Origin of the sequence: Promicromonospora soli, from assembly GCF_014653785.1 — a bacterium.
GTDB lineage: Bacteria > Actinomycetota > Actinomycetes > Actinomycetales > Cellulomonadaceae > Promicromonospora > Promicromonospora soli.
This window is the reverse complement of record NZ_BNAS01000001.1, coordinates 57672-115342: the sequence shown is the minus strand read 5'-3', so window position 1 is coordinate 115342 and position 57671 is coordinate 57672. Positions and strand designations below refer to the sequence as shown.

Below are 57671 nucleotides of genomic sequence, written 5' to 3'. Positions count from 1 at the left end.
CCTCGACGCCGACAAGGAGGGCTTCCTGCGGTCCGGGCGGTCCCTCATCCAGACCATCGGCCGCGCGGCTCGAAACGTGTCCGGCCAGGTGCACATGTACGCGGACAAGATCACTCCGGCAATGCGCGAGGCGATCGACGAGACCACTCGGCGGCGCGAGAAGCAGGTCGCGTACAACACCGAGCGCGGCCTCGACCCGCAGCCGCTGCGCAAGAAGATCGCGGACGTCACCGACATGCTCGCCCGCGAGGACCTCGACACACAGGAGCTGCTGGCCGGCGGATTCCGGAACAGCCGCAAGGGCAGGGGCGAGGGCCGGGGCGCCCGGGTGCCGGGCACGCCGAAGGAGGCAGCGACGTCGGGCAACCGGCTGGCCGGCGCCGCCGCGAGCGAGCTTGCCGAGCTCATCCAGGAGCTCACCGACCAGATGCACGCGGCGGCTGCGGAGCTGCAGTTCGAGGTGGCGGCGCGGCTGCGCGACGAGATCTCTGGGCTCAAGAAGGAGCTGCGACAGATGCAGGCCGCGACGGCGTAACCCGGGTCCGGATGGTCCCGAGGTCTGCCCGCGACAACCATCGGGTTCATCCTTGACCTGGTCACAGAGCCGGAGGACGCTGTTCCCGCAAGATCCAGAGCACGTCCGGGAGCGTGGCAGGGCCAGGAGGCAGTGGTGCGGGCACTGACACAGGACAGCTCCGGCTGGGACGCCCTCGAAGTCCGCGACGTCCCCGACCCGGTCCCTCGCGAGGGGCAGGTGCTCGTCCAGGTGCACGCGGCCGGCGTCAACCCGTACGACTGGCACTACGCCGCGGGACAGCCGCTGATCGCTCGCCCCACGCTCGGCGGGCTGACCGGTCCCCGGCCGCCGGTCCGGGGCGCGGACCTGTCGGGGATCGTGGCGGCGGTCGGCCCTGGCGTGACCGCGTTCGCCCCGGGCGACGAGGTGTTCGGGTTCGGCGCGAGCGGCACCTTCGCGGAGCTGGCGCTCGCGGCCGTCGACAGGATTTCCCGCAGGCCGGCCGAGCTCACGCATGTCGAGGCGGCTGCCGTGCCGATGGCCGCCGTCACGGCGCTGCAGTTCCTGCGTGCCGCCGGGCTCACGGCCGGGCAGCGTCTGGCGATCACCGGCGCGGGCGGCGGGATCGGCCACTTCGCGGTGCAGATCGCGACGGCGTGGGGCGCGCAGGTGACCGGCGTCTGCAGCACACGCAACGCCGCGATGGTGCGCGAGCTCGGCGCCTCCGACGTGGTCGACTACACGCGCGAGGACTTCACCGCGGGCGGGCGGCGCTTCGACGTCGTCTTCACGAATGCCGGCCGGTACCCGGTGCGCGAGCTCGGGCGGGTGGTGGTGCCCGGTGGCGTGGTCCTCACCAACGACGGCAGCAAGGAGGGCCTGCTCGGCCCGATGCCCGACCTGGTGGCCGCGCCGCTGGTCGCGCGGTTCCGCCCGTACCGGGTGGTGAACGTCTCGGCGACCGAGAGCGGCGAGGACCTTGCCGTGCTCGCCGGGATGGTGGCCGACGGCGCGCTGCTGCCCATCGTGAGCGCGACGTACCCGCTCGACCACGCCGTCGACGCGATCAGGCAGGTGGCCGGGTCCGGGCACGCCCGGGGCAAGCTGGTGGTCAAGCTCGTCTGACGGGCCGCGTCCCGGACGGGCCACGGCTCTGACCGGCCGCGACGCAGGGGACAGGACGGCGCGCGGCGTCGCGCACGTCGTGTTCGGGAACACACGCCTGTTCCGGAACAAAGGTGCCGTCCCGTATGCTTCCCTCCGTTGGAGGGGAGTACCTCGAAACGGCTTGGTCGTCATCACAGCTGCCGATGACGCCAGCTCGGCCTGGCCGGCTCGTTGTGCACCATGACCTGGTTTCATCCAGGCTGGTGCATGAGCGAGCGAGGAAGACCTCCGGTGCCCTGCTGTACTCACCGGAGGCTCGATGCTGTCGCGCGTTCCTCCCTGTTCCGGAAGGAAACAATGGACCACCAACTTCCCGCGACCTTCGAGGTGATCACGCTCGGGGCGATGATCGCCCTGCTGGTGGCCGATCTCCTCATCGTCGGGCGCCGCCCCCACATCCCCTCCATGAGGGAGAGCGCCCTCTGGGTGGGCTTCTACGTGGGCCTCGCCGTGATCTTCGGCGGGATCGTCTGGGGTGTCGGCGGCGTCACACCGGCAGCGGAGTTCTACGCCGGCTGGCTCATGGAGTACTCCCTGAGCGTCGACAACCTCTTCGTGTTCGTCATCATCATGGCCCGGTTCGCGGTACCGCGTGAGCAGCAGCAGCGCGTGCTGATGGTCGGCATCATCATGGCGCTGGTCTTCCGTGCCGGGTTCATCCTCGCGGGTGCGGCGCTCATCGAGCAGTTCACCTGGCTCTTCTACATCTTCGGCGCGTTCCTCATCTACACGGCGATCCAGCAGGCGAGGCCCGAGAGCCCCGAGGAGCACGACGACTACAAGGAGAACGCGCTCATCCGGTCGATGCGGCGGGTCCTGCCGCTGCACCACCAGTACAACGGTTCCAGGCTGACCACCAACATCGACGGCCGCAGGCTCTTCACGCCGATGATCATCGTGTTCCTGGCGATCGGCTCCACGGACGTCCTGTTCGCGGTCGACTCGATCCCCGCGATCTTCGGCATCACGAAGGACCCGTTCATCGTCTTCAGCACGAACCTGTTCGCGCTGATGGGCCTGCGTCAGCTCTACTTCCTGCTGGGCGGCCTGCTGGACCGGCTGGTGTATCTGCCCCTCGCGCTGTCGGCCATCCTGGGCTTCATCGGTATCAAGCTGATCCTCGAGGCGCTGCACACCAACACGCTGTCGTGGATCAACGGCGGCGAAGGCTTCGAGTGGGCGCCCGAGGTCCCGATCTGGCTGTCGCTCACTGTCATCGTCGTGTCGCTGGTCGTGGGCACGGTGGCGAGCCTCTGGAAGTCGGCGCGCGACGAGCGGATCGAGGCGGCCGCGGAGGCAGCGGCGGAGGCAGCAGAGGAGGCCGCGGCGGAGGCGGCGTCGGAGGAGGCCGCGGGGGAGCCGACGAAGTAGGCACCTGACTCGTCCGCAGTACAGCAGACCGGCGGTCGCGCCCACGAGGGTGGGTGCGACCGCCGGCGTCAGACCGTCGTGTAGTCGAGGCGGATCGAGAAGACCTGCTGGTCGCCGGATCGGAGGGTCCCGGTGAACCCCTGGGCGTGGGCGTCGGGCTCGGCGGGCGCGGACGGGCCGACGTCGACCGAGCAGGACCGGCCCGCCGCCGCGAGATGGTCGGCCCGGAGCCGGTAGACGCCGGGCTGCCACTGGGCGTCGGGTCCGGCCGCGGCCGCCAGGACGTGATCGAAGAGCACGAACGCGGCAAAGCCGGCCACGGACACGGGCAGAGCGGGGTAGCCGTCGAAGTGCCCGCGGCACATGGTCGCGTCGACGGGCAGCTTGGCCGTGGCGCTCCGGCCGTCGGTCGAGACGTCGGTGAGCGCGACCGCCGACTCGTACGGGTTGGCGGGCTCGTTCGCGTCCGGCGCCCCGGCCGGGCCCATCAGGCGCCGGAACACGGGCACCGACATGACGAGGTACTCGATGTCGAGCCGCGCCACGAGGTTCCCGTCGGCGTCGTGCAGCTCGGTCTCGGCCGCCGCGCGGTTGCGGCTGGTCATGCGGGCGCTCGCGGTCCCGCGCAGGGTGGTCGGAGCCCCGGCCGGTGGGTACATCCGGCCGACGCCGCGGTGGGCGAGGTAGTAGTGCCGGCCGGGTTTCGGGTTGGTCGTCGCAGCGGCGCACAGGCCAAGGATCGCGAGGTGCCGGCCGGCCTCCGCCACGCTGATCAGAGTCGTCTGGCGTCCGACCGGCGACTGGACCGGTACTCCCGCGTGCGCCAGCCCCGGCATCGGGCTGGTCAGGTTGCTGAGTGCGTAGTAGGGCGCCGTCACGCAGATGCGCGGAGCGATCTCCTCGTAGCCCACCGAAATGCTGTCGACAGAGGTCATGCAGTGCCTCCCCGAACGTAGTCAGCAGTGTTCGAACTGGCATCATGCGCGCCAAGGAACGCGACACGCCATGCCGGAAACGTGACTATTGGGTAAAAGTATCTGCATGACCGCGTATGGGGTGAATTGTGGCGTTGGGTGAATTTTGGCCCACGCCCCGGAGGCCTGCCGTGCAGCCCTACTCCGCGAGGCCGCCGATCACGACGTCCCACTGGCGCACGCTGCGCTCGGCGATGACGCCCCGGAGCGCGAACGGGTCGGCATCCAGGATCCGCAGCGCGGCCTCGGCGGACTCGGCCTCGACGATGACCATGGCCCCGATCCCGCCGTCGACCGGGCCCGACGCGCGGACGACGCCGTCCGCGTTCAGGCCGCGCAGGAAGTCGCGGTGGCTGGGGCGGACCTCGTCGCGGGTGGCGACGTCGTCGGTGTACGTGTAGCTGACGGCGAAGATGCTCATGGGCGACAGCCTGCCATCCCGGCGGCAGGGTCGGTTAAATCTTGATGAAGTCGCTCGTCATGGGCCGGTCGCACCCCCACACTCAGAGCATGGATGCGCGCGAGAACCACTTCGACCTCGTCGTGATCGGCTCCGGGCCGGGCGGCCAGAAGGCGGCGATCGGCGCCGCGAAGCTCGGCAAGAGGGTAGCGGTGGTGGAGCGGCGCGACATGATCGGCGGCGTCTGCCTCAACACCGGCACCATCCCGTCCAAGACGCTGCGCGAGGCGGTCCTGTACCTCACGGGCCTGCACATGCGTGACCTGTACGGCTCCAGCTACCGGCTCAAGGAGCACATCACCGTCCAGGACCTGCTGGCCCGGCTGCAGCACGTCATCGGGCGCGAGATCGAGGTGGTGCGCAACCAGCTCGCCCGCAACCACGTCGAGACCGTCGTGGGCAGCGCCCGCTTCGCCGGGCCGCACGACGTCGAGGTGACCGACGCCGAGGGAGACGTGGTCCGCCGGCTGAACGCCGACAAGATAGTCATAGCGGTCGGCACCCGCCCCGCACGGCCCGCGAACATCGAGTTCGACGGCGTCCGCGTGGTCGACTCCGACGCGATCCTCGACATGACCGAGGTGCCCCGGACCATGGTCGTCGTCGGTGCCGGCGTGATCGGCATCGAGTACGCCTCGGTCTTCGCCGCGCTCGGCACGCGGGTCACCGTCGTCGAGGCCCGCGAGAAGATCCTCGACTTCTGCGACTCCGAGGTGGTCGAGGCGCTCAAGTTCCAGCTGCGCGACCTCTCGGTCACGTTCCGGCTGGGGGAGACCGTCGAGTCCGTGACCACGAGCAACGGCGGGACCGTCACCGCGCTGGCCTCCGGCAAGCGGATCCCGGCCGACTGCGTCCTCTACTCCGCGGGGCGGCAGGGCTCCACCGACGGCCTAGACCTCGCCGCCGCCGGGCTCGCCGCGGACAGGCGCGGGCGGCTCCAGGTCGACAAGCAGTTCCGGACCGACGTCGAGCACATCTACGCCGTCGGCGACGTCATCGGGTTCCCGGCGCTCGCGGCGACCTCGCAGGAGCAGGGGCGGCTAGCGGCGTACCACGCGTTCGACGAGCCGGTCTCGTCGGTGCTGGAGCTGCAGCCCATCGGGATCTACACGATCCCTGAGATCTCCTACTGCGGGGAGACCGAGGACCAGCTCACCACCGCGGGCGTGCCGTACGAGGTGGGGATCGCGCGCTACCGCGAGCTGGCGCGCGGGCAGATCGTGGGCGACTCCTACGGGATGCTCAAGCTGCTCGTCTCCACCGAGGACCGCAAGGTGCTCGGCGTGCACGTGTTCGGGACCGGCGCGACGGAAATAATCCACATCGGTCAGGCGATCATGACCACGGGCGGCACCGTGGACCACCTCGTCGACACCGTGTTCAACTACCCGACGCTCTCGGAGGCGTACAAGGTCGCCGCCCTCGACGCGACGAACAAGATGCGGGACGTGGAGCGGTTCGGGCTCTGAGCAGCCACGACGTGGCGCTCGTGGGATCCCCCGCTGTATTGACCGAGGTGAATCTCTCTGCCGCTACCTCTTGAGTGTTGGACGTTCGTCCGGTTGACTGGGTCACCATGGTGGTCTCGGAGGCATCTACCCGGCTGGCTGCCGCGGTCCGGGCCGCCCGTGCAGCGGTACGCCGCGGCTCGCTCTCGGTTGCCACCGACATCCTGCCGCTGGAAGATATCCGCCGTCCGACCGCACTCCTCGACCCCGAGCGCGCCGTGGTTCCGTTCCTGGGCCGCCGCCGGGAGCTCGACGAGCTTCAGTCCTGGGCCGAGAGCGCAGCGCCCATCCGCGTGCGGCTCGTCATCGGCCCCGCCGGCTTCGGCAAGACCCGGCTCGCGCAGGAGTTCGGCGGCCAGCTGACCGAGGCGGGCTGGACCGTCGTCCCCGTACCGCGCGGCCGCGAGGCCGCCACGCTTCGCGCGCGGCCGCCGGGCGACGTCCTGTTCGTCGTGGACAACGCAGCGACCCGGCTCGGCCTGGGCGCCATGTTCGACGCCGCGGGCCGCCCAGCCCGCGGCCGGACCCGGGTCCTGCTCCTGGCCCGGGTCTCGGGCGAGTGGGCGCGCCGCCTGCGCTGGGGCTCGACGCTGTGGACACAGCTCGAGCACGGCGACGCGTCGCAGACCTCGCTCGACCTGCCGCTGTCGCCCGACCTGTCGGACGCCGCCGTGCTGGCCGCCGCTGCCGCCGCGTTCGCCGAGTGTCTCGGCGTCGTCGGCCCCGTACCGCACGTCCCCGCGCCGGCCCAGGAGGGCGTCACCCGCATCGTCGACCTGCACGCCGCGGCGGCGCTCGCCGTACTGGCCGCGGCCGGGGCGCCCGTGCTCGCGCCCGCCGAGCGCGAGCCCAACCCGGTGCGGGGGCTCCTCGACGTGGCAGCGGACTCCTGGGCCCGGTCGGCCCGTGACGCCGGGCTGGAGCTGACCCTCGACGAGGTGCAGGACGTCGTGGCGGCGGCGTGCCTGCTCGGCGCGGACGATCCCGCGGCCGCACGCGACGTGCTGCGCCGGGTCGTCCCCGGCGTGCCGTGGCGCGTGGGCGCCCGCTGGCTGCGCGGGCTGCAGGACTCCCAGGTGGAGCTCGGGTCGAGCCCCGCCGGCCACGACCGCTTCGGCGACCTGCTCATCGCGGAGCGGCTCGGCCGGTCGGTCGCGCTGGTCGGAGCCTGCACGTGGGGCCTGTCCCGGAAGGCGGCGCTGCGGGTGGTGCGCGTCGCCCGGCGCCTGGAGATCGAGCTGTCGGAGGTGCCAGGGGTGATCGCCCTGGCGAGCGAGCTCCTGCGCCGCGCCACGGACTCCTGCAGCGACGACCCGCGTGCGCTCCGGACGATGTTCCTGCTCAGGCCGCGCACCCTGTACACCTCGACATCGGACGAAGCCGCCCGGGGCGAGCTGGCCGTCGCAGCGGCGCGCGACGCGGTGGGGCGGGCCGAGGCGCTCGTCGACCTCGGGACCGCCCTCAAGGAGTGCGGCCGTCTGGCGGAGGCGCTGGACGCGCTGGAGACCGGGGTGGCCGCCTGGCGCCGTATCGCGGCCGGTGACCCGGACCGGTACCGCACCGCGCTGGCCGACGCGATCAACACGCTCGGGGCCACGCACTGGGGTGCCGGGCTCATGCACGAGGCGCTGGAGCTCGAGCGCGAGGCGGTCGCGCTCTGCCGGGCGGCGCCGGAGCGCGACTGGGCGTGGGTTCAGCCCGAGCTGGCCCGCGCCCTGATCAACGTGACGGTCACCCTGGACGACCTGGGGCACCCCCAGGAGTGCGACGAGGCGGTGACCGAGGTGCTCCCGTTCCTGCGAGCCCTCGTTGCACTCGACCCGCGGCAGTGGGGCGTCAACCTGGCGCTGACGCTGTCCAACCGGGCAGTGACCCTGACCGAGAGCCGCCCGGAGGAGGCCCCTGCGTTCGCCCTGGAGGCCGTCGAGCTCTGCCGTCAGCTCGTGCTGCAGGCGCCCGAGCGACACCGGCCCCAGCTCGCGTTCGCGCTGACGAACCTCGGCAATGCCTACGCCGCTCTGGGCCGGGACCGGGAGGCGATCGAGCCCGTGCGCGAGGCCGTCGACCTCCGGCGTGACCTGGCTCGCGAGAACGCGGTCGCGCACACGTGGACGCTCGCCTATTCCCTCGCGTCACTGGGCGCCGTGCGGTCGCGGCTGGGTGACCTGGACGAGGCGATAGCCCTCGAGCGGGAGGCGGTGGTGCTCCGGCGGCGGCTCGTCCGGGAGAACCCGACCCGCTTCCGCCGGATGCTGGCGGCCTCCCTGTCGAACCTCGCCGTCACCTACTCACGGGCAGGTGAGCCCCTGGAGGCGCTGCCTCTGGAGCAGGAGGCCGTTGCGATCCGGCGCGGCCTGGCCGAGGAAGGGAATCCCGGTGAGGAGTACCTGGCGCGCTCGCTGTCGAACCTCGGGGTGCTCTACTCGGAGCTCGGGCGGGCCGCCGAAGCCGTCGCGCCGACCGAGGAGGCCATCGCCCAGCTGCGGCTGCTCGCGCAGGTCGACCAGGACCGTTTCGAGCCTGACCTCGCCGACGCCCTGCTCAACCTCGGCGCCGCCCTCATCGACGCGGGCCGGCTGGAGGAGAGCATCGAGCCGACGGCGGAGGCGGTGCGCGTCCGCCGGGACCTCGCCCGGCGAAGCCCCGACGTGCACCTTCCGGCCCTCGCTGCCGCGCTGACCAACCTGGTCTCGGTGCACATCGACCTCGGGCTGGTCGACTCCGCTACGGAGCACGCGCAAGAGGTGGTGGACGTCCGGCGGCGGCTCGTCGACGGGTCCTACGCCCATGAGCAGGACCTGCTCCGCGCGCTGGACCTGCAGGCCCGCGCCCGCCGAGCGGGCGCCGTGGACGGCCGCGCGGTGCGCGGGCACCCGCGGGTGTGACGAGTCTGTCAGGGTGATTCATAGAACAGGCGTGCGAATGTCAGCCAGCCGCCCTAGGATGCCTCTGTGAGCAATCGTCTCGTCGTCTCGGGTGCCCGGGAACACAACCTCAAGAACGTCGACCTGGACCTCCCCAGGGACCGGCTGATCGTGTTCACGGGGCTGTCGGGTTCGGGTAAGTCGTCGCTCGCGTTCGACACGATCTTCGCCGAGGGGCAGCGCCGGTACGTCGAGTCCCTGTCCGCGTACGCGCGCCAGTTCCTGGGCCAGATGGACAAGCCCGACGTCGACTTCATCGAGGGCCTTTCGCCCGCGGTGTCGATCGACCAGAAGTCGACCAACCGCAACCCGCGCTCCACGGTCGGCACCATCACCGAGGTCTACGACTACCTGCGCCTGCTGTTCGCACGCGCTGGCACCCAGTACTGCCCGGTGTGCGGCGAGAAGGTGCAGTCGCAGACGCCGCAGCAGATCGTCGACCAGATCCTCGAGCTGCCCGAGAACACGCGGTACCAGGTGCTGGCCCCCGTCGTGCGCGGCCGCAAGGGCGAGTACGCGGACCTGTTCAAGGAACTGCAGGCCAAGGGCTTCTCGCGCGCCCGGGTCGACGGCGAGGTCGTGCAGCTGACCGACCCGCCCACGCTGGAGAAGAAGCTGAAGCACGACATCGAGGTGGTCGTGGACCGGCTCGTGTCGCGCGAGGGCGTGCAGCGCCGCCTCACGGACTCCGTGGAGACCGCGCTCACCCTGGCGAACGGCCTCGTGATGATCGAGCTGGTCGACGCCGACATCGACGACCTGACGCGCACCCGCAAGTTCTCCGAGAAGCGGGCGTGCCCCAACGAGCACACCCTGGCGCTCGACGAGATCGAGCCGCGGACCTTCTCGTTCAACGCGCCCTACGGCGCGTGCCCGGAGTGCACCGGCATCGGCTTCCGCCTGGAGGTCGACCCGGACCTCATCGTGCCGGACGACGAGCAGACGCTGCGCGGAGGTGCCATCGCCCCGTGGGCGCAGACGTCGTCGGAGTACTTCGAGCGGGTGCTGACGGCGCTCGCCGAGGAGATGAAGTTCTCCATGGACGTGCCGTGGCGGGCCCTGCCCGAGCGGGCCAGGGAGGCGATCCTGCACGGGCGCGACCACAAGGTGCACGTCAAGTACAAGAACCGGTGGGGCAGAGAGCGGCAGTACTCGACCGGGTTCGAGGGCGCGGTGACGTTCCTGGAGCGCCGGCACCGCGAGACGGACTCCGACTGGTCCAAGGAGAAGTACGAGGCCTACATGCGCGAGGTCCCGTGCCCCACCTGTGGTGGCGCGCGGCTCAAGCCCGAGGTGCTCGCGGTCAAGGTGGACGGGCTGTCCATCGCCGACGTCTGCCGCCTCCCGGTGGGTGAGGCCGCCGAGTTCCTCAAGGGGATCGAGCTCGGTGTGCGCGAGGCGCAGATCGCGACGGAGGTCCTCAAGGAGATCCACGCGCGCCTGGGCTTCCTGCTTGACGTCGGGCTGCACTACCTGACGCTGGAGCGGCCCGCCGGCACGCTGTCGGGCGGCGAGGCCCAGCGCATCCGGCTGGCGACCCAGATCGGCTCGGGCCTGGTCGGCGTGCTGTACGTGCTGGACGAGCCGTCGATCGGCCTGCACCAGCGCGACAACCGCCGCCTCATCGACACGCTCACCCGGCTGCGGGACCTGGGCAACACGCTCATCGTCGTCGAGCACGACGAGGACACGATCCGCGCGGCCGACTGGATCGTCGACATCGGCCCGGGCGCGGGGGAGCACGGCGGCAACGTCATCCACTCGGGCGACTACGCCGGCCTGCTGGAGCAGAAGGACTCGATCACGGGCGCGTACCTGGCCGGGCGGCGCTCGATCCCGGTCCCGGTCGTCCGGCGACCGGTCGACAAGGACCGGCAGGTCACGGTCGTGGGCGCGCGCGAGAACAACCTGCGCGACGTCGACGTGTCGTTCCCGCTGGGTGTGCTGACCGTCGTGTCCGGCGTCTCCGGCTCGGGCAAGTCCACGCTCGTCAACGCGATCCTGTACACGGTCATGGCGAACCAGCTCAACGGCGCCCGCCGGGTGGCCGGGCGGCACACCCGGGTCACGGGCCTGGACAACCTCGACAAGGTGGTGCACGTCGACCAGGGGCCGATCGGCCGCACGCCGCGGTCGAACCCGGCCACCTACACCGGCGTGTGGGACCGGATCCGCAAGATCTTCGCGGAGACCGAGGAGGCCAAGGTCCGTGGTTACGGGCCGGGCCGGTTCTCGTTCAACGTCAAGGGCGGCCGCTGCGAGGCGTGCGCCGGCGACGGCACGATCAAGATCGAGATGAACTTCCTGCCGGACGTCTATGTGCCGTGCGAGGTCTGTCACGGGGCGCGGTACAACCGCGAGACGCTCGAGGTGCACTTCAAGGGCAAGACGGTCGCCGACGTCCTCGACATGCCGATCGACGAGGCCGCGGAGTTCTTCAAGGCGTTCCCGGCGATCTCGCGGCACCTGTCCACGCTGGTCGACGTCGGCCTGGGATACGTGCGTCTCGGGCAGCCGGCGCCCACGCTCTCCGGCGGCGAGGCGCAGCGCGTCAAGCTGGCGGCGGAGCTGCAGAAGCGCTCGTCGGGCCGCTCGGCCTACGTGCTGGACGAGCCGACGACGGGCCTGCACTTCGAGGACGTCCGCCGGCTGCTCGGCGTGCTGCAGTCGCTGGCCGACAAGGGCAACACGGTCATCGTGATCGAGCACAACCTCGACGTCATCAAGAACGCCGACTGGGTCATCGACATGGGGCCCGAGGGCGGCAGCGGCGGCGGCAACGTCGTCGCGCAGGGCACGCCCGAGGACGTGGCGGCGGTGCCGGAGAGCCACACGGGGACGTACCTCGCGGAGATCCTCGACGGGCACACGCGCGCCGGGGAGGTCCCGGTGCTCCCGCCGGTGAACGGCTCGGCGAAGCGCACGGCTGCTGCCAAGAAGCCGGCCAAGGCCAGGGCGGGCGCCACGGCCTGACGGCCGGCGCCTCAAGGGCTCGGCTCGCTCCTCGTGATGAGGGGCGAGCCGGGCCTTCGTCGTTGTAAGTGCTGGAGCGTCAGCTCGGCACCTCGGTGCGCACGCCCTGGCGGACCGCACCGGCGAACCCAGCCGGATCGGCGAGGTGGGCGAAGTGGTCGAGGTCGGGCAGCTCGGTGATCGTCGAGCCCACGATGGTCCGGTTGAGGCGGCGCACCGATTCGATGAGGAAGGGCGTGGTGCCCGTCCCGCCGATGAGGTGGGTGGGCTTGTCGCTCAGGACGGAGTACCGGTCGATGTCGGGTCCGAGGGCGTCGATCTGCTCGAGCTCCCTCGTCCAGGTGGGCGCCAGCGGCAGGATCGCGTCCCACAGCGGGGTCTGCTTGACGTGGGGGACGGCCTCGGCGGGGAGGCCGACGAACTCGACCAGGGCGATCTCGAGGGCACGGGCGTTGTCCCCTGCGGCGATCGCCGCGCGGTAGTCCTCGAGCTTGGGGCCGGCGACCGCGCCGAAGACCGGCAGCGGGGGCTCGAAGAGGATGAGCGCGCCCTCGACCTCGTGCTGGAGCGCATAGGCGAGGGTGCAGAGCGCGCCGTAGGAGTGGCCCAGGAGGCTGGCGCCGGAGCCCGCCGCCTCGATGACGGCACGGATGTCCTCGACCTCGCTCTGGATGCTGTAGCCGGCGTTGTCGCCGCTCCGGGCGCGTCCGCGCCGGTCGAAGACGTAGCACGTGAAGTCGCGGGAGAGCTCGGCTGTGGCGGGAAGCCACTGGTCGGAGGTGGCGATCGACCCGTGCGTGATGACGAGGGCCGGCCCGCTGCCCTGGACGTAGTAGGCGATCTCCGTGCCGTCGGCCGAGGTGGCCGTGTGGTACGTGGGCTCCGTGGACATGATCCAACTCCTTCGTTGGTGATGGTGCGGTGCTCCGGTTCCGTGCGGTGATGCGGTCGGCACCGGCGAAGTGATCGTATAACGCAATTGCGTCGAGTGGAAGATGCGTGTTGCACGTTTGCCGCGCGGCGCCTATCGTCCTCAGGTATGGGCGACTCCATCGTGGTGGTCGGCGGCGGACCTGGCGGTCTGTTCCTGGCCACCCTCCTTGCCAGGCAGGACTCCACCGCGACCGTCACGGTCTACGAGCGCAACCGAAGGTCTGACGCGTTCGGCTTCGGTGTTGTGTTCTCCGACGCCACGTTGCGCGAGATCGACGCCGCCGATTCCGTGCTCCGGGACGGCCTGAAGGACCACGGGACGCACTGGGACCGCATCGAGGTCCGGAGCGACGGTGAGTCCTACGGTTTCGCCGGCAACGGCATGGCGGCCATCCACCGCAAGACATTGCTCCGCCTCCTGCAGGACAACGCGGAGGCCGCCGGGGTCGACGTCCGGTACAGCACCGTGGCGCCCCCGGTCGCCGAGCTCGCGGCGGGCCACGACCTCGTCGTGGGGGCCGACGGCACCAGCTCGACGGTGCGCGCCCACCTTGAGGAGCACACCGACCTCGGGCACTCGGTCACGACTGCGGAGGCGAAGTTCATCTGGTTCGCCACCGAGCACATCTTCGACGGGCTGACGTTCGTGCACCGCAGGTCCGAGCACGGGAACTTCGCCGTGCACGGTTACCCGATCAGTGACGAGCTCAGCACGTTCATCGTCGAGACCGACCACGAGACCTGGGAGCGAGCCGGGCTCGACCAGTTCGACGTGACTCAGCCGCCGGGGCCCTCGGACGACCGGAGCAAGGCCTACCTCGCCGACCTGTTCGCCGACGACATCGACGGCGCGTCCCTCGTGGCGAACAACTCCCGCTGGGGGAACTTCCGGACCCGCCGGACGACCACATGGTTCCGCGACAACGTCGCGCTGCTGGGCGACGCCGTCCACACGGCGCACTTCTCGGTCGGCTCCGGCACGAAGATGGCGATGGAGGACGCCATCGAGCTCGCCCGCCAGATCGGCCTCCAACGTGATCTGCCGACGGCGCTCGCCGCCTACCAGGACGCGCGCACGCCCGCGGTCGCGCACATCCAGGACGCGGCGGTCCCCAGCCTCGCCTGGTGGGAACGGTTCGGGCAGTACCAGCGCGACCTCGACCCGTTCACGTTCGCGTTCCACTTCTTCTCCCGGAGCATCGCGGTGGACCGGATCGCGCGTCGCGACCCTGGCCTGGTCGCGACGGCGCGGGCACGCTGGGCGGAGCAGCACGGCACCGACGCGCTGCACACGCCCCTGGACCTGGCCGGCCGACGGACGACGGGGCGCGTGCTGGGGCTCGCCGTCAAGGACGGGCGGACACAGCTTTTCGAGGCGGGCAGCCCCGTCGCCGCAGTCTCGACGGCCGCGGGCGACGACACCGTCACCCTCGTGGATGCGCCCGACGACGAGGCCGGCCTGGCGAAGGCCGCTCACTCCCTGCCCGACCGTGGGGCGGTCGTGATCACCGGCGGCACTCCGCTGACCCGCACCCTCCTGAGCGAGGAGGCGCGGCTGCGTCGCGGTCTGGTCTCGGTAGTGGTCGACAACCTGTCCGACGCCGAGATCGAGACCGCTCTGCTCGCCGGCCGGGTCGACGCGGTCGCGCGACCTGAGGGGGACGCTCTGTGACCGCCGTCGACGCCAGGACACCCGACACCAACCCGCCCGAGAGGACCAGATCGACCGTGAGCCACCACACCCGGACAGGCACCGTGCCCTGGCCCGACGACGTCGCAGCGCACTACCGGTCCCGCGGCTACTGGGAGGACCGCACCCTCGGCGAGCTGCTGTGGGAGGTCGCCGACGCCCGCCCCACGCAGGACGCCGTCGTGGACGGCGACGTCCGCCTCACCTACGCGGAGCTCACCGCCCGCGCCGACGCCGCGGCCGGCCGGCTGCGTGAGCTCGGCCTGGAGCCCGACGACCGGCTCCTGGTGCAGATGCCGAACGGGTGGGAGTTCATCGTGCTGACGCTCGCCTGCTTCCGGGCGGGCGTGATCCCGGTGATGGCGCTGCCCGCGCACCGGCGGCACGAGCTGACCCACCTCGCGTCCCTGTCCGAGGCGCGGGCCGTCGCGGTGCCGCGGGTGCTGCGCGACTTCGACCACGAGCGCCTCGCCCATGAGCTGGCCGCCGAGCTGCCCGACCTGGAGCACGTCCTCGCCCTCGGCGAGGCCGGCGAGCTGGATCCACGCTCCGTTCCCCTGGCTGAGGTGCTGGCGCCGGGGGAGGACCGCGCTTCCGAGCGGGCAGCCGCCGATGCAATGCGCCCGGACCCCGACTCGCCGGCGTGCTTCCTCATCTCGGGTGGCACCACCGGTCTGCCGAAGCTGATCACCCGCACCCACAACGACTATGCCTGCAACCTGCGGGCCACGTCCGCGACGGCCGGGCTCACGGAGCGCGACGTCTACCTCGGGACCCTCCCGGCGAGCCACAACTTCCCCCTGGCCTGCCCCGGAGTGCTCGGCACCCTGCTGGTCGGAGGGCGGGTAGTGATGCTGCCCAGCCCGTCGCCGGTCCGGGCCTTCGCCACCATCGAACGCGAGGGCGTCACCATCGCGGCGGCCGTCCCGGCAGTCGCGCAGCGCTGGATCGAGCACCAGGAGGAGGTCGGCGGTACCCAGACCCGGACGCTCCGGGTCCTCCAGGTCGGGGGCTCGCGGCTGCCGGACGAGCACGCCGCGAAGGTCGAGCCGGTCCTCGGCGCCAGGCTCCAGCAGGTCTTCGGCATGGCCGAGGGGCTGATCAACACCACCCGGCTCGACGACCCGGCCGACGTCATCGTCGGGACCCAGGGCCGGCCCGTCCACGAGGCGGACGAGGTCCGGATCCTGGACCCGTTCGGCGACGACGTGCCCGACGGCGAGCCCGGGGCCATCTACACCCGGGGCCCATACACCCCGCGCGGCTACTACAACGCTCCGGAGCACAACGAGCGGGCCTTCCTTCCCGGCGGCTGGTACGGCAGCGGAGACGTCGTCGTGCGCAGGACCGACGGCAACCTGATCGTGCACGGGCGGGACAAGGACATGGTCAACCGGGGCGGCGAGAAGATCTCCGCCGAGGAGATCGAGGGCCTGATGTATCGTCTCGGTGACATCAAGATCGCCGCCGCCGTCTCCATGCCGGACCCGGTCCTGGGTGAGCGGCTGTGCGTGTATGCGGTGGTCAAGCCCGGGCATCGGGCCCCGACGCTCGAGGACGTGCGAGAAGTGTTCGCCCGGGCGGAGGTCGCGGGCTTCAAGTACCCGGACCGCCTGGAGATCGTCGACCAGCTGCCCATGACGAAGGTGGGGAAGATCGACAAGCGGATCCTGCGCGAGGACATCGCTGACCGCCTGCAGGAGCGGCGAGAGGAGAACGCCAGGTGACGACCGACTCCGGTCCAGCTCTGAAGCCGCGTGCCCTGATCCTCGACCTGTTCGGCGACTACCTTCGCTACACCGGCGGTGAGGCGAAGGCCGGCGACCTCGTGACGCTGCTCGGCGCATTCGGGGTCGAGCCGGCGACGGTCCGCATGACGCTGACCCGCCTGCGCCGTGAGCGCTGGTTCACCACACGGCGCGAAGGCCGCGAGGCGAGCTACCTGCTCAGCGCGCACATGCTCGGCGTCCTCCAGAGCGGGCGGGAGCGCATCTTCGCCGACTACGACGAGCCGTGGGACCACCACTGGACGACGGTCGTCCAGCAGAACGCCAAGCCCGACCGGTCCACCCGCGACCAGCTCCGGCGGCAGCTCTCCTGGCTCGGTTTCGGCTCGTTGACGGCGAGCACCTGGATGACGCCGCGCGACCGCGGCAGCGAGGCTCGGGCTCTGGCTGCCGAGTTCTCCGACGTTCACTTCACCGTGATGCGCGCGAAGACCGGCGAGGTCGAGGCGGACCGTGACGTCGTCGCACGCTGCTGGGACCTTGACCGGATCAACCAGACGTACGAGCGGTTCCTCGCCGACAACGCGCACCTGGCCGGCGCGACCCTGCGCGGGGCGGACGCCCTCGTGGCCAGGACGACCCTGATCGACGGCTACCGGCACTTCCCGTTCCTCGACCCCTGGCTGCCGAAGGACCTGCGTCCCGACGGCTGGCTGGGCGCGGAGGCGAACCACCTGTTCCGCAGCGTGCACCGCGAGCTGGGCCCGGCGGCGACCGCCTTCGTCAGCGAGGTCGTCGGCGGACCGATCGACAGCCCCCAGCAATAGCTCGACAGATGACTCCGCCGCGTCACCGGACGGTCCGGAAACGCCATGGTGGGCGCAGGTGTGCCCCGCTAGGGTGGACCACATGAGCGGAGCCATGCATGACTTTGCCGCAACGGTGCGGTGGACGGGCGCGGGGAGCACGGGCACGTCGTCGTACACCTCGTACTCGCGTGACCACGAGATCGACCTGCCGCACAAGCCGCCCCTGCTGGGTTCGGCCGACCCGGCGTTCCGGGGGGACCCGGGACGGTACAGCCCGGAAGAGCTGTTCGTCGCCAGCCTCAGCCAGTGCCACATGCTGTGGTTCCTGCACCTGGCCGCGGAGTCGGGCCTGGTCGTGCGGGAGTACACGGACGCGGCGACCGGCACCATGCGGGTCGAGGCGCGCGGCGAGGGGGCGTTCACGGACGTGATGCTGCACCCGAAGGTGGTCGCGGACCCGGGAGAGCTCGCGACCGACGAGCATGTCGCCGCGCTGCACCACAAGGCGCACGCGATGTGCTTCATCTCGCGCTCGGTGAACTTCCCGGTGCACGTCACGCCCACGCCGATCCACGTCCTGGCCTGACCGCGGGCGGCGCTGCCCGCGTTGTCAGTGGCAGCGCATAGGTTTGGTCCATGGCGGATCCAGCTACCTATCGACCCAAGCCGGGAGAGATTCCCACGTCGCCCGGTGTGTACCGGTTCCGCGACGAGCACGGCCGGGTCATCTACGTCGGCAAGGCCAACAACCTGCGCCAGCGTCTGGCGAACTACTTCCAGGACGTGGCGCACCTCCACGAGCGCACGCAGCGGATGGTGACCACCGCGGCGTCGGTCGAGTGGACGGTGGTGGGTACCGAGGTCGAGGCGCTCGCCCTCGAGTTCACCTGGATCCAGCAGTACGACCCGCGGTTCAACGTGAAGTACCGGGACGACAAGTCCTACCCCTATCTCGCCGTGACCCTCGGCGAGGAGGTGCCGCGCGCCCAGGTCATGCGCGGTGCCAAGCGCAAGGGCACGCGCTACTTCGGCCCGTACGGCCATGCGTGGGCCATCCGGGAGACCCTCGACCTGCTGCTGCGGGTGTTCCCGATCCGGACCTGCTCGGCCGGCGTCTACAAGCGGGCGGGCCAGTCGGGCCGCCCGTGCCTGCTCGGGTACATCGACAAGTGCTCGGCGCCGTGCGTGGGCCGGATCAGCGTCGAGGACCACCGGGCGCTCGTCCTGGACTTCTGCGACTTCATGGCGGGGGACACCGCCAAGTTCGAGCGGCGGCTCACCAAGCGCATGCAGGAGGCCGCCGCCGACATGGAGTACGAGCAGGCGGCCCGCCTGCGCGACGACATCGAGGCGCTCCGGCGCGCCACGGAGAAGAACGCGATGGTGCTCGGCGACGCGACGGACGCCGACGTGTTCGCGATGGTGGGCGACGAGCTCGAGGCCGCCGTCCAGGTGTTCCACGTGCGCGGCGGCCGGGTCCGCGGCCAGCGCGGCTGGGTGGTCGAGAAGGTCGAGGACATCAGCGACGGCGAGCTCGTGGAGCACCTGCTGCAGCAGGTGTACGGCGCCGCGGAGGAGGCCACCGGGCTGGAGGCCCAGGACGCCGTGCCCCGCGAAGTGCTCGTCCCGGTGCTGCCGCCCGACCTGGAGCAGGTCGGCGCCTGGCTCACCGGGCTGCGCGGCGCCCGCGTGGACGTGCGTGTGCCGCAGCGCGGCGACAAGAAGGAGCTCGCGGCCACCGTCCGCAAGAACGCCGAGCACGCGCTCATGCTGCACCGCACGCGCCGCGCGGGCGACCTCACGACCCGCAGCCAGGCGCTGCGCGAGATCCAGGAGGCGCTCGACCTGGAGAGCGCGCCCCTGCGCATCGAGTGCTACGACATCTCGCACACGCAGGGCACGTACCAGTCCGCGTCCATGGTGGTCTTCGAGGACGGCCTGGCCCGCAAGAGCGAGTACCGCTCGTTCAGCATCCGCGGGTCGGACGGCGACGGCGCCCGCGACGACACGGAGGCCATGCACGAGGTCATCACCCGCCGCTTCCGGCGCTACCTCACCGACCGGCTCAAGGCCAACGACGTGGAGATGGCCGCGGGAGAGGTCGCCGCGGACGCTCCCGAGGAGAAGGCGCGGTTCGCCTACCCGCCGAGCCTCGTGGTGGTCGACGGCGGTCCGCCCCAGGTCGCCGCCGCGAAGAAGGCGATGGACGAGCTCGGCATCACCGACGTCGCGCTGTGCGGGCTGGCCAAGCGCCTGGAGGAGGTGTGGCTGCCGGGCGAGGACTACCCGGTCATCCTGCAGCGCTCCAGCGAGGGCCTGTACCTCCTGCAGCGCGTCCGCGACGAGGCGCACCGGTTCGCCATCGCGCAGCACCGCAGGCGGCGCAGCAAGGGCATGACGGCCTCCGTGCTCGACGACGTCCCCGGGCTCGGCCCCGCACGCAAGAAGGTGCTGCTGACCCACTTCGGCTCCGTCAAGCGGCTCAAGGCCGCGAGCGTCGAGGAGATCGCCAGCGTGCGCGGCATGGGGGACAAGACGGCGGAGGCCGTGGTGGCGGCCCTGAAGGGCTGACGCTGGCATGCTTGTAGCCATGAGCACCGACGAGCCGTCACCGACCACAGCTCCCGACGGCATCGCCGCGGTCGAGGCCGCCACGCACACCCCCGAACCGAACGAACCACAGGTCCTGGTGATCACGGGGATGTCGGGCGCCGGCCGGTCGCGGGCCGCCGCTGTGCTGGAGGACCTCGACTGGTACGTGGTCGACAACCTGCCGCCCATGATGCTCGTGCCGCTGGTCGACCTCATGGCCAAGGGCTCCAGCATCGAGCGCGTGGCCGTCGTCGTGGACGTGCGCGGCCGGCACTTCTTCCCGGAGCTGGACAAGGTGCTCGCGCACATGACGGAGGCCGGGGTGGCCTACCGGATCCTGTTCCTGGACGCGAGCGACGAGGTGCTCGTGCGCCGTTTCGAGCAGGTGCGCCGCCCCCACCCGCTGCAGGGCGACGGCCGGATCCTCGACGGGATCGCGGAGGAGCGGTCCGTCGTCGCGACGCTGGCCGCACGTGCCGACCTGCGGATCGACACGTCGGACCTGTCCGTGCACGACCTCGCCCGGGAGATCCGGGGGTGGCTGGCGCACGACATCAACGAGGTGCTGCGCATCAACGTCATCTCGTTCGGGTTCAAGTACGGCATCCCCCTGGACGCGGACCACGTGGTGGACGTACGGTTCCTGGCCAACCCCTACTGGATCACCGAGCTGCGGCACCTGACGGGGCGTGACCAGCCGGTACGCGACTACGTGCTGGCCCGGCCGGGAGCCGTCGAGTTCGTGGACCGGTACGTCGACGCCCTGGCGCCGGTGCTCGCCGGCTATCTCAACGAGGAGAAGCGCTACGTGACCATCGCCGTCGGGTGCACGGGCGGAAAGCACCGGTCCGTCGCCATCTCCGAAGCCATCGCCGAACGGCTGCGCGCCAAGGGGCAGCTCGTCGCCGTCTCGGCACGCGACCTGGGCCGCGAATGATCCCGCACGCACCAGGGGTGCCCGACATCCCCGCACCGGAGTGGAGCAAGAACCCGTCGGTCGTCGCCCTGGGCGGCGGGCACGGCCTGTCCGCCAGCCTGTCCGCGCTGCGTCTCATGTCGGACCGCCTCACGGCGGTCGTGACGGTGGCCGACGACGGCGGCTCCAGCGGCCGGCTGCGCGACGAGCTCAACGTGCTGCCTCCCGGCGACCTGCGGATGGCGCTCGCGGCCCTGTGCGACGACTCCGAGTGGGGCCGCACCTGGAGCGCCATGCTGCAGCACCGCTTCTCGTCGTCGGGCGAGCTGGACAACCACGCCATGGGGAACCTGCTGATCGTGGCGCTGTGGGAGCTGCTGGGCGACGAGGTGGAGGGCCTGGACTGGGTCGGCCGCCTCCTGGGCGCGCGAGGCCGGGTGCTGCCGATGGCCTCGGTGCCGCTCGTGGTCGAGGCCGACGTGCGGCACCCCGCGGCGCCGGGGGAGCCCGAGCCCTCCCTGGAGACCGTGGTCGGGCAGAGCCGGGTCGCCGTCACCCCGGGCCGGATCGAGCAGCTGCGCCTGGTCCCGGCGGATCCGCCGGCCGCCCCGGAGGCGGTCCAGGCGGTGCTCGACGCCGACTGGGTGGTCCTGGGGCCCGGGTCCTGGTACTCGTCTGTGCTGGTGCACCTGCTGGTGCCCGAGCTCGCAAACGCCCTGCACGTCACGAAGGCGCGGCGGTGCGTGACGCTGAACCTGTCCGCGGAGAACGGCGAGACGGAGGGCCTCACCGCCGTCGACCACCTGGAGGCCCTGCACAAGCACGCGCCAGGCCTGCGGATCGACGCCGTGCTCGCCGACCCGTCAGCAGTCGAGGACGTCACGGCCCTGGAGGCCGCCGCCGCGTCCATGGGCGCGCGCGTAATCATGCGCCAGGTCCGGCGCGGCGACGACACGGCCAAGCACGACGGGCTGCGCCTGGCCGCGGCCTACCGGGACGTGTTCGAGGGCGTCTACGGCGACGTCTGACCTGGCGCTCCCCGCTGGGGACCGGCGTTTCGTCCGCGATGCGAGACCTTTCCCGGCTGTCGTTGACATGCCCTGCGGACCGACGTAACTTCACGCATATCGAATCCCGATCAATTTGATAGGGAATTCGAATCGGAGGGAGACCGACATGGCACGAGCGACGAACGGCACGGTGCAGATCGCGCACGCCCGCTCCATGTGTTGTGTCCACGAGTGTTGTCCCGCCTGTCGCTGACCGCACCCAGGTAAGACCTAGCAGCGCCCCCACCGCCCGGCCATAGCGGCCGCTCCTCGCTGTGCCCGCCCGGGCCGGCGTCCTGCGCTCTGTCACCTCGCGTCACTCGCGTCACGCACAGAAACCCCCACCCCACGTCACGTCCGGTGACGGGCCCGCGCGCGCTCTGGCGCGGGTCTGCTTCGCCGTGCCCCGAGAGGACGACCCCCATGGTCCGGACCCGCCCACACCACACGACGCCGGCTCGCACGACGCCGCACCGCACCGCGTCGCACCGCGCCGCGCCCGCCGCCGTCGCCGCTGCGCTTGTCGCCGCCCTCGCCCTGACCGGCTGCGCCGGACCCGACTCCGCCTCGGGCGCCGCGCCCGCCGACCCGACGCCGGGCGGCACGCTCCGGTTCGCGCTCGGTGCCCCGCCGCAGGGTGTGGATCCGCAGCAGGTCGGCACGAACGTCAGCATCTACGTCGCCCGGCAGCTCGCGGACTCGCTCACCGACCAGGACCCCGCCACGGGCGAGATCGAGCCGTGGCTCGCGGAGAGCTGGGACGTCAGCGAAGACCTGACCCGCTTCACGTTCCACCTGCGCGACGGCGTCACGTTCTCGGACGGCAGCCCGCTCACCGCCGACGACGTGCGGGCCAGCTTCGACGCCGTCGCGGGCGAGCTCGGGGCGACCGCGCCGCTCGCGGCGAGCTACCTCGCGGGCTACGAGAAGACCGAGGTGCCCGACGAGCGCACGGCGACCGTCGTCTTCGACGCGCCGAACGCGCAGTTCCTGCAGGCCACCTCGACGGTCTCGCTGGCGATCCTGTCGGAGCAGACCGCCCAGGCGGACCCGGCCGAGCGCCTGCAGGGCGACGTCGTCGGCTCGGGGCCGTTCGTCCTCGAGAGCTACACGCAGGACCAGGGCGCCGTGATCACCCGGCGCGAGGGCTATGAGTGGGCGCCCGAGTCGTCCGAGCACGAGGGCGACGCCTACCTCGACCGCATCGAGTTCTCGGTGGTCCCGGAGTCCGGGGTGCGGGCAGGCGGGCTCGCGTCCGACCAGTTCGACGCCGTCGGCGACGTGCTGCCGCAGGACGTGCCGCAGGTCGAGGGCTCGGGCGGCGAGGTGCTGACCCGCGCCAACCCCGGGGTTCCGTTCGTGCTGCAGCCCAACGTGACCCGCCCGCCCCTGGACGACCCGGAGGTGCGGCGCGCGCTCCTGGTGGGGATCGACCGCCAGGAGCTGGTCGACACGGTGCTGTCCGACGCGTTCAGGCCGGCCACCAGCGTGCTCGCCTCGACTACGCCCGGGTACGCCGACCAGTCGGACCAGCTCGCCTTCGACCCCGACGAGGCCGGGAAGATCCTCGACGACGCCGGGTGGACGACCGGCCCGGACGGCATCCGCGTCAAGGACGGGGAGCCGCTCGAGATCGAGGTGACCTACACCCCCGTCTTCACCGGTAGCGGGGCGGTGCTGGAACTGGCTGCCCAGCAGCTGCGCGCGATCGGCGTCGACCTGTTGCTGCGGCAGCTCACCGCGGCCGAGCAGACCACCGCCCAGGAGTCCGGCGACTACGACCTCTACTACTACAACGTCACCCGGGCCGACGCCGACATCCTGCGCACCCAGTTCTCGACCGCCCAGCGCAACCTCAGCCTGCGCGAGCCGGACGACGCCGTCGACCCGCTGCTCGACGAGCAGCTCGGCGAGGCGGACCCGGCGGCCCGGGACGCGCTCGTCGCGGACGCCCAGCGGGAGATCCTCGACCAGGGCCTCGCGGTCCCGCTGTTCGAGCTGGCGCAGTCGATCGGCGTCCGCGGGGACGTGCACGGCCTCGCCTTCGACGCTTCCTCCCGCCTGCTGTTCCACGACGCATGGATCGAGCAGGACTGATGGTCACCTACGTCCTGCGCCGCCTCGCCGGCGCTGCCGCGGTCCTCTGGGCGGCGTTCACCGTGTCGTTCCTCATCCTGTACCTGCTGCCCAGCGACCCCGTGGCGATCATGCTCGACCAGGGCGCCGGGGGAGAGCGCGTGGACCCCGCGCGGGCAGCCGAGCTGCGCGAGCGCTACGGGTTCGACCAGGGTCCCGTCCGGCAGTACGTCACGCTGCTGGGCCGCACACTGACTGGCGACCTCGGCACCTCCATCAGCAGCGGCGCCCCCGTGACGGGCCTCATCGCCGACGCGTTCCCCGAGACGGCGAAGCTCGCGGGGCTCGCGCTCCTGCTCGCCCTGGCCGCCGGCGTCGGCATCGCGACGCTCGCCTACTGGACCAGGGCCGCCTGGCTGCGCGACCTGCTGCTGGCGCTGCCGCCGCTCGGCGTCGCGGTACCCGGGTTCTGGGTGGGGCTCGTGCTGCTCCACCTGTTCTCGTTCACCTGGTTCCTCTTCCCCGCGGTGGGCAACGAGGGGTTCGCCTCCCTGGTGCTGCCCGCGGTCACGCTCGCGATCGGGCTCGCCGCCGTGATCGCGCAGGTGCTGTCCCAAGGTCTGCGCGAGGCTTGGCGGGCGCCCTACGTGGAGACCGCGTTCGCCAAGGGCTCCTCGCGGGCGCGGGTGCTCGGCGCGCACGTGCTGCGCAACGGGTCCCTGCCGACTGTCGCCGTGCTCGGCGTCCTGGTCGGCAACCTGCTCGGCGGCACGGTAGTGGTCGAGACGGTGTTCTCCCGCCAGGGCTTCGGCCGGCTCGTCGAGAACGCGGTGACCACCCAGGACATCCCGGTGGTCCAGGGGCTGGTGGTCGTCGCCGCCGCCGTGTTCGTCCTGACCAGCCTGCTGGTCGACCTCGCCCACCCCCTCCTCGACCCCCGGGTCCTGCGTGGCGGGCACGGCGGGTCCGGCACCGGGGGAGGCGCGCGATGACCCACCTCCTTACCCGCGTCCGGACCCGCGCCCTCGCCCGGCCCGCCGACCTGGTGGCTCTCGCGGTAGTGGCCGTCGTCCTGGCCTGGGCGCTCATCCCCGGGCTCTTCACGGGCTACGACCCGGTGACCGGCGTCCCCGCCGACCGGCTCCGGCCGCCGGATGGCGCCCACTGGTTCGGCACCGACCACCTGGGCCGCGACCTGTTCGCGCGCACCGTGCACGGCACGAGCCTGTCGGTGCGGGCCGCGCTGCTCGCGATCGTCGTCGCCCTGGTGGCGGGGTCCGGCATCGGGCTGGTCGCGGGCTTCCTGGGCGGCCCGGTCGACGACGCCCTCATGCGCGCCACCGACGTCCTGCTCGCCATCCCGGGGCTGCTGCTCTCGCTCGCGGTGGTCACCGCGCTCGGCTTCGGGACCGTGAAGGTGGCGGTCGCCGTGGGCATCGCCTCCGTGGCCACGTTCGCCCGCGTCATGCGCAGCCAGGTGCTGCGGGTGCGGCACGCCACCTACGTGGAGGCGGCGAGGCTGGCCGGCTCCGGCCGGGCCGCCGTCGTCCTGCGGCACGTGCTGCCGAACGCGGCCGGCCCGGTGCTGGCGCTCGCCGCCGTCGAGCTCGGCGCGGTGATCCTCGCCGTCTCGGCCCTGAGCTTCCTGGGGTACGGCGCCACGCCGCCGACGCCCGAGTGGGGCTCGCTGGTGGCGGAGGGCCGCGACTACCTGGCGGTCGCCTGGTGGTACTCGACGCTGCCGGGCCTGGTCATCGCGTTCTTCGTGCTCGCGATCGGCGTGCTCGGGCGAACGCTCGCCCGCGAGGGAAGGACTGACCGATGACGCTCACGAGAACAGTCACGGCGAGGACGCGCGCCGGCACGGCCGCGCCTGACCGGGCGACGGAGGATGCTGCGGGCGAGCCCGCGGCGCCGGGCGGCCTGCTGCGGGTGCGCGGCCTGCGCGTCGCCTACGGCGACCGCGAGGTGGTGCACGGTGTGGACCTGGACGTGCGGCCGGGTGAGGTGGTCGCGCTCGTGGGCGAGTCCGGGAGCGGCAAGTCCACGACGGCGCACGCCCTCATCGGCCTGTTGCCCGACGGCGGCAGGGTCACCTCGGGGGAGGTTGCCCTCGGCGTGGAGCCGCTCACCGGCCTCCTGCCGGACGCCTGGCGGCGCGTGCGCGGCGTGCGCGTGGGGCTCGTGCCGCAGGATCCGGGTACCGCGCTCGACCCGGTGATGCGGGTCGGCGACCAGGTGGCGGAGGCGTTGGTGGTGCACGGGACGCCGCGCCGGGCCGCGCGCGAGCGGGCCGTCGAGATCCTGCGCGAGGTGGGGCTCGACCACCCCGGGGAGCGGGCGCGGCAGTACCCGCACCAGCTGTCGGGCGGCATGCGCCAGCGGGTACTCGTCGGGATCGCGATGGCGTGCGAGCCGGAGCTGGTGATCGCGGACGAGCCGACGTCGGCCCTGGACGTGACGGTGCAGCGACGCGTGCTGGACCTGCTCGCCGACCTCGCGGGCCGCGCGGGGACCGCGGTGCTGCTCATCACGCACGATCTCGCGGTGGCCGCCGACCGCGCCGACCGGGTGGTCGTGCTCAAGGACGGCGTAGTGGTCGAGGAGGGGCCGGCCGGGCGGGTGCTGGGCGCCCCCGAGCACCCGTACACGCGTGAGCTCGTGGCGGCGGTGCCTGGCACAAATACTGTGCCAAGCGCCGCCGTGCCAGCCGGCCCGGCCGCGACCACGAGCGAGCCGGCGGCCCCGAGCACCGCCCTCAACGTGCCGCCGCAGCCCGTCCTCCTGGCCGCGCACGCGCTGGTCAAGGAGTTCCGCCTGGGGCGCCGGGAACGCCTGCGCGCCGTCGACGACGTCTCGTTCACCGTGCCCCGCGGGTCGACGTTCGCGCTGGTGGGGGAGTCGGGGTCGGGCAAGTCGACGACGGCCCGGCTCGTGCTCGGCCTGGACCGACCCTCCGCCGGCGTCGTGGAGCTGGACGGCGCCCCCGTGGGCGGCGACCTGGCCACCCGGCGGCGGACCCAGCTGGTGCACCAGGACCCGTACTCGTCCCTCGACCCGCGGTTCACCGTGGCCGCCGTCGTCGAGGAGCCGCTGCGCGCACACCGCGTCGGGACCCGCGCGGAGCGCGCGGACCGGGTGGCGCAGCTGCTGGAGCAGGTGCACCTCTCACCGGACCTGGCCCGACGCCGGCCCGCCGAGCTGTCGGGCGGACAGCGCCAGCGCGTGGCGATCGCACGGGCGCTCGCGCTCGACCCCGAGCTGCTCGTGCTGGACGAGCCGACGTCGGCGCTCGACGTCTCGGTGCAGGCCCGCGTGCTGGCCCTGCTGGCCCGGCTGCGCGCGGAGCGTGGCCTCACCTACCTGTTCATCTCGCACGATCTGGCGGTGGTGCGGCAGGTCGCCGACCACGTCGGCGTGATGAGGAACGGGCAGCTCGTGGAGACGGGGCCCGTCGGGAGCGTCTTCGACCACCCGGCCCACCCCTACACCGCCGAGCTGCTCGCGGCGATCCCCGGTGCCCGCACCCGTCGGCACCCCGACCGGAAGGACCTGACATGACCGAGACACTGCAGACAGCGACGACCAGGGCAACAGGCACGGCAACAAGCACCGCGACCGGCCCGGCGACGAACGCCGCTGCGCCGGACGCGGCCGCCGCCCGCGACCATGCGGCGTGGCGCGCCGCCCGCGAGCGCGACCTGCGCGAGCCCCACGGCCCGCTGAGCCAGGTCGCCCTGCACTGGCCGACGGCGGTGCCCCGCCGCTTGCCCGGCATTCCCGGCGAGTGGTGGGTGGCCGACCGCACCCTGTTCACCCGGCCAGTGCCGGGTGACCGAGCCGTGCTGGCCGGCGACCAGGTCGAGCCCGTGGGGCCGACGCTGGTCGGCGTCGACGAGGGGCGTTCCCGCATCGTCGGCACGTTCCTCCCGGAGGGCCGGGTCAGGGGCGAGGGAGCGGACGACGAGCACGAGGTGGCGGTCGAGGTGGTGCTGCGCACCGGCCGCTACGCCGTCCGGCCGCTCGACCCGCAGGCCGCCACCCGCACCGGTTTCGACCACGTCCCCACGTTCGACTACGACCCCGCCTGGGTGCTCGACGTCCCCGTGACCTGGTACGAGGACCCGGAGCCGGTCACGGTCGGCGCCGCGCAGCCGCGCCTGGTGCACCACGTCGCGGTGCTCGGTGAGGTAGACGTCGCCCACGAGGGAGCGGTGGTCACCCTGGCCCTGACCGGCAGCCGCACGGAGCCGACCCTCCTGTTCAGCGACGAGGCCGACGGCGTCGCGCCGTGGCGGATCCTCCGGATCCCGGCGCCGGACTGGGCGCCGGCGACGTCGGGCACGCTACGCCTCGACCTGAACCGGGCGGTGAACCTGCCGTACGCGTTCACGGACTTCGGCACGTGCCCGGCCCCGCTCGCGGGCAACCACCTGCCGTTCGCCGTGACGGCGGGCGAGAGGGCGCCCCGATGACGGCCGTCTCCACGGGGGCGTCCACGGAGACGTCCCCGGCGCTGGAGGTCCGGGAGGTGCGACTCTCGGACCCGCTGGTCGAGCCCCTGCTGGCCGGTCTGTCGGTCGAGTACCGGTCGCGGTACCACGACGTGCTGACCGACGAGGAGCACCGGGCCGAGATGGCCCACTACGGTGCCGAGGAGTTCGCCCCGCCGGTGGGCTCCCTGGTCCTGCTCCTGGAGGGCGGCGACCCGGTGGCGGGCGGCGCGTTCCGCCGTCGGCTCGAGCCGGAGCTCGGGGACGCGGCCCGCCTGGCGCGGCCCGGCACCCGGGACGGGGACGGCGCTCCCGCAGTCCCGACGGCGGAGCTCAAGCGCATCTGGACGCACGGTGCCCACCGGCGTCGCGGCCTGGCCCGGCGGGTGCTGGCGGAGCTCGAGACCCGGGCCCGCGACCTGGGCTACTCGCGGCTCTACCTGACCACAGGCCCGCGGCAGCCGGAGGCGGCGGCGCTGTACCGGGCGACCGGCTACACGCCGCTGTCCGTGGCCGCCGCGGGCGAGCCCGCCGAACCGTCGGGTGCTGATCCGTTCAGCCCGCTCCCTTTCGAAAAATGGCTGGCGGCGAGATGAGCGCGGACCTGGCCGAAGGCGAGTCGCGCCTCCTCTACCCGCCGCCCGGCATGCCGCCGGGCGGGGGTAGCGCGGCGTCCGCCGGGCCGGCCGACGAGGACCTGCGGGTGGTTGCGGCCCGGCACCCGGGCCGCTGGCTCGCCACCGCCGTCGTCGCCGTGCTGCTGGCCATGGTGGTCTCCTCGCTGGTCACCAACGACCGCTGGGAGTGGGACGTCGTGGCGCGGTACCTCACCTGGCCGTCGATCCTGGAGGGTGCGTGGGCGACGATCCGGCTCACGGTGACGGCGTCGGTGGTGGGCTTCGCGCTCGGCACGGTGCTGGCGCTCATGCGGCTGTCGCGCTCGCCCCTGCTGCAGGCGGTCTCGTGGGCCTACACCTGGGTGTTCCGGTCGGTGCCGCTGCTGCTGCAGCTCCTGCTCTGGTACAACCTCGCCTACCTGTACCCGGTCCTCAGCCTCGGGATCCCGTTCGGGCCGGAGCTGCTGTTCTTCGACACGCTCGATCTGATCGACAAGTTCTGGGCGGCGATCCTCGGCCTGGGCCTGTCGCAGGCGGCCTACAGCGCGGAGATCGTCCGGGCCGGGATCCTCGGCGTCGACCAGGGCCAGCACGAGGCCGCGGCCTCGCTGGGCCTGCCGCGACACCGCCAGGTGCGGCGCATCATCCTGCCGCAGGCGATGCGGTCGATCGTGCCCACCGCCGTGAACGAGGTGATCGGGCTGCTCAAGGGCACCTCGATCGTGTACGTGCTGGCGTACGGCGAGCTGTTCTACATCGTGAGCGTCATCTACGGCCGCAACGGCCGGGTGGTGCCGCTCCTGATCGTCGCCGCCATCTGGTACCTGGCGCTCACCACGCTGATCACGGTGGTCCAGTACTACGTGGAGCGGCACTACGCGAAGGGCGCGCTGCGCACCCTGCCGCCCACGCCGCTGCAGCGGGTGCGCTGGGAGCTCCAGGTCGGCCGCTCGCGCCTCACGGGCGCACCGGTGCCCGACGGCGTCCCGCCCGCCTTCGCGGCGCGCGTCCGGGTCGGCCGCCGGGTCGCCCCGCGCGGGGGTGCGGCATGACCGGGGGGCTGCTGGAGATCCGCGGCGTGCACAAGTCGTTCGGCATGCTCGAGGCACTGCGCGGGGTGGACCTCACGGTCCGGCCCGGCGAGGTCGCGGCGATCATCGGCCCGTCCGGGTCGGGCAAGTCGACCCTGCTGCGCGCGATCAACCACCTGGAGAAGGTGGACCGCGGCTTCGTGTCCCTGGACGGCGAGCTCGTCGGGTACGCCCGGCGCGGCAGCACGCTGCGGGAGCTCACCGAGCGCGAGATCCTGCGCCGCCGCACCCGGATCGGGTTCGTGTTCCAGAACTTCAACCTGTTCCCGCACCTCACGGTGCTGGAGAACGTCGTGGAGGCGCCGATCTTCGCGCAGGGCCGGCCGCGCGCGCAGGCCGAGGCGGAGGGGCGAGAGCTCCTCGCGCGCGTCGGGCTGGCTGACCGGGCCGACGCCCGGCCCCGGCAGCTCTCGGGCGGTCAGCAGCAGCGGGTGGCCATCGCTCGGGCGCTCGCGCTGCGGCCAGCCGTCGTCCTCTTCGACGAGCCGACCTCCGCCCTCGACCCCGAGCTCGTCGGCGAGGTGCTCGAGGTGATCAAGGAGCTCGCGGGCACCGGCACCACGCTCGTCGTCGTCACCCACGAGATGGCCTTCGCCCGCGAGGTCGCGGACACCGTCGTCTTCATGGACGGCGGCGTCGTGATCGAGCAGGGGCCGTCCGCCGACGTGCTCGACCGCCCCGCCAGCCCCCGGACCAAGGCCTTCCTGGAGAAGGTCCTGTGACCCCGAACCCCAATCCTGTCCAGAACCCGAAGGGAACCACCGTGACCGTCTCCCGACGAGCCGTCCGAACCCGCCTGCTCGCCCTGACCGCCGTCCCGCTGCTCGCGCTGACGACCGCCTGCGCGGCCGCCAGCACCGAGCGGCCCGAGGCGGCCGACGGCGCGGCGGGCCTCGCCGAGAACGCCCCCGAGTCCGCCGGGCTGCAGGTCAGCACCAGCCCCGACCAGGACCGGGTCCGCACCACCGAGTCCGCCGAGGCGGTGGCCCTGCTGCCGGACGAGTGGGCGGACAAGGACGAGATCACCGTCGCGGTGAGCGCGAGCGGCTCCCCGCCCCTGGTCTTCCTCGCCGACGACGACAAGACCCCGATCGGCCACGAGACCGACATCGCGCAGCTCGTGGCCGACGCCCTCGGCAAGGACGTGCGGCTCGAGGTCAAGGCCTGGGCCGACTGGCCGCTCGCTCTCCAGTCGGGCGACGTCGACGCCGTCATCTCGAACATCACCGTGACGGAGGAGCGCAAGGAGACCATCGACTTCTCCAGCTACCGCGTCGACGAGCTGGGCTGGCTCACGGCCGCCGGCTCGGACCTGACGATCGACGACCGCGAGGACATCGCGGGCCGGACGGTCGGCGTCGGGTCCGGGACCAACCAGGAGAAGATCCTGCTCGAGTGGGACCGCCTCAACCAGGAGGACGGGCTGGCGCCCATCGAGGGCCCCGAGTACTACGAGTCGCTCTCCGACGTGCTGCTCGCCCTCCAGTCGGGGCGAGTCGAGGCCTACGTCGGGCCGAACGCCGTGCTCGCCTACCAGGCGGCGGTCTCGCCGGACGACTTCAAGGTGGTCGGGACCCTGAACGGCGGCTGGCCCGACACGGCGCAGATCGCCGTCGCGACCAAGAAGGGCGCCGGCGCCGCCGAGGCGGTAACCGCCGCGCTCAACCACGCCATCGAGGACGGTTCCTACCACCAGGTGCTGGAGCGGTGGGGCCTGGGGACCGAGGCAGTGGACCGCGCCGAGACCAACCCGCCCGGCCTGCCCAAGACCGAGGAATGAGGAGCATCATGAGCACCCGAAGAGTCCCGCTGTCCGTCCTCGACCTGGCCCTGGTCGCCGACGGCGCCACCGGTGTCCAGGCGATCCAGCGCGCGGTGTCGCTCGCCGTCGACCTGGACGCGCTCGGATACCGGCGCGTCTGGTACGCCGAGCACCACCTGGCGCCCGGTGTCGCCTCGGCGTCACCCGCCGTCCTCGCGGCCGCGGTCGCGGCCCGCACCTCCCGCATCCGGGTCGGCTCCGGAGCCGTGCTGCTGTCCACGACGTCGCCCCTGGTCGCCGCCGAGCAGTTCGGCACCATCGCCGCGCTGCACCCCAGCCGGGTCGACCTGGGGCTGGGGCGTGCGTTCACGCCGCCGCCGTCGGGCACGCCGAACACCAAGCCCGTCCGGGCCGCCCAGCCGGCGGGCCCGCCCGCGCCCGCCGTACCCCGGCTCGTCGACGGCCTCTACGTGCCGCCCGCCCCGCCGAACGGACTCAACGACCCGGCGCTGCGCGAGCGGCTCCTGGCCCAGCAGGAGGTGATCGGCACGCACCGCCGGCCCGCGGGCTTCCGCGAGGAGGTGGAGACCGTGCTCGCGCTGCAGCGGGGCACGTACCGCGACCGGACGGGAAGCGCCTACACGAGCCCGCCCGTCGAGGGCGCGGCATTCGACCTGTGGCTGCTCGCGTCCAGCGGCGGAGAGAGCGCCACCGTCGCGGGCGCGCTCGGCCTGCCGCTCGCGGCCAACTTCCACGTCAGCCCCGCCACCGTCCTGGACACGGTCGCCGCCTACCGGGCGGCGTTCCGGCCGGGCGTGCTCGCCGAGCCCTACGTGGTCGTGTCGGCCGACGTGCTCGTCGCCCAGACCCTCGAACGAGCGCGCGTGCTCGCCGAGCCGTTCGCCGACTGGGTGCTGTCGATCCGCCGCGGCGAACGCGGCGCCATCGCCTACCCGTCACCGTCGGCCGCAACGGCCTGGACGGCCCGGCCCGACGCCGAGCGTGCGCTCGTGGCCGACCGCGTCGACACCCGGATCGTCGGCGACCCGGCCACCGTCGTCGAGCGCCTCGACACGCTGGCTCGCGTCACAGGTGCCGACGAGCTGCTCGTGACCACCGCCACCCACGACCCCGCCGAGACACGCCGCTCCTTCGAGCTGCTCGCCCACGCCTGGGGCATCACCGAGGGGGCCGCCGACCAGAGCCCTCGCCGAAAGGTCAGCGCCGCCTGACCGGCTGCGAACCAGAGCCGAACCCGAACCCACAAGCAAGGAGAACCACCATGCCCGTCGAGTTCCTTGGCATAGCCGCCACCAACGACGCCTCGGAGACCACCGAGCGCACCACCCAGCCCTTCGACCCCGACTACCTGGTCCGCATAGCGCGCGCCCACCAGGACAACGGCTGGACCCGCATCCTGTTCGCCTACGGCTCGTCCGGGCCGGAGCCCGCCGCGCTCGCGGCGCACGTCGCGGCGCACGTGCCGTCGATCGAGCTGCTGCTCGCGCACCGGCCCAACGTCTCGTACCCGACGTACGCGGCCAAGACGTTCGCGACGCTGGACCAGCTCTCGGGCGGTCGGCTGTCCGTGCACTTCATCTCGGGCGGCAACGACCACGAGCAGGGCCGGGAGGGCGACACCCTGACCAAGGACCAGCGGTACGCCCGCACCCGCGAGTACATCCAGATCGTGAAGCGGGCGTGGACCAGCGCCGAGCCGTTCGACCACCACGGCGAGTTCTACGACCTCGACGACTTCGTGCTCGATGCCAAGCCGCATCCGGGGCACGTGCCCACCATCTCGTTCGGCGGCTCGTCGGACGCCGCCTACCCGGTCGGGGCGGCCGAGGCCGACATCTACGCCGTCTGGGGCGAGCCCCTGGACCGCACCGCGGAGCAGATCGCCCGCGTGCGCGCCGAGGCGGAGGCCGCAGGCCGCGCGACACCGCCTCGGATCCACGCCGCGTTCCGGCCGATCATCGCGCCGACGGAGAAGCTGGCCTGGGAGAAGGCGTACCAGATCCTGGGCCGGATCGAGGCGCGGAAGGCCGCGCAGGGCGGCGTCCTGAGCCGGCGCCACCCGATCGACAACCCCGAGAACGCGGGGTCCCAGCGTCTGCTCGAGATCGCCGCCCAGGGCGAGCGGTTCGACACGGCGCTCTGGACCGCCACGGCGAAGGCGACCGGCGGCGCCGGGAACTCGAACGCGCTGGTCGGCACGCCGGAGCAGGTCGCCGAGGCGCTGCTCGCGTACTACGACCTGGGCGTCCGGGTCATCTCGGCCCGCGGCTACGACCTGCTCGACGACGCCATCGACTTCGGCCGCTACGTCATCCCCCTGGTCAAGGAGGGCGTAGCGCAGCGCGACCGTGCTGCGGAGAGCGAGACCGAGAGTGCGGCCGCCTGATGCGTTTCCAGGTCCTGGACATCGCCTTCAACCCGCCGCACCCCGTCACGGGCGCGGAGGTGCCGCCCGCCGACCGGCTGAACCGGATCGTCGACACGGCGGTCCTCGCGGAGGAGCTCGGGTTCGACTCCTTCGCCGTGGGGGAGCGGCACGCGGGCCCGGTGCTGTCGTCCGCCCCGACCGTCATCCTCGGGGCGATCGCCGCCCGCACGTCCCGCATCCTGCTGTCGACGGGTGTCACCGTACTGTCCCTGCACGACCCGATCCGGCTCGCGGAGGACCTGGCGACCGTCGACCAGCTCAGCCGCGGCCGCCTTGAGATCGTCATCGGCAAGGGCAACGAGGACCTGCAGTACCCGTTGCTCGGCCTCGACATCGCCAAGCAGTACGAATACCTGCGCGAGAACTACGAGCTCCTGCGGCTCCTGCTCGCCGGCGAGGACGTCACGTGGGAGGGCAGGCACCGGCAAAAGCTGGAGCACGCGACCACGCTGCCACGCCCGTTCGCGGGGCCGTTCCGCATCTGGCACGGCTCGGCGACGTCGCAGTTCGCCGTCGACCTCGCGGCAGAGCACGGGGACCCGATCGTCAGCGCCAACGCGCTGCAGCCCCGCGAGAACTACGGCGTGCTCATCGACCGGTACCGCGAGCGATACGCGGCCGCGGGGCACGACCCGGCGTACGGGTTCGTCGGCGCGGGGTCGGGCGGCCTGTTCCTGGCCGACACCACCGAAGAGGCGGTCGAGCAGTACCGGCCGATCTACGAGGGCCAGGTGCGCCAGCAGGACGCGCGGAAGCACGCGCCGGGCGCCATCGGCGAGGTCACCAGCTTCCGCACCCTCGAGGAGGCCGTCGAACGCGGCCCGGCGCTGGTGGGCTCGCCCGAGGACGTGGTCAACAAGATCCTCGACTACCACTCCACCTTCGGGCACGTGCTGCAGGCGGTGTCGGTGAACCACCTGCTCGAACCGGCGCAGCAGGAGGACGTGCTGCGCCGGTTCGCCCAGGAGGTGGTTCCGCAGGTGCGGGCCGAGGTCCGGACGGACCTGTGGGGCCCGCGCGACGAGCGGCGGGCCGCTGGGTTCACCGCCGTCGACCCGCCTGCCCGCACGAAGCGAGACACGAAGCAGAGAGACACGACAAAGACGGAGGTGACGGTATGACCGCGCACACGGATCAGCAGACGGATCACCACCCGGGCGGCCTGGTGGTCGTCAGCGGCAACCCGCGGCCGGGTTCACGCACCCTGGGCGTGGCGCAGGCGGTCGGACGCCGGCTGGCGGGCTCGCTGGCCCTGCCCGGGACCGACCCGGTCGACCTGGCGCTGCTCGCCCCCGAGATCCTGACCGGGTCGGCCGCCGTGACCGCGGCCCGGGACCGGGTGGCGGCGGCGCGGCTGGTGGTGGTGGCGACGCCGGTCTACAAGGCGTCCTACACCGGCCTCCTCAAGGCGTTCCTGGACGGCTACGGCCCCGACGCGCTCGCGGGCGTCGTCGCGGTACCCGTCGTGGTCTCCGCGAGCCCCGCACACGCGCTGGCGGGGGAGGTGCACCTGCGGCCGGTGCTGGTCGAGCTCGGCGCCGTGGTGCCCGCGCGGACGTTCGCCGTGACCGAGGACCAGCTGGCCGACGTCGGGCAGCCGCTCGAGGCCTGGGCCGCGCGCTGGGCGGCGACGCTCGGCCGGGCCGTCCCCGCGCCGCTGGCGGGGGTGGCCCCGTGACCGCGGAGCTGACCGACCTGAGCGTCCTGACCGGCCCGGGGGTGCGCTCGGACGAGTTCAAGGCGGTCTTCCGGCGGCACCCCGCCGGGGTGGCGGTCGTCGCGCTGGCCGACGGCGACCGGCCGGTCGGGTTCACCGCGACGTCGGTCATCTCGGTGTCGGCCGCGCCGCCGTCGGTGGCGTTCTCGCTGGCGACCACCTCCTCCTCGTGGCCTGCCCTGGCACGGGCCCGCACCGTGGCGATCAGCTTTCTCGCCGCGGGGCAGGCCGACGTCTCCGCGCGGTTCGCGACCAGCGGGATCGACCGGTTCGCCGACGGCGGCTGGGCGCCGCTGCCGACGGGGGAGCCCGTCATCGAGGGTGCGGTGGCCTGGCTGCGCGGGCGGGTGGTGCAGCGCACGCCGGTGGGGGACAGCCACCTGGTGTCGGTGCGGGCGTTGTCCTGCGCCGTGGCCTCCGGGGCGCCGCCGCTGGTCTATCACGACCGCGCATATCGCATGGTGAACGACCTGTGAGGCGACACGCCGGGACAATTCGCCCGTGTTTCCGCGATTCCACTGGGTTACGCGGTGCTTGACCATGGCAGGATGACGCCATGGCGCTCACGGGACAGGTCAAGGAGGAGCTCGCGCGGGTGAGGGTGGCGAAGACGTCGTGCCGCAAGGCAGAGGTCTCCGCGACGCTGCGGTTCTCCGGCGGCCTCCACATCATCTCCGGTCGGGTAGTGATCGAGGCTGAGCTCGACACCGAGTCGGCGGCGACCCGGCTGCGGCATGCCATCCACGACCTGTACGGGCACACGAGCGAGCTCATCGTGGTCCAGGCCGGTGGCCTGCGGAAAAGCTCCCGGTTCGTGGTGCGCGTGGTGCGCGAGGGCGAGTCGCTCGCCCGCCAGACCGGACTCCTCGACGCACGCGGCCGCCCCGTGCGCGGCCTGGCGCCCGAGGTCGTGTCCGCGGGCGTGCAGGAGGCCGAGGCCGTGTGGCGCGGCGCGTTCCTGGCGCACGGCTCCCTGACCGAGCCCGGCCGGTCCATGGCGCTCGAGGTGACCAGCCCCGGGCCGGAGGCGGCGCTCGCGCTCGTCGGCGCGGCCCGCCGCCTCGGCGTGGCGGCCAAGTCCCGCGAGGTGCGCGGCATCGACCGCGTGGTGATCCGCGACGGTGACTCCATCGGCCGGATGCTGGAGCGCATCGGCGCCCCGGAGACGCTCAAGGTCTGGGAGGAGCGCCGGGAGCGCCGCGAGGTGCGCGGTACCGCGAACCGCCTGGCGAACTTCGACGACGCGAACCTGCGCCGCTCCGCCCGGGCCGCCGTCGCGGCGGGCGCGCGCGTCCAGCGGGCCTTCGAGATCCTGGGCGACGAGCTGCCCGACCACCTGCGCCAGGCCGGCGAGCTGCGCCTCGCGCACAAGCAGGCGTCGCTGGAGGAGCTGGGGCGCCTGGCCGAGCCGCAGCTGTCCAAGGACGCCGTGGCGGGGCGCATCCGCCGCCTGCTGTCGACGGCGGACAAGCGCGCCCTCGAGCTCGGCATCCCCGACACGGAGGCGGGACTGCCCGCCGACCTCCTCGATCTTTGAGTCCTGGCCGCCCGATCCGGCTTGTGAGAACGAACAGAACCCTGAGTTCCACGCTGTCCGGCTCGGGTCACGGTTCTGCCGGGTTCGGGTATAGGCTCGAAATCGTCAGGTGACGACGCCGTGACCATCGCGTTTCCCGTTCGGGTCGTCGCGAGGTCGCGGCGCCCGGAATACCTGGCAACGCACTTCGCCGTCGGGCATCGACGGCAGTGGCGACAGAACCAAGGAAACGTGTGCGCCGGGACGGCCGGCGCCCCTGAGGAGGGCATTGTGACCATCCGCGTCGGCATCAACGGCTTCGGCCGTATCGGCAGGAACTTCTACCGGGCTCTCGTGGAGTCGGGTGCAGACATCGAGGTTGTCGGGGTCAACGACCTGACCGACAACAAGACGCTCGCGCACCTGCTCAAGTACGACACCGTCCTGGGCCGCTTCGGCAAGACGGTCGACTTCGACGACGAGAACATCATCGTGGACGGCAAGAAGATCCGTGCGCTGGCCGAGCGCAACCCCGCGGACCTCCCCTGGGGCGAGCTGGGTGCGGACATCGTCATCGAGTCCACGGGCTTCTTCACGGACGCCACCAAGGCGAAGGCGCACATCGACGCCGGCGCCAAGAAGGTCATCATCTCGGCCCCGGCCAAGAACGAGGACGCCACGTTCGTCATGGGCGTGAACAACGAGCTGTACGACCCGGCCGCGCACCACATCATCTCGAACGCGTCGTGCACCACGAACTGCCTGGCCCCGCTGGCCAAGGCGCTGAACGACTCGATCGGCATCGAGCGTGGCCTCATGACCACGATCCACGCCTACACGGGTGACCAGAACCTGCAGGACGGCCCCCACAGCGACCTGCGCCGCGCCCGTGCGGCCGCGCAGAACATCGTGCCGACCACCACGGGTGCCGCCAAGGCCGTCGCCCTGGTGCTCCCGGAGCTCAAGGGCAAGCTGGACGGCTACGCCCTGCGCGTGCCGGTCATCACCGGCTCGGCCACGGACCTCACGTTCGAGGCGTCGCGCGAGGTGACGCTCGAGGAGGTCAACGCTGCGGTCAAGGCCGCCGCCGAGGGCCCGCTCAAGGGCGTCCTGGAGTACGTCGAGGACGACATCGTCTCCTCGGACATCGTGACCAACCCGCACCAGAGCATCTACGACGCGAAGCTCACCAAGGTGATCGGCAACCAGGTCAAGGTCGTCTCCTGGTACGACAACGAGTGGGGCTACTCGAACAGCCTCGTCAACCTCACCGTGTTCGTCGGCGAGAAGCTCTGACCGCTTTCTCCCCAGCGTGAACCCCGACGTCCGCGTGTGCATCGGCCAGCCGGCGCACGCGGACGTCGTCATGTGACGGAACCCCGACTGGCGAAGACCCTGTCTGCCGGTACCTCGACCTGGAGTGCTCCTATGAAGACCATCGACTCCCTCGGCGACCTGCGCGGCAAGCGCGTCCTGGTCCGCTCCGACTTCAACGTCCCGCTCGACGGGACGACCATTACCGACGACGGGCGCATCCGCGCCGCTCTGCCGACGCTGAAGCGGCTGACCGACGCCGGAGCCCGCGTCATCGTCATGGCCCACCTCGGCCGCCCCAAGGGCACGCCGGACCCGCAGTACTCCCTCGCGCCGGTCGCGGCCCGCCTCGGCGAGCTGCTCGGGCAGGACGTCGTGCTCGCCGAGGACCTCGTGGGCCCGTCGGCCAAGAAGACGGTCGAGGCCCTGGCCGACGGCCAGGTAGCCCTCCTGGAGAACGTCCGGTTCGACGCCCGCGAGACCTCGAAGGCCGACGCCGAGCGCGCCGAGCTCGCCGGCGAGCTGGCGCAGCTCGCGGACGCGTTCGTCTCGGACGGCTTCGGCGTGGTGCACCGCAAGCAGGCGTCGGTGTACGACGTCGCGCAGGTGCTGCCCGCGGCGGCCGGTGACCTGGTGCTGGGCGAGGTCGAGTCGCTGTCGAAGGCGACCGGCGACCCGGAGCGCCCCTACGCCGTCGTGCTCGGTGGCTCCAAGGTGTCCGACAAGCTGGGCGTCATCGCGAACCTGCTGACCAAGGCGGACCGCCTGCTCATCGGCGGTGGCATGGTCTTCACGTTCCTCGCGGCCAAGGGGCTGTCGGTGGGCAACAGCCTGCTGGAGGAGGACCAGATCGAGACCGTCAAGGGCTACATCACCACGGCGGAGGAGAACGGCGTCGAGATCGTGCTGCCCGTCGACATCGTCGCGGCGGACTCGTTCGCCGCGGACGCGCCGCACCAGGTCGTCGGCGCCGACGAGATCCCGGACGGCACGATCGGCCTCGACATCGGCCCCGAGTCGGGCAAGCTGTTCGCCGACAAGCTGGCCGATGCCAAGACCATCGCGTGGAACGGCCCCATGGGCGTCTTCGAGTTCGAGGCGTTCGCCGCGGGCACCAAGGCCGTGGCCCAGGGCATCATCGAGGCGACGGCGGCCGGCGGGTTCTCCATCGTGGGCGGCGGCGACTCGGCCGCGGCCGTGCGCGCGCTCGGCTTCGACGAGGCCGGGTTCAGCCACATCTCGACCGGTGGAGGCGCGAGCCTGGAGCTGCTGGAGGGCAAGGAGCTCCCCGGACTGACCGTCCTCGCCGACTGAGCCGACCTACCAGTTCCCCGGCTCAGCCGGGCACCCAAGCACAGCCTCTCAACGAAGGAAGAAACACGTGGCTACCACCCGCACGCCGCTGATGGCGGGCAACTGGAAGATGAACCTGGACCACCAGCAGGCGATCAGCACGGTCCAGAAGCTTTCCTGGACCCTGAAGGACGCCAAGCACGACTACGCAGCGGTGGAGGTTGCGGTCATCCCGCCGTTCACCGACCTGCGCTCCGTGCAGACGCTGGTCGACGCCGACAAGCTGGAGCTCGTCTACGGCGCCCAGGACATCTCCAAGCACGAGTCCGGCGCCTACACGGGCGAGATCTCCGGGTCGATGCTCGCGAAGCTCGGCTGCACCTACGTGCTGATCGGGCACTCGGAGCGCCGCGAGCACCACGGCGAGTCCGACGACCTGGTGAACGCGAAGGTGCGTGCGGCCTTCGCTCACGGCCTGACCCCGATCCTGTGCGTCGGCGAGGGCCTGGACGTCCGTAAGGCGGGCGACCAGGTCTCGTACACCCTGGCGCAGGTCGAGGCCGCGCTGGCCGACGTCCCGACCGAGCAGATCGCGAAGATCGTCATCGCCTACGAGCCCGTCTGGGCCATCGGCACGGGCGAGGTCGCGACCCCGGAGGACGCGCAGGAGGTCTGCGGTGCGATCCGCCGGGTGCTCGGTGAGCTGTGCGACCCGGACGTCGCCGACGGCGTGCGCGTGCTGTACGGCGGCTCGGTGAAGTCGGGCAACGTCGCGCAGATCATGGCGCAGCCCGACGTCGACGGCGCCCTCGTGGGCGGGGCCAGCCTCGACCCGGAAGAGTTCGCAAGGATCGCCCGCTACCAGTCCCACGTCACCGCCTGATTGGTTGTGGGCGCGATCGTTGCGCCTAAACCGGGCAGGTAAGCGTAACGATCGCGCCCACAACCAACGTGTGTTCCCGCAATCTGCCTGAGGTACCCTCGCTCAGCGTGATGTTCCAGGTGTGACTCCTGCTCAGGGCGCTACAGACCCCTGAGCAGGGCGTTAGCACTGTGAGGTGCGTCTCGCTTACTCTTGACCGATCCGCCGCCGGGTGACGCCCCGGCACACCTATAACCGAGGACGTGAACCGTGGACGCGCTCCGCATCATCCTGGAAGTTCTGCTGGTCCTGACCAGTGGCTTCCTCACCATGCTCATCCTGCTCCACAAGGGCAAGGGTGGCGGACTGTCCGACATGTTCGGTGGCGGTATCTCGATGGGAGCCGGCTCGTCCGGTGTGGCCGAGCGGAACCTCAATCGCATCACAATCGCGTTCGCCCTCGTGTGGGCCGTGGTGATCGTCCTGCTCGGACTCATCCAGAAGGTCAGCTGACCCGGTCGCCAGGCGCCTAGCAGCTGACGGCCACACACAGAGGGGACGACAGACGTGGCATCAGGCGGTCATGCGATTCGGGGGAGCCGGGTAGGCGCCGGCCCCCTCGGAGAGACGGAGCGGGGCGACACAGCGCCGCGTATCCGAGTTTCTTACTGGTGTGCCAACGGGCACGAGACAGCACCGAGCTTCTCCGTAGGCGATGACGTGGAGGCCCCCACGGAGTGGGACTGCCCGCGTTGTGGCTTCCCCGCGGGGATGGACCCGGTGAATCCGCCGGCTCCCGTGCGGAACGAGCCGTACAAGACGCACCTCGCCTATGTGAAGGAGCGCAGGTCTGACGAGGACGGCGCCGCCCTCCTGGAGGAGGCGCTGGAGGCACTGCGGGTCCGCCGAGGCGGACGCATAGCACGCTAAGAGTTTTCAGCCGCCGAAGTAGAACCCTGGCGAAGTAGAACTGGAGCGGGACACCCCGATGGGGTGTCCCGCTCCAGTTCTACTTCGCCAGGGTTCTACTTCGGCCCGCCGGCCGCTTCCGCGTCCAGCAGCCACAGCGTCCGCGTCTGCCCGACGGCGCCCCCGGCGGGCACCTCCGTCACCGGCTTGCCGGCCAGCGCGGCGGCTACCTGCTCCGCCTTCTCGGCGCCCGCCGCGACGATCCACACCTCGCGGGCGGACCGGATCGCGTCGAACGTGAGCGAGACCCGCTCCGGCGGCGGCTTCGGCGAGCCGTGCACGCCCGTCGTCGTGCCCCGCGCGGCCAGACCTTCGTGGCCGGGGAACAGGGACGCGACGTGCCCGTCGGGACCCATTCCGAGCAGCAGGACGTCGAACGCGGGGACCGCGCTGCCGTCCCCTTCGCCCGGCCCGGCAGCCGCCAGCAGCGCCGCGTAGGCCGCGGCGCCCTCCTCGGGACTCGCCACCGACGTCGGCCCCGGCATGGGGTGGACGTTGGCCTCGGGGAGCCCGTGCTCGGCGATCAGGCCGTCGAGCAGGGCGTCCCGGGCCTGCGTCTCGTTGCGGTCCGGGTCGTCGTCCGGCAGGAACCGCTCGTCGCCCCACCACAGGTGGACACCCGACCAGTCGACGGCCGGCACGAGCGGGCTCGCGGCCACTGCCGCGAGCGACGCGATGCCGACCGTCCCGCCCGTGAGCACCACGTGCACGGGGGAGCGGACCGACTGCACGTCCAGGACGCGCGTGAGCAGCCGCGCGGCCACGGCCTGCGCGAGCACCTCCTTGTCGGGGTGCACGACGACGAGCCGCACCGGCGTCGTCACAGACATCAGGCCGCCGTCCGCGTGGTGACCTGCTTCAACCCCCGCATGAGGGTCTCCTCGAAGACCTCGTCCGGGTCGAGCCGGCGCAGCTCCTCGATCAGGGCCTCGTTGAGCGCGCGGATCGGCAGGGCGATCCGCCGGGCGGGCTTGCCCGGCTGCGTGATCGTGACCGTGCGGCCGTCGGGACGGTCCAGCACGATCGGGCCGCTCCGGCGCTCCAGCGTCACGCGGGTGATCGCGTCGTCGCTGCTGGTGCGCACCACCTCGGCAGGGCAGTTCAGCCGGGTGCCGAGCCAGGCCGCGAGCAGGTCGAGCGACGTGTGCCGCTTCTGCCCCTCGACCGTCACGGAAAGCACGGGCTCGAACGGCGGCTGCTCGACGGCCGCGGCGATGAGCGCCCGCCACAGCGTGACGCGCGCCCACGCGAGGTCGGTGTCTCCAGGGGCGTACGCGCCGGCGAGGTTGCCGAGCATCTCCACCGGGTTCTTCGCGATGGTGCTGTCGATGATCCGACGGGCCGCCATCGCACCCACCGGGTCCTGGGACGGTACTGCCGGCGCCTCACGCGGCCACCAGGCCACGATCGGTGCGTCGGGCAGCAGGAGCGGCATCACGAGGGTGTCGGTCCGCTCCAGGAGCGGGCCGAAGGCGCGCAGCACCACCACCTCGGAGGCGCCGGCGTCACCGCCCACGCGGATCTGGGCGTCGAGCCGGGCGTCGGTGTCGCGCGCCGCCGGAGCGACGACGATGACGCGGCACGGGTGCTCACGGCTCGCGTCGTTCGCGGCCTCGACCGACTCCTCCACGTCGCGCTCGTCGGCCAGCACGACGAGGGTGAGCACGCGGCCCAGGGCCACCGCACCGCCCTCGTCGCGCAGGCGCACGAGACGCTTGTTGACCTGGTTGGTGGTGGTATCCGGCATGTCAATAATCACTGGACGTGCTCACCTTCTCGATGTGGCGTCAGTGTCGTCAACCGCGTCATCAGGGTCGCCTCCAGGACCGGCCGTCGCGCTCCATCATGGCGTCGGCCGACGGCGGGCCCCAGGTGCCCGACGCGTACGGCTCCGGCTGGCCCTTGCGCGCCCAGTAGGAGGTGATCGGGTCGAGGATCTTCCAGGACAGCTCGACCTCCTCGCGCGTCGGGAAAAGCGGCGGGTCGCCGAGCAGCACATCGAGGATGAGGCGCTCGTAGGCCTCGGGGGAGGACTCGGTGAACGAGTGGCCGTACCCGAAGTCCATGGTCACGTCGCGCACCTGCATCGCCGTGCCCGGCACCTTGGCGCCGAACCGCAGGGTGACGCCCTCGTCGGGCTGCACGCGGATGACCAGGGCGTTGTTGCCGAGCTCGGACGTCAGGGACGACTCGAACGGGAGGTGCGGTGCCTTCTTGAACACCACGGCCACCTCGGTGACGCGGCGGCCCAGACGCTTGCCGTGCCGCAGGTAGAACGGGACACCCGCCCAGCGGCGGTTGTCGACGTCGACCCGGATCGCGGCGAAGGTCTCCGTGGCGGAGTCCTTGGCGATGCCGTCCTCCTCCAGGAAGCCGGGCACCTCCTCGCCGCCCTGCCAGCCGGCCTCGTACTGGCCGCGGGCGGTGTGCTTGCCGAGGTCACGCGGCAGGCGCACGGACGAGAGCACCTTGATCTTCTCGGCACGCAGCTCGGCGGCGTCGAAGTTGACGGGCTCCTCCATGGCCACCAGCGCCAGGAGCTGGATCAGGTGGTTCTGGATGACGTCGCGCGCGGCGCCGATCCCGTCGTAGTAGCCCGCGCGGCCGCCGATGCCGATGTCCTCGGCCATCGTGATCTGCACGTGGTCCACGTAGTTCGAGTTCCAGAGGGGCTCGAACATCGTGTTCGCGAAGCGCAGCGCCAGCAGGTTCTGGACGGTCTCCTTGCCCAGGTAGTGGTCGATGCGGAACACCGAGTCCTGGTCGAAGACCTTTGACACCACGGCGTCGAGCTCGCGTGCGCTGGCCAGGTCGTGCCCGAACGGCTTCTCGATGACCACCCGGCGCCACGCGTGCACGCCGTCGCCGTCGGCGTCGTTGTCGGGACGCGACAGCCCGTGCTTCGAGAGCTGCTCGCAGACCACGGGGAAGGCCGAGGGCGGGACCGACAGGTAGAACGCGTGGTTGCCGCCGGTGCCGCGCTCCTTGTCCAGGGTCTCGACGGTCTGCCGAAGACGCTCGAACGCGTCGTCGTCGTCGAAGGAGCCCTGCACGAACCGGATGCCCTCCGCGAGCTGGCGCCACGTCGCCTCCCGGAAGGGGGTGCGCGCGTACTCCTTCACGGCGTCGTGCACCACCTGCGCGAAGTCCTGGTCCTCCCACTCGCGCCGGGCGAAGCCGGTCAGGGCGAAGCCGGGCGGCAGGAGGCCACGGTTGGCGAGGTCGTAGACGGCGGGCATGAGCTTCTTGCGCGACAGGTCGCCCGTCACGCCGAAGATCACCAGGCCGCTGGGCCCCGCGATGCGGGGAAGGCGCAGATCCAGGGGGTCGCGCAGGGGGTTGATCCCCTGCGCGATCTTTGCGGGCCTCACCGGTTGCCGGCCCCTGCTGTTCCGGCGCTGTCGAGGCCGGTCTTGGTGGTCGTCAACAGCTCGTCCCAGCTCACCTCGAACTTGGTCACGCCCTCGTCCTCCAGCTGTGCGGTCACCTCGTCCATGGAGATGCCCTGCGCCTCGATGGCCGCGATCGTCGCGGCCGCCTCCTCGCCCCTCCCGGTCACGGTGTCCCCGAGGACGATCCCGTGGTCGGCGAACGCGTTGAGCGTCTTCTCGGGCATCGTGTTGACCACGCCGGCCACCACGAGCTCGTCGACGTACATCGTGTCCCGGTACGCGGGGTCCTTCACGCCGGTCGACGCCCACAGCGGACGCTGCGGCTGGGCGCCGGCGGCCTCGAGCGTGACCCACCGGTCCGACGCGAAGACGTCTTCATACGCCGCATAGGCGAGCCGGGCGTTCGCGATGGCGGCCTGGCCGCGCAGCGCGAGCGCCTCGTCCGTGCCGACGGCCTTGAGGCGCTTGTCGACCTCCGAGTCGACGCGGGACACGAAGAACGACGCCACCGAGCCGATCACGGACAGGTCGTGGCCCGCTTCCTTGGCCTGCTCCAGGCCGGCCAGGAAGGCGTCCATCACCGCCCGGTACCGCTCGATCGAAAAGATCAGCGTCACGTTGACGCTGATCCCCTTCGCGAGGGTGGCCGTGATCGCAGGCAGGCCCTCGACGGTGGCAGGGATCTTGATCATCACGTTCGGTCGGCCGACCGTCTCCCACAGCCGCACGGCCGTGGACTTCGTCGCCTCCGTGTCGCGGGCCAGCCGCGGGTCCACCTCGATGGACACGCGGCCGTCCACGGCACTGGTGGCGTCGTAGACGGGGCGCAGCACGTCGGCGGCGTCACGGACGTCGTCGGTGGTGATGCGCTCCACCGCCGCCTCGACGTCGGCGCCGTCCGGGGGCCCGGCGAGCTCGGCCAGCGTGGCGTCGTAGGCGTCGCCCTGCGCCAGGGCAGCGGCGAAGATCGTCGGGTTGGTGGTGACGCCCACGACGTTCCTGGTAGCGATGAGCTCGGCGAGGTTGCCGGTGCGCAGACGCTCACGGGACAGGTCGTCCAGCCAGATCGCGACACCCGCCTCGGACAGCCGTTCAGTGGGACTGACGTTCTCGTTGACGGTGTCGGTCGTGCTGTCGGTCATCGTGCCCTTCCTCTGTCGTGTCCGTGTGTACCGGAGCGGTTCAGGACGCCGCCTCGATCGACTCCTTGGCGGCCTGGGCGACCGCCTCGGACGTGATGCCGTACTCCGCGTAGAGCTTCTTGTAGTCCGCCGACGCGCCGTAGTGCTCGAGCGAGACGATGCGGCCCGCGTCGCCGACGACCTCGCGCCAGCCCTGCGCCACGCCCGCCTCGACCGAGACACGGGCCTTCACGCCGGACGGGATGACCGACTCGCGGTAGGCCTCGTCCTGCCTGTTGAACCACTCGAGCGAGGGCATCGAGACCACGCGGGCCTGCACACCGTCGGCGGCGAGGATCTCGCGCGCCTCGACGGCGAGCTGCACCTCGGAGCCGGTGCCGACGAGGACGACGTCGGGCGTGCCCTCCGTGTCCAGCAGCGTGTAGCCACCCTTGAGGGTGCCCTCGGCGGCGGCGAAGCCGTCGGTGCCACGCGGGTAGGTGGGCACGTTCTGCCGGGTCAGCACGAGACCAGCCGGGTTGTTCGTGTTCTCGAGGATGCCGCGCCACGCCCAGGCGGTCTCGTTCGCGTCCGCCGGGCGGACGACGTCGAGGTTCGGGATGGCCCGCAGCGCCGCGAGGTGCTCCACCGGCTGGTGGGTCGGGCCGTCCTCGCCGAGGCCGATCGAGTCGTGCGTCCAGACGAACGTGCTGGGGATGCTCATCAGCGACGCCAGGCGCACCGACGCGCGCATGTAGTCGGCGAACTGCAGGAACGTGCCGCCGTACGGGCGGGTCAGACCGTGCAGCACGATGCCGTTGAGGATCGAGCCCATGGCGTGCTCGCGGATGCCGAAGTGCAGGGTGCGCCCGAACGGGTTGCCCGGGAACTTCTTGGTCGCGTGCTCCGCCGGCACGAACGACGGCTCGCCGTCCATCGTCGTGTTGTTGGAGCCGGCCAGGTCGGCGGAGCCGCCCCACAGCTCGGGCAGCACGTCCTTGAGCGCGGTGAGCACCTTGCCCGACGCCGCACGGGTGGCGACGCCCTTCTCGCTCGCCTCGAACTGAGGCAGGGATTCGGTCCAGCCCTCGGGCAGCTCGTGGGCGCGCAGGCGGGTCAGCAGGGCCGCGGTCTGCGGGTTCGCGTCGGACCAGGCAGCGAAGGCGGCCTCCCACTCCTCGCGCTGGGTGGACTGGCGAGCCGCGACGGAACGCGTGTAGGACAGCACGTCGGAGTCGATCGCGAACGTCGCCTCGGGGTCGAGGCCGAGCGCGGACTTGAGACCCTTGACCTCCTCGGCGCCCATGGCCGAGCCGTGGATGCCGCCCGTGTTCTGCTTGGTGGGCGCCGGCCAGCCGATGATGGTGCGCAGCGCGATGATCGACGGCTTGCCGGTCTCCGACTTGGCGGCGTCGAGCGCAGCGGCCAGCGCGTCGGTGTCCTCCGCGTAGCCGGTGCCGCCCGAGGTCCAGTCCACGCGCTGGGTGTGCCAGCCGTAGGCCTCGTAGCGCTTCAGGACGTCCTCGGTGAACGCGATGTCGGTGTCGTCCTCGATCGAGATCTTGTTGTCGTCCCAGATCAGGATCAGGTTGCCGAGCTGCTGGTGGCCCGCGAGCGACGAGGCCTCGGCGGTCACACCCTCCTGCAGGTCGCCGTCGGACGCGATGACGTACACGTGGTGGTCGAACGGCGACTCACCCGGGGCGGCGGTCGGGTCGAGCAGGCCGCGCTCGCGGCGCGAGGCCATCGCCATGCCGACGGCGGAGGCGAGCCCCTGGCCCAGCGGGCCGGTGGTGATCTCGACGCCCTTGGTGTGGCCGAACTCCGGGTGGCCAGGGGTCTGGGAGCCCCACGTGCGGAGGGCGGCGATGTCCTCCATCTCGAGGCCGTAGCCCGCGAGGAAGAGCTGCAGGTAGATCGTCAGGGACGAGTGGCCGGCGCTCAGCACGAAGCGGTCGCGGCCCACCCACTCCGGGTCCGACGGGTCGTGGCGCATGGCCTTCTGGAAGAGGAGGTACGCGGCCGGCGCCAGCGAGATCGCGGTGCCGGGGTGTCCGTTGCCCACCTTCTCGACGGCGTCCGCAGCCAGTGCCTTGATGGCCTTGACGGCTCGCTCGTCGAGCTCCGACCACTCCAGGGGCTTCAGCACGGGGTCGAAAGCGTTCACGAGTCCTCTTTCTCTCCGCCGTCGACTCTGGTCCTGCCCGGAGAGCGGACGGGGCGGTGAGCCGCGCAGCGTGCCTGCGGCGGCGGCGGGATGCCGGCCGCCCTTGGTTCGATTGCGAAATCAACCCTATACGCGCACCCCGACACCCGCGCAGACCTGTCCACGGTCTGCAATCTCACAGGGCACCGCGGGAATGCGGTGCGCGGCCGGGTCGCGGTGCGACGTACCATGGGCACGCACCTGTCCGGCACCAGGGCCCACCAGGTGCGTTATCGACTTCAGGACTCCCGAACGGAACTGCGACGCGCGTGAGAACGAGCCAGACGACAAACGGCCAGACCGCGCGTCCAGAGACGTCCAGCGCACAGGCGTCCACCGCCGACGTGCCGCAGCGTCCCGGGGGCTGGTTCCTGCGCCGCGCCGGTGCGTACGTCGCGCTGACCAAGCCGCGGGTCATCGAGCTGCTGCTCGTGACGACCGTGCCCACCATGATCCTGGCGGCCGACGGCATGCCCGGCTTCTGGCTGATCGTCGCCACCCTCATCGGCGGGGCCGGTGCCGCGGGCAGCGCGAACGCCTTCAACATGTGGTGGGACCGCGACATCGACGAGATCATGAACCGGACCAAGCGGCGTCCGCTCGTCACGGGAGAGATCTCGCCCCGCGCCGGCCTGGTGTTCGCCTCGATCCTCGGCCTGCTGTCGCTGACGTGGTTCGCGCTCGTCATCAACTGGGCCGCGATGTGGCTCACGCTGGGCGCCATCGCGATCTACGTGGTGGGCTACACGATGATCCTCAAGCGCCGCACCCCGCAGAACATCGTGTGGGGCGGCATCGCCGGCTGCATGCCCGTGTTCATCGGCTGGGCGTCGGTGACGGGCGAGCTGAGCTGGGCCGCGCTGGCGCTGTTCGGCATCATCTTCTTCTGGACGCCGCCGCACTACTGGCCGCTGTCGATCAAGTTCAAGAAGGACTACGCGAACGCGAACGTCCCGATGCTGCCGGTCGTCAGCGACGACAAGCGCGTGGCCGCCGAGATGGTGGGCTACACGCTCGCGATGATCGCCTGCTCGCTCCTGCTGACCCCGCTCGCCGGCATGTCCTGGGTGTACACGGCGGTGGCCGCTGTGCTGGGCGCGTGGTTCCTGTGGTCGACGGTCGCGATGCTGCGCCGGGCGCAGGGCAAGGCCGGCGGCAAGCTGGGCGCGATGAAGGTGTTCCACGCCTCGATCACCTATCTGTCGCTGCTCTTCGTGGCGGTAGCGGTGGACGTCTTCCTTCCGTTCTGACCTCGTATCTCGGCGGTCATGATTCGGTAGCGCAGATGTCCCCCGCCTAGGCTGGGGCGCGTGACCGAGACCCCAGCCGACCGAACCACCGATACCGCCGATCAGTCTGCGGGCTACTCCTTGGGCCTGCCGACGGCGTCCGCCGTAGCTCCCGAGAGCGACCTGGCTCCCCGCCGGGCAGCCCGCGAGAAGTCGCGCGTCGCTCCCGACTACGCGCGAGCCTGGCTCCTGCTGTCCGCGATGCGGACCGAGCTCTTCGACAAGGCCCAGCTCTCCCGCGCGGACCAGGTGATCCTCGACTGCGAGGACGCCATCGACGACCGCCTCAAGGACGAGGCGCGCGAGAACGTCATCCGGTGGATCAAGAACGGCGGCAGCGCGTGGGTGCGGATCAACGACCGCCACGCACCGTCCTGGGCCGACGACGTCGCGTACCTGCGTGGCCTCGAGGGGCTCAACGGCGTGATGCTCGCCAAGACGGAGAGCGCCGACGACGTCATCGACACCGCGCAGCGCCTCGGCGGCGACGTGCCCGTGATCCCGCTCGTGGAGTCAGCCCTCGGTATCGAGGAGGCCGTCCACATCGCCAAGGCCCGCGGCGCGTTCCGCCTCGCGTTCGGCTCCGGCGACTACCGCCGCGACACCGGCGCGGCCAACGAGCCCATCGCCATGGCGTACCCGCGCTCGCGCCTCGTGGCCGCCAGCCGGATCGGCGGCCTGCCCGGCCCGGTCGACGGCCCCACGGTGGGCTCGTCGCACGCCCTCCTGCGCGAGCAGTCGGCCGACGCGGTCAACCTCGGCATGACCGGCAAGCTCTGCCTGGACTTCGAGCAGTCGGCGGTCATCAACGAGTCCTTCGCGCCGTCGCCGTCCGACGTGGCCTGGGCCATGGACTTCTTCGCCGAGTTCGAGGCCGCGGGCTCCGTCATCCGGGACGGCAGCGACAAGCCGCGCCTCGCCCGCGCGCAGGTGATCCACTCGCGCGCGGAGCTGTTCGGCATCAACCCCGCCTGAGCCTGCGGCTCCGCTCCGGGCGAGTGCCTCGTTCCTCGGCCCTCACCCTGCGCTGCACCTCCGGCTCAGGCGGTATCAATCCCGCCTGAGCCTGCGGTTCCGCTCCGGGCGAGTGCCTCGTTCCTCGGCCCTCACCCTGCGCTGCACCTCCGGCTCAGGCGGTATCAACCCCGCCTGACCGGTCTCTCGGCGTGGCCCGCCCGTGCGGCGGGCCACGCTCGGCATGATGGGGCGGTGTCCACCGCACTGGCCCACCTGCCGTCGTTCCGTGTGACCCAGCCCGGCCCGCCACCCGCTTCTGATGAGGGCGCGCAGCTCGACCGTGCCCTCAAGGACTACCTCGCGCACCTGAGCGTGGAGCGCGGCCTCTCGGCCAACACCGTCGCCGCGTACCGCCGCGACCTCGTGCGGTACGGGGCATACCTCGCGTCAGCGGGCCGCCCCGGCCTGGCCGGGGTGACGGAGGCCGACGTCACCGGGTTCGTCGAGTCCGTCCGGCGGGGGGCCGACGGCGGGCGGCCGCTGTCGCCGTCGTCCACCGCCCGTGCGCTGGCCGCCGTGCGGGGCTGGCACAAGTTCGCCCAGGCGGAAGGCCTGGCCGTGGACGACCCGTCCGCCGAGGTGCGCGCCCCCACCCTGCTGCGGCGCCTGCCGCACGCCCTGTCCGTGGACGACGTCGCCGGGCTGCTCGACGCCGCAGGAGCCGGCGACGGGCCGTTGCCCCTGCGCGACCGGGCGCTGCTGGAGCTGCTGTACGCGACCGGCGCGCGGATCTCCGAGATCGTGGGGCTCGACGTCGACGGGGTGAGCGACAGCGCCGCCGTCCGGCTGCTCGGCAAGGGCTCCAAGGAGCGGGTCGTGCCCGTGGGCTCGTTCGCGCGCGACGCGCTGGAGGCCTACCTGGTCCGGGCGCGCCCGGCGCTGGTCGCGGCCGGCCGAGCCACGCCCGCGCTGTTCCTCAACACGCGCGGCGCGCGGATGTCCCGGCAGACCGCCTGGGCCGCCCTGCAGTCCGCCGCCGCGCGGGCGGGCCTCAAGGAGCATGTCTCGCCGCACACGCTGCGGCACTCGTTCGCCACCCACCTCCTGTCCGGCGGGGCGGACGTGCGCGTGGTCCAGGAGCTGCTCGGGCACGCGTCGGTCACGACCACGCAGATCTACACGATGGTCACCCCGGACGCGCTGCGCGAGGTCTACGCGGCCGCCCACCCGCGGGCCAGGTAGGAGCCCGGGAGCAGGCCCGTAGCCGAAGGACGCCACGCCGAGGCTTTCGCCGGGCGGCGCCCACACTCTGGTATAGCGTGGCGGGCGTGAGCGAGGCACCCAGCCAGGAGGGGGCGAGCACGATGACCGACATTCTTCTCGGCAAGGCGGTCGTCGGCGCACCCGCGGACTCGGAGATCGTGCGCGACGTCGTCGGCCGCGCCATGCCGGAGCTGCCGGAACCGGCACCCCTCGCGAGCCACGGCCCCGCGCGCATCATTGCGATGTGCAACCAGAAGGGCGGCGTCGGCAAGACCACCACCACGATCAACCTGGGCGCCTGCCTCGCGGAGTACGGCCGCAAGGTGCTCCTGGTGGACTTCGACCCGCAGGGCGCCGCGTCGGTGGGCATCGGCGTGAACCCGCACGAGCTCGACCTCACCATCTACAACCTGATCATGGAGCGGGGCGTGGACATCCGCGACGTCCTCATCCCGTCGGGCATCGAGAACCTCGACGTGCTGCCGGCGAACATCGACCTGTCGGCGGCGGAGGTGCAGCTCGTGGGCGAGGTCGCCCGTGAGTCGGTGCTGGCCCGCGCGCTGCGCCCGGTGATCGACGACTACGACGTGATCCTCATCGACTGCCAGCCGAGCCTCGGCCTGCTCACGGTGAACGCCCTGACCGCTGCGCACGGCGTGCTGATCCCGCTGGAGTGCGAGTTCTTCGCGCTGCGCGGCGTCGCGCTGCTCGTGGAGACCATCGAGAAGGTGCGCGACCGGCTGAACCCGGCCCTGGAGATCGACGGTATCCTCCCCACCATGTACGACTCGCGCACCCTCCACTCCCGGGAGGTCGTGGCCCGGGTGCACGAGGCCTTCGGCGACACCCTGCTGCACTCGATCATCGGGCGCACGGTGAAGTTCCCCGACGCCACGGTCGCCGCGGAGCCCATCACCGCGTACGCCCCGGGACACCCGGGCGCGGCCGCGTACCGTCAGCTCGCCCGGGAGCTCGTGGCCCGTGGCGACGCTGCCTGAGGTGCTGGAGGCGGAGGCGCCTGCGGCGGAAGTGGCGGAGCAGGACGCTTTCGCCGCCCCCGACGAGCGACGCGCCTCCCGCACCTTCCAGGTCCACCTGCACAACTTCGAGGGCCCGTTCGACCTGCTGCTCTCGCTCATCGCGAAGCACAAGATGGACGTCACCGAGGTGGCGCTCGCGGTGGTGACCGACGAGTTCGTCGCGCACATCCGCGAGGCGGAGCGGGCCTCCCGCGAGGCCGCCGCACGCGGCGAGGTCCACGAGTCCTGGGACCTCGGCGTGGCCAGCGAGTTCCTGGTCATCGCAGCGACCCTGCTGGACCTCAAGGCCGCCCGCCTGCTGCCCGGCGTCGTGGACGAGGACGCCGAGGACCTGGAGCTCCTGGAGGCCCGCGACCTGCTGTTCGCGCGGCTCCTGCAGTACCGGGCGTACAAGGAGGTCTCGAAGGTCATCGCGGAGCAGATGGCGTCGGCCGGACGCCGCGTGCCGCGCCTGACGCCGCTCGAGCCGCACCTGGCCGCGATCCTGCCCGAGCTGGTCTGGGACACGACGGGGGGGCAGCTCGCCGAGCTGGCCGCGCGGGTGCTGGCCCCCAAGCCGCCGCCGGTGGTGGGCCTGGCCCACCTGCACGGCTCCGCGGTGAGCGTGCGCGAGGAGGCAGGCGTCATCGTCAAGCGCCTGCGCACGGAGCACGCCGTGACGTTCCGGTCGCTCACGGCCGGTACCGAGCGCCTCGTGACCGTGGCCCGGTTCCTCGCGCTGCTGGAGCTGTTCCGCGACTCGCTGGTCGGGTTCGAGCAGGTCAGCCCGCTGGGCGAGCTCACAGTGCGCTGGACCGCCGGGCCCGGCGACGGCGAGAAGTACCTCGACCCCCAGGCCGGCCCCAGCGAGTTCGACGAGGACGACCCGCCGGACGAGCAGGCCCTGCCGCAAGAGCAGGCCCTGCCGCAAGAGCAGACCCTGCCGGAAGAGCAAGCACAGACCGCGCAGCCCGGAACGGAGGCGACAGCATGACCGTCGAGGAGCAGGCCCCAGCGGCCGCGCAGGTGGACCCGGAGAACCCCACGCAGGACGAGCTGGCCTTCGTCGACGTGCACACGCTCCCGGGCGGCGCGCACGCGGCCGTCGAGGCGGTGCTCATGGTGGCCGACGCGCCGATCGGCGCGGACCGGATAGCGGCGGCGCTGAACCTGCCGCAGGACGAGACCGACGACATCCTGCACGAGCTGGCCGACGAGTACGCCGGCCACCTCGGCTCCCGTCCGCGCGGTTTCGAGCTGCGCCGGACGGTGGACGGGTGGCGCATCTACTCGTCCGCGGCGCATGCGGACCCGGTGGGACGCTTCGTGCTGGACGGCCAGTCGTCGAAGCTGAGCCAGGCCGCCCTGGAGACGCTGGCGGTGATCGCGTACCGTCAGCCGGTGACGCGTGGCCAGGTCAGCGCGGTGCGCGGGGTGAACGTCGACGGCGTCGTGCGGACGCTGCTGACCCGCGGGCTGATCGCCGAGATCGGCCAGGACCCGAGCTCGGGTGCAGTTCTCTTCGGAACCACGGGATACTTCTTGGAGCGGATGGACTTCTCGTCGCTCGACGAGCTGCCTCCGCTGGCGCCACACCTGCCGGACCTCGACACGATCGACGGCCTCGACGGACTGGACTCCTAGTCAGGATCTCAGTCCGAGATCGGGGCCCGCGGGCGGGTCCGTAGCGCGCCACTTCCGAGATCTTCCGACTCACCGAGAGATGAATCATGAGCAACGAACGCCGCGGCGGGAGCCGCCGCGAATCTGGTGGCGGTCAGCAGCCCCGCCGTCCTGCCCAGTCCGGCAAGCAGGGTGGCAAGCAGGGCGGCAACTTCCGTGGTGGCAGCTCCGCCAAGAGCCGTGCCCAGGCGAACGCACCGCGCCGCAAGCCCGCGCAGCCCGCCGAACAGGGCCGCGACGTCCACGTCGAGGACGGCGTGCGGCTGCAGAAGGTGCTCGCGCAGGCAGGGCTCGGCTCGCGCCGCGCGTCGGAGGAGCTGATCGCGAACGGGCACGTCGAGGTGGACGGCCAGCTCGTCACGGAGCTGGGTGTGCGGATCGACCCGGCGACCGCCGTCGTGCACGTGGACGGGCTGCGGATCCAGCTGGACCAGGCCAAGGTGACCATCGCGCTGAACAAGCCGCTGGGCGTGGTGTCGACGATGGACGACCCCAAGGGCCGCCCGACCGTCGCGGACCTCATCAAGAACCGTGAGGAGCGCCTCTTCCACGTGGGCCGGCTCGACGCCGACAGCGAGGGCCTGCTGCTCCTGACGAACGACGGCGAGCTCGCCAACCGCCTGTCGCACCCCAAGTACGAGATCGCCAAGACGTACCTGGTGACCGTCGAGGGCGAGGTCTACCCGCGGACCGGCCGCGAGCTCCTGAAGGGTGTGGAGCTCGACGACGGCATCGCGAAGATGGACGCCGTGCACGTGCTCCAGCAGATCGACGGGTTCGCGATGCTGGAGGTAGTGCTGCACGAGGGACGCAATAGGATCGTGCGCCGGATGTTCGACGCCGTCGGGCACCCTGTGACGCGCCTGGTGCGCACCCGGATCGGGCCGATCCCGCTGGGCGACCTGAAGCCGGGCCGCACGCGTGTGCTCGGCCGGACCGAGCTCGGCACCCTGATGGGCGCCGTCGACCTGTAGCACCCGTGATGTCCGACCACCCCGAACTCTGAGGAGAACAGCACTGTGACCAGCCCCGTAGTGATCGCCATCGACGGGCCGTCGGGCTCCGGCAAGTCGAGCGTCTCGAAGGCGGTCGCGGCGCGGCTCGGCCTCGCCTACCTCGACACGGGCGCCATGTACCGGGCGGCCACCGTGTGGAGCATGGAGACGGCGGACCTGGACGACGCCGCGTCGGTTGCCACGGCGGTCCGCGCGATGCCGCTGGTCCTGGGGCTGGACCCGGCCGCGCCGGGCGTCGAGCTGGACGGGCGGGACGTCGCTGTGACGATCCGCACCACCGAGGTCACGACGAACGTGTCGAAGGTGGCGTCCAACCTCGACGTGCGGGCGGAGCTCAAGCGGCTGCAGCGCGAGATCATCGACCAGGAGTGCAGCGCGGTCCAGGCCGGGTACTCGGGCGGCCGGGGGATCGTGGCCGAGGGCCGCGACATCACCACGGTCGTGGCGCCCGACGCCGATGTCCGCGTGCTGCTCACCGCCTCCGAGGAGGCCCGCCTGCGCCGCCGGTCCCTGGAGGTGCACGGCGCCGCCGACACAGAAGCGGTGGACGCCACGCGGGACCAGGTGCTGCGCCGTGACCAGGACGACGCCAAGGTGACGCAGTTCCTGGTGGCCGCGGACGGCGTTGTGACGGTCGACTCGAGCGACCTCGACTTCGAGCAGACGGTCGACGCCGTGCTCGCGGTCGTCACGCAGGTGACCGGGCGCGAGGTCGCGTCGTCGGCCTGAGCCGCGGAGCGGCCGTCGTCCGCCCGAGGCGGGCGGAGCGACGCAGGTCATACGGCGGCGAGGCGGCCTGAGGGTTCCAGGCCTGCGACAATGGAGGCATGACCCACGACTCCTCTGCATCGGAGGCTGCTGCCCTGGACGCGGCGGCCCGAGATGATGCTGCCCTGGACGCTGCCGCCCCGGTCGCACCCGACCTCGATCTCACCGAGACCGAGGACGACCTCGCGCGCGAGCGCGCCCTGCGGGTGGGGCTCGAGGAGTTCGAGCTCGACGAGTCGGACCAGGCGCTCCTTGAGTCCGAGTGGACCGACGAGGAGGCCGAGGCCGAGCAGGCGCTGCCCGTGCTGGCTATCGTCGGGCGGCCGAACGTCGGGAAGTCGACCCTGGTCAACCGCATCATCGGCCGCCGCGAGGCGGTAGTGGCCGACAAGCCGGGCGTGACGCGCGACCGCGTGTCCTACCCGGCCGAGTGGGCCGGCCGCCGGTTCATGCTCGTGGACACGGGCGGCTGGGAGACCGACGTCGCCGGCATCGAGTCCAAGGTGGCGGAGCAGGCCGAGGTCGCGATCTCCCTGGCCGACGCCGTCGTCTTCGTGGTCGACGCCGCCGTCGGCGCCACCGCCACCGACGAGCGGGTCGTGGAGCTCCTGCGCCGCTCCGGCAAGCCGGTGGTGCTGTGCGCCAACAAGGTGGACGGCGCGTCGGGCGAGGCGGACGCCACGTACCTGTGGGCACTGGGCCTGGGGGAGCCGTACCCCGTCTCCGCCCTGCACGGCCGCGGCACGGGTGACCTGCTCGACGCCGCGGTCAAGGCGCTGCCGACGCAGTCCGCACACGGCAAGCTGCGGCCCTCGGGCCCGCGCCGCGTGGCGCTCGTCGGACGCCCGAACGTGGGCAAGTCCTCGCTGCTGAACAAGATCGCGGGCTCGGAGCGCGTGGTCGTCGACGAGGTGGCGGGCACCACCCGCGACCCGGTCGACGAGCTCATCGAGCTGCGCGGCATCCCGTACTGGTTCGTGGACACCGCCGGCATCCGCCGCCGCGTGCACCAGACCAAGGGCGCCGACTTCTACGCCTCGCTGCGCACCGCGGCCGCCATCGAGAAGGCCGAGATCGGCGTGGTCCTGGTGGACGCGTCGAACCCGCTGACCGAGCAGGACATCCGTGTGATCCAGCAGGTCGTGGACGCCGGCCGCGCGCTCGTCATCGCGTACAACAAGTGGGACC

50 protein-coding genes (2 of these 50 cut by a window edge) are annotated in these 57671 nt (G+C 71.9%); 42 read left to right on the top strand and 8 right to left on the bottom strand.

Annotated features, from left to right (window positions below; translation table 11 throughout):
- The 3 genes from uvrB to IE250_RS00490 form a co-directional block, all read left to right on the top strand.
- Positions 1-535, top strand: partial view of an excinuclease ABC subunit UvrB gene (gene uvrB, locus IE250_RS00500; RefSeq protein WP_189667336.1) — the final stretch only. Its footprint begins 1580 nt before the window's first position; only the last 535 of its 2115 coding nucleotides appear in the window; the start codon falls outside the window, past its left edge; it ends in the stop codon at positions 533-535.
- 135 nt (positions 536-670) lie between these two features.
- Positions 671-1642 (top strand): NAD(P)-dependent alcohol dehydrogenase, encoded by a 972-nt coding sequence (locus tag IE250_RS00495; RefSeq protein WP_189667335.1) that lies wholly within the window; start codon positions 671-673, stop codon positions 1640-1642.
- A 339-nt stretch (positions 1643-1981) separates the two neighbouring features.
- Complete coding sequence (locus tag IE250_RS00490) at positions 1982-3055, top strand: TerC family protein (RefSeq protein ID WP_189667334.1); 1074 nt, start codon at positions 1982-1984, stop codon at positions 3053-3055.
- Between the two features lie 68 nt (positions 3056-3123).
- On the opposite strand, the gene IE250_RS00485 is transcribed toward IE250_RS00490, so the two are convergent.
- Positions 3124-3990, bottom strand: a complete 867-nt coding sequence (locus tag IE250_RS00485) for a hypothetical protein (protein WP_189667333.1) — start codon at positions 3988-3990, stop codon at positions 3124-3126.
- Positions 3991-4168: 178 nt separating this feature from the next.
- Positions 4169-4450 carry a YciI family protein gene (locus IE250_RS00480; protein ID WP_189667332.1) on the bottom strand — a complete coding sequence of 94 codons (282 nt, stop codon included), beginning with the start codon at positions 4448-4450 and terminating at the stop codon, positions 4169-4171.
- Positions 4451-4539: 89 nt separating this feature from the next.
- Between IE250_RS00480 and sthA the strand changes: the two genes are divergently transcribed.
- The 3 genes from sthA (at position 4540) to uvrA (ending at position 11894) form a co-directional block, all read left to right on the top strand.
- Positions 4540-5958: a Si-specific NAD(P)(+) transhydrogenase gene (gene sthA / locus IE250_RS00475; RefSeq protein WP_189667331.1), complete on the top strand. Its 1419-nt coding sequence runs from the start codon at positions 4540-4542 to the stop codon at positions 5956-5958.
- A gap of 107 nt (positions 5959-6065) precedes the next feature.
- Positions 6066-8882 (top strand): tetratricopeptide repeat protein, encoded by a 2817-nt coding sequence (locus IE250_RS00470; protein WP_189667330.1) that lies wholly within the window; start codon positions 6066-6068, stop codon positions 8880-8882.
- A 66-nt stretch (positions 8883-8948) separates the two neighbouring features.
- Entirely contained in the window at positions 8949-11894 is a 2946-nt protein-coding gene (gene uvrA, locus IE250_RS00465; protein WP_189667329.1) for an excinuclease ABC subunit UvrA, read from the top strand.
- A gap of 79 nt (positions 11895-11973) precedes the next feature.
- Here uvrA and IE250_RS00460 read toward each other — a convergent pair whose 3' ends face one another.
- Complete coding sequence (locus IE250_RS00460; protein WP_189667328.1) at positions 11974-12786, bottom strand: alpha/beta fold hydrolase; 813 nt, start codon at positions 12784-12786, stop codon at positions 11974-11976.
- 147 nt (positions 12787-12933) lie between these two features.
- On the opposite strand from IE250_RS00460, the gene IE250_RS00455 reads away from it, so the two are divergent.
- The 27 genes from IE250_RS00455 to IE250_RS00325 all read left to right on the top strand — a co-directional run bounded on the left by IE250_RS00455 (position 12934) and on the right by IE250_RS00325 (position 41730).
- Positions 12934-14499: an FAD-dependent monooxygenase gene (locus IE250_RS00455; RefSeq protein ID WP_189667327.1), complete on the top strand. Its 1566-nt coding sequence runs from the start codon at positions 12934-12936 to the stop codon at positions 14497-14499.
- A 56-nt stretch (positions 14500-14555) separates the two neighbouring features.
- Complete coding sequence (locus IE250_RS00450; RefSeq protein ID WP_189667326.1) at positions 14556-16244, top strand: (2,3-dihydroxybenzoyl)adenylate synthase; 1689 nt, start codon at positions 14556-14558, stop codon at positions 16242-16244.
- Positions 16241-17071 carry a PaaX family transcriptional regulator gene (locus tag IE250_RS00445; RefSeq protein ID WP_229872019.1) on the top strand — a complete coding sequence of 277 codons (831 nt, stop codon included), beginning with the start codon at positions 16241-16243 and terminating at the stop codon, positions 17069-17071. Before IE250_RS00450 ends, IE250_RS00445 begins: the two co-directional genes overlap by 4 nt.
- A gap of 82 nt (positions 17072-17153) precedes the next feature.
- Positions 17154-17639 (top strand): OsmC family protein, encoded by a 486-nt coding sequence (locus tag IE250_RS00440; protein WP_189667325.1) that lies wholly within the window; start codon positions 17154-17156, stop codon positions 17637-17639.
- Between the two features lie 50 nt (positions 17640-17689).
- A complete protein-coding gene (gene uvrC, locus IE250_RS00435; protein ID WP_189667324.1) occupies positions 17690-19624 on the top strand; it encodes an excinuclease ABC subunit UvrC in 1935 nt (644 codons plus the stop codon).
- Positions 19625-19643: 19 nt separating this feature from the next.
- On the top strand, positions 19644-20582 hold the full coding sequence (gene rapZ, locus IE250_RS00430) for an RNase adapter RapZ (protein WP_189667323.1): 939 nt from the start codon (positions 19644-19646) through the stop codon (positions 20580-20582).
- Positions 20579-21589: a gluconeogenesis factor YvcK family protein gene (locus IE250_RS00425; RefSeq protein WP_189667322.1), complete on the top strand. Its 1011-nt coding sequence runs from the start codon at positions 20579-20581 to the stop codon at positions 21587-21589. Before rapZ ends, IE250_RS00425 begins: the two co-directional genes overlap by 4 nt.
- Positions 21590-22033: 444 nt before the next feature.
- Entirely contained in the window at positions 22034-23707 is a 1674-nt protein-coding gene (locus IE250_RS00420; RefSeq protein WP_189667321.1) for an ABC transporter substrate-binding protein, read from the top strand.
- Positions 23707-24678: an ABC transporter permease gene (locus tag IE250_RS00415; RefSeq protein ID WP_189667320.1), complete on the top strand. Its 972-nt coding sequence runs from the start codon at positions 23707-23709 to the stop codon at positions 24676-24678. Before IE250_RS00420 ends, IE250_RS00415 begins: the two co-directional genes overlap by 1 nt.
- Positions 24675-25511 carry an ABC transporter permease gene (locus tag IE250_RS00410; RefSeq protein ID WP_189667319.1) on the top strand — a complete coding sequence of 279 codons (837 nt, stop codon included), beginning with the start codon at positions 24675-24677 and terminating at the stop codon, positions 25509-25511. Before IE250_RS00415 ends, IE250_RS00410 begins: the two co-directional genes overlap by 4 nt.
- Positions 25508-27247 carry a dipeptide ABC transporter ATP-binding protein gene (locus tag IE250_RS00405; protein WP_189667318.1) on the top strand — a complete coding sequence of 580 codons (1740 nt, stop codon included), beginning with the start codon at positions 25508-25510 and terminating at the stop codon, positions 27245-27247. Before IE250_RS00410 ends, IE250_RS00405 begins: the two co-directional genes overlap by 4 nt.
- The gene (locus tag IE250_RS00400) at positions 27244-28161 is read left to right on the top strand and encodes a DUF1684 domain-containing protein (RefSeq protein ID WP_189667317.1); all 918 of its coding nucleotides are present in this window, start codon (positions 27244-27246) and stop codon (positions 28159-28161) included. The genes IE250_RS00405 and IE250_RS00400 overlap by 4 nt, the downstream gene beginning before the upstream one ends.
- Positions 28158-28775, top strand: coding sequence for a GNAT family N-acetyltransferase (locus IE250_RS00395; RefSeq protein ID WP_189667316.1), 618 nt, complete (start codon positions 28158-28160; stop codon positions 28773-28775). The genes IE250_RS00400 and IE250_RS00395 overlap by 4 nt, the downstream gene beginning before the upstream one ends.
- Positions 28772-29848 (top strand): amino acid ABC transporter permease, encoded by a 1077-nt coding sequence (locus tag IE250_RS00390; protein ID WP_229872017.1) that lies wholly within the window; start codon positions 28772-28774, stop codon positions 29846-29848. Before IE250_RS00395 ends, IE250_RS00390 begins: the two co-directional genes overlap by 4 nt.
- Positions 29845-30609: an amino acid ABC transporter ATP-binding protein gene (locus IE250_RS00385; RefSeq protein ID WP_189667315.1), complete on the top strand. Its 765-nt coding sequence runs from the start codon at positions 29845-29847 to the stop codon at positions 30607-30609. The genes IE250_RS00390 and IE250_RS00385 overlap by 4 nt, the downstream gene beginning before the upstream one ends.
- Before the next feature lie 41 nt (positions 30610-30650).
- Positions 30651-31667 carry an ABC transporter substrate-binding protein gene (locus IE250_RS00380; RefSeq protein ID WP_229872016.1) on the top strand — a complete coding sequence of 339 codons (1017 nt, stop codon included), beginning with the start codon at positions 30651-30653 and terminating at the stop codon, positions 31665-31667.
- An 8-nt stretch (positions 31668-31675) separates the two neighbouring features.
- Positions 31676-32881 carry an LLM class flavin-dependent oxidoreductase gene (locus IE250_RS00375; RefSeq protein WP_189667313.1) on the top strand — a complete coding sequence of 402 codons (1206 nt, stop codon included), beginning with the start codon at positions 31676-31678 and terminating at the stop codon, positions 32879-32881.
- Positions 32882-32931: 50 nt separating this feature from the next.
- Positions 32932-34056, top strand: a complete 1125-nt coding sequence (locus tag IE250_RS00370) for an LLM class flavin-dependent oxidoreductase (RefSeq protein WP_189667312.1) — start codon at positions 32932-32934, stop codon at positions 34054-34056.
- Positions 34056-35219: an LLM class flavin-dependent oxidoreductase gene (locus IE250_RS00365; protein ID WP_189667311.1), complete on the top strand. Its 1164-nt coding sequence runs from the start codon at positions 34056-34058 to the stop codon at positions 35217-35219. Before IE250_RS00370 ends, IE250_RS00365 begins: the two co-directional genes overlap by 1 nt.
- The gene (locus tag IE250_RS00360; RefSeq protein WP_189667310.1) at positions 35216-35776 is read left to right on the top strand and encodes an NADPH-dependent FMN reductase; all 561 of its coding nucleotides are present in this window, start codon (positions 35216-35218) and stop codon (positions 35774-35776) included. The genes IE250_RS00365 and IE250_RS00360 overlap by 4 nt, the downstream gene beginning before the upstream one ends.
- A complete protein-coding gene (locus tag IE250_RS00355) occupies positions 35773-36291 on the top strand; it encodes a flavin reductase family protein (protein WP_189667309.1) in 519 nt (172 codons plus the stop codon). Before IE250_RS00360 ends, IE250_RS00355 begins: the two co-directional genes overlap by 4 nt.
- A gap of 80 nt (positions 36292-36371) precedes the next feature.
- Positions 36372-37352 (top strand): DNA-binding protein WhiA, encoded by a 981-nt coding sequence (whiA, locus tag IE250_RS00350; RefSeq protein ID WP_189667308.1) that lies wholly within the window; start codon positions 36372-36374, stop codon positions 37350-37352.
- Positions 37353-37622: 270 nt separating this feature from the next.
- Positions 37623-38627, top strand: a complete 1005-nt coding sequence (gene gap / locus IE250_RS00345; protein ID WP_189667307.1) for a type I glyceraldehyde-3-phosphate dehydrogenase — start codon at positions 37623-37625, stop codon at positions 38625-38627.
- Positions 38628-38759: 132 nt separating this feature from the next.
- On the top strand, positions 38760-39959 hold the full coding sequence (locus IE250_RS00340) for a phosphoglycerate kinase (protein ID WP_189667306.1): 1200 nt from the start codon (positions 38760-38762) through the stop codon (positions 39957-39959).
- Between the two features lie 91 nt (positions 39960-40050).
- Complete coding sequence (tpiA, locus tag IE250_RS00335; RefSeq protein ID WP_229872162.1) at positions 40051-40821, top strand: triose-phosphate isomerase; 771 nt, start codon at positions 40051-40053, stop codon at positions 40819-40821.
- Positions 40822-41070: 249 nt separating this feature from the next.
- Positions 41071-41313: a preprotein translocase subunit SecG gene (secG, locus tag IE250_RS00330; protein ID WP_020014806.1), complete on the top strand. Its 243-nt coding sequence runs from the start codon at positions 41071-41073 to the stop codon at positions 41311-41313.
- A 54-nt stretch (positions 41314-41367) separates the two neighbouring features.
- A complete protein-coding gene (locus tag IE250_RS00325; RefSeq protein WP_189667304.1) occupies positions 41368-41730 on the top strand; it encodes an RNA polymerase-binding protein RbpA in 363 nt (120 codons plus the stop codon).
- Between the two features lie 95 nt (positions 41731-41825).
- On the opposite strand, the gene pgl is transcribed toward IE250_RS00325, so the two are convergent.
- The 5 genes from pgl to tkt are packed head-to-tail and all read right to left on the bottom strand — an operon-like array spanning position 41826 to position 48449.
- Positions 41826-42599, bottom strand: coding sequence for a 6-phosphogluconolactonase (gene pgl / locus IE250_RS00320; protein WP_189667303.1), 774 nt, complete (start codon positions 42597-42599; stop codon positions 41826-41828).
- Complete coding sequence (gene opcA / locus IE250_RS00315; protein WP_189667302.1) at positions 42599-43528, bottom strand: glucose-6-phosphate dehydrogenase assembly protein OpcA; 930 nt, start codon at positions 43526-43528, stop codon at positions 42599-42601. Before opcA ends, pgl begins: the two co-directional genes overlap by 1 nt.
- A gap of 49 nt (positions 43529-43577) precedes the next feature.
- A complete protein-coding gene (zwf, locus tag IE250_RS00310; protein ID WP_189667301.1) occupies positions 43578-45140 on the bottom strand; it encodes a glucose-6-phosphate dehydrogenase in 1563 nt (520 codons plus the stop codon).
- A complete protein-coding gene (gene tal, locus IE250_RS00305) occupies positions 45137-46303 on the bottom strand; it encodes a transaldolase (RefSeq protein WP_189667300.1) in 1167 nt (388 codons plus the stop codon). The genes zwf and tal overlap by 4 nt, the downstream gene beginning before the upstream one ends.
- A 40-nt stretch (positions 46304-46343) precedes the next feature.
- Positions 46344-48449, bottom strand: a complete 2106-nt coding sequence (gene tkt, locus IE250_RS00300) for a transketolase (RefSeq protein WP_189667299.1) — start codon at positions 48447-48449, stop codon at positions 46344-46346.
- A gap of 308 nt (positions 48450-48757) precedes the next feature.
- Between tkt and IE250_RS00295 the strand changes: the two genes are divergently transcribed.
- From IE250_RS00295 to der, 9 genes are all read left to right on the top strand, one after another.
- On the top strand, positions 48758-49738 hold the full coding sequence (locus tag IE250_RS00295; RefSeq protein ID WP_189667298.1) for a heme o synthase: 981 nt from the start codon (positions 48758-48760) through the stop codon (positions 49736-49738).
- Positions 49739-49900: 162 nt separating this feature from the next.
- Positions 49901-50752, top strand: coding sequence for an HpcH/HpaI aldolase/citrate lyase family protein (locus tag IE250_RS00290; protein ID WP_189668242.1), 852 nt, complete (start codon positions 49901-49903; stop codon positions 50750-50752).
- A 270-nt stretch (positions 50753-51022) separates the two neighbouring features.
- Positions 51023-51976: a site-specific tyrosine recombinase XerD gene (xerD, locus tag IE250_RS00285; RefSeq protein WP_189668241.1), complete on the top strand. Its 954-nt coding sequence runs from the start codon at positions 51023-51025 to the stop codon at positions 51974-51976.
- Between the two features lie 122 nt (positions 51977-52098).
- The gene (locus IE250_RS00280; RefSeq protein ID WP_189668240.1) at positions 52099-52995 is read left to right on the top strand and encodes a ParA family protein; all 897 of its coding nucleotides are present in this window, start codon (positions 52099-52101) and stop codon (positions 52993-52995) included.
- Positions 52979-54010 (top strand): segregation and condensation protein A, encoded by a 1032-nt coding sequence (locus tag IE250_RS00275; RefSeq protein ID WP_373301540.1) that lies wholly within the window; start codon positions 52979-52981, stop codon positions 54008-54010. Before IE250_RS00280 ends, IE250_RS00275 begins: the two co-directional genes overlap by 17 nt.
- Positions 54007-54660, top strand: coding sequence for an SMC-Scp complex subunit ScpB (scpB, locus tag IE250_RS00270; protein ID WP_189667297.1), 654 nt, complete (start codon positions 54007-54009; stop codon positions 54658-54660). Before IE250_RS00275 ends, scpB begins: the two co-directional genes overlap by 4 nt.
- A gap of 86 nt (positions 54661-54746) precedes the next feature.
- Positions 54747-55673 carry a pseudouridine synthase gene (locus IE250_RS00265; protein ID WP_189667296.1) on the top strand — a complete coding sequence of 309 codons (927 nt, stop codon included), beginning with the start codon at positions 54747-54749 and terminating at the stop codon, positions 55671-55673.
- Between the two features lie 45 nt (positions 55674-55718).
- A complete protein-coding gene (gene cmk, locus IE250_RS00260) occupies positions 55719-56444 on the top strand; it encodes a (d)CMP kinase (RefSeq protein ID WP_229872015.1) in 726 nt (241 codons plus the stop codon).
- A 98-nt stretch (positions 56445-56542) separates the two neighbouring features.
- Positions 56543-57671, top strand: partial view of a ribosome biogenesis GTPase Der gene (gene der / locus IE250_RS00255; RefSeq protein WP_189667295.1) — the 5' portion only. 419 nt of this gene lie beyond the right edge of the window; the window shows 1129 of its 1548 coding nt (coding positions 1-1129); its start codon is at positions 56543-56545; its stop codon lies beyond the right edge, outside the window.

What these genes read in the sequence shown, in the direction of transcription:
- IE250_RS00400 (WP_189667317.1), top strand. Translation starts at nt 27,244, where the DNA reads ATGACCGAGACACTGCAGACAGCGACGACCAGGGCAACAGGCACGGCA.
- IE250_RS00410 (WP_189667319.1), top strand. Translation starts at nt 24,675, where the DNA reads ATGACCCACCTCCTTACCCGCGTCCGGACCCGCGCCCTCGCCCGGCCC.
- sthA (WP_189667331.1), top strand. Translation starts at nt 4,540, where the DNA reads ATGGATGCGCGCGAGAACCACTTCGACCTCGTCGTGATCGGCTCCGGG.
- IE250_RS00425 (WP_189667322.1), top strand. Translation starts at nt 20,579, where the DNA reads ATGATCCCGCACGCACCAGGGGTGCCCGACATCCCCGCACCGGAGTGG.
- IE250_RS00460 (WP_189667328.1), bottom strand. Translation starts at nt 12,786, where the DNA reads ATGTCCACGGAGCCCACGTACCACACGGCCACCTCGGCCGACGGCACG.
- IE250_RS00365 (WP_189667311.1), top strand. Translation starts at nt 34,056, where the DNA reads ATGCGTTTCCAGGTCCTGGACATCGCCTTCAACCCGCCGCACCCCGTC.
- IE250_RS00340 (WP_189667306.1), top strand. Translation starts at nt 38,760, where the DNA reads ATGAAGACCATCGACTCCCTCGGCGACCTGCGCGGCAAGCGCGTCCTG.
- whiA (WP_189667308.1), top strand. Translation starts at nt 36,372, where the DNA reads ATGGCGCTCACGGGACAGGTCAAGGAGGAGCTCGCGCGGGTGAGGGTG.
- tpiA (WP_229872162.1), top strand. Translation starts at nt 40,051, where the DNA reads ATGGCGGGCAACTGGAAGATGAACCTGGACCACCAGCAGGCGATCAGC.
- IE250_RS00485 (WP_189667333.1), bottom strand. Translation starts at nt 3,990, where the DNA reads ATGACCTCTGTCGACAGCATTTCGGTGGGCTACGAGGAGATCGCTCCG.
- IE250_RS00455 (WP_189667327.1), top strand. Translation starts at nt 12,934, where the DNA reads ATGGGCGACTCCATCGTGGTGGTCGGCGGCGGACCTGGCGGTCTGTTC.
- uvrC (WP_189667324.1), top strand. Translation starts at nt 17,690, where the DNA reads ATGGCGGATCCAGCTACCTATCGACCCAAGCCGGGAGAGATTCCCACG.
- IE250_RS00490 (WP_189667334.1), top strand. Translation starts at nt 1,982, where the DNA reads ATGGACCACCAACTTCCCGCGACCTTCGAGGTGATCACGCTCGGGGCG.
- IE250_RS00370 (WP_189667312.1), top strand. Translation starts at nt 32,932, where the DNA reads ATGCCCGTCGAGTTCCTTGGCATAGCCGCCACCAACGACGCCTCGGAG.
- rapZ (WP_189667323.1), top strand. Translation starts at nt 19,644, where the DNA reads ATGAGCACCGACGAGCCGTCACCGACCACAGCTCCCGACGGCATCGCC.
- pgl (WP_189667303.1), bottom strand. Translation starts at nt 42,599, where the DNA reads ATGTCTGTGACGACGCCGGTGCGGCTCGTCGTCGTGCACCCCGACAAG.
- IE250_RS00480 (WP_189667332.1), bottom strand. Translation starts at nt 4,450, where the DNA reads ATGAGCATCTTCGCCGTCAGCTACACGTACACCGACGACGTCGCCACC.
- IE250_RS00415 (WP_189667320.1), top strand. Translation starts at nt 23,707, where the DNA reads ATGGTCACCTACGTCCTGCGCCGCCTCGCCGGCGCTGCCGCGGTCCTC.
- IE250_RS00385 (WP_189667315.1), top strand. Translation starts at nt 29,845, where the DNA reads ATGACCGGGGGGCTGCTGGAGATCCGCGGCGTGCACAAGTCGTTCGGC.
- IE250_RS00470 (WP_189667330.1), top strand. Translation starts at nt 6,066, where the DNA reads ATGGTGGTCTCGGAGGCATCTACCCGGCTGGCTGCCGCGGTCCGGGCC.
- scpB (WP_189667297.1), top strand. Translation starts at nt 54,007, where the DNA reads ATGACCGTCGAGGAGCAGGCCCCAGCGGCCGCGCAGGTGGACCCGGAG.
- IE250_RS00280 (WP_189668240.1), top strand. Translation starts at nt 52,099, where the DNA reads ATGACCGACATTCTTCTCGGCAAGGCGGTCGTCGGCGCACCCGCGGAC.
- tal (WP_189667300.1), bottom strand. Translation starts at nt 46,303, where the DNA reads ATGACCGACAGCACGACCGACACCGTCAACGAGAACGTCAGTCCCACT.
- IE250_RS00420 (WP_189667321.1), top strand. Translation starts at nt 22,034, where the DNA reads ATGGTCCGGACCCGCCCACACCACACGACGCCGGCTCGCACGACGCCG.
- IE250_RS00440 (WP_189667325.1), top strand. Translation starts at nt 17,154, where the DNA reads ATGAGCGGAGCCATGCATGACTTTGCCGCAACGGTGCGGTGGACGGGC.
- IE250_RS00360 (WP_189667310.1), top strand. Translation starts at nt 35,216, where the DNA reads ATGACCGCGCACACGGATCAGCAGACGGATCACCACCCGGGCGGCCTG.
- IE250_RS00265 (WP_189667296.1), top strand. Translation starts at nt 54,747, where the DNA reads ATGAGCAACGAACGCCGCGGCGGGAGCCGCCGCGAATCTGGTGGCGGT.
- IE250_RS00395 (WP_189667316.1), top strand. Translation starts at nt 28,158, where the DNA reads ATGACGGCCGTCTCCACGGGGGCGTCCACGGAGACGTCCCCGGCGCTG.
- IE250_RS00405 (WP_189667318.1), top strand. Translation starts at nt 25,508, where the DNA reads ATGACGCTCACGAGAACAGTCACGGCGAGGACGCGCGCCGGCACGGCC.
- IE250_RS00390 (WP_229872017.1), top strand. Translation starts at nt 28,772, where the DNA reads ATGAGCGCGGACCTGGCCGAAGGCGAGTCGCGCCTCCTCTACCCGCCG.
- IE250_RS00375 (WP_189667313.1), top strand. Translation starts at nt 31,676, where the DNA reads ATGAGCACCCGAAGAGTCCCGCTGTCCGTCCTCGACCTGGCCCTGGTC.